This window comes from Bacillus rhizoplanae, from assembly GCF_917563915.1.
Lineage (GTDB): Bacteria > Bacillota > Bacilli > Bacillales > Bacillaceae_G > Bacillus_A > Bacillus_A rhizoplanae.
Map to the genome: position 1 here is coordinate 57,672 of NZ_CAKJTI010000007.1, position 57,671 is coordinate 115,342.

At 37.0% G+C, this 57,671-nt stretch carries 64 protein-coding genes and 2 pseudogenes (2 of these 66 cut by a window edge); 52 read left to right on the plus strand and 14 right to left on the minus strand.

Translation table 11 applies throughout. From position 1 onward, the window contains the following. Together LRP84_RS09280 and LRP84_RS09285 are read left to right on the plus strand one after the other, a co-directional pair. Window positions 1–881, plus strand: a pseudogene (locus tag LRP84_RS09280) (RNA-guided endonuclease InsQ/TnpB family protein) (it extends 540 nt beyond the left edge of the window). Window positions 882–966: 85 nt separating this feature from the next. Beyond that, window positions 967–1,482 carry a GNAT family N-acetyltransferase gene (locus tag LRP84_RS09285; protein WP_230574821.1) on the plus strand — a complete coding sequence of 172 codons (516 nt, stop codon included), beginning with the start codon at window positions 967–969 and terminating at the stop codon, window positions 1,480–1,482. Between the two features lie 36 nt (window positions 1,483–1,518). Here LRP84_RS09285 and LRP84_RS09290 read toward each other — a convergent pair whose 3' ends face one another. Both LRP84_RS09290 and LRP84_RS09295 read right to left on the minus strand, forming a co-directional pair. Then, complete coding sequence (locus tag LRP84_RS09290) at window positions 1,519–2,286, minus strand: CPBP family intramembrane glutamic endopeptidase (RefSeq protein ID WP_230574822.1); 768 nt, start codon at window positions 2,284–2,286, stop codon at window positions 1,519–1,521. A 230-nt stretch (window positions 2,287–2,516) separates the two neighbouring features. After that, window positions 2,517–3,062 carry a helix-turn-helix domain-containing protein gene (locus tag LRP84_RS09295; protein ID WP_230574823.1) on the minus strand — a complete coding sequence of 182 codons (546 nt, stop codon included), beginning with the start codon at window positions 3,060–3,062 and terminating at the stop codon, window positions 2,517–2,519. Between the two features lie 157 nt (window positions 3,063–3,219). Here LRP84_RS09295 and LRP84_RS09300 point away from each other — a divergent pair, with 157 nt between their 5' ends. Further along, the gene (locus LRP84_RS09300; RefSeq protein WP_230574824.1) at window positions 3,220–3,624 is read left to right on the plus strand and encodes a DoxX family protein; all 405 of its coding nucleotides are present in this window, start codon (window positions 3,220–3,222) and stop codon (window positions 3,622–3,624) included. 138 nt (window positions 3,625–3,762) lie between these two features. Here the strand turns inward: LRP84_RS09300 and LRP84_RS09305 are convergent, their stop codons facing one another. Together LRP84_RS09305 and LRP84_RS09310 are read right to left on the minus strand one after the other, a co-directional pair. Next, window positions 3,763–4,071, minus strand: a complete 309-nt coding sequence (locus tag LRP84_RS09305) for a 4a-hydroxytetrahydrobiopterin dehydratase (RefSeq protein WP_230574825.1) — start codon at window positions 4,069–4,071, stop codon at window positions 3,763–3,765. Then, window positions 4,055–5,809, minus strand: coding sequence for an aromatic amino acid hydroxylase (locus tag LRP84_RS09310; protein ID WP_230574826.1), 1,755 nt, complete (start codon window positions 5,807–5,809; stop codon window positions 4,055–4,057). Before LRP84_RS09310 ends, LRP84_RS09305 begins: the two co-directional genes overlap by 17 nt. A gap of 703 nt (window positions 5,810–6,512) precedes the next feature. Between LRP84_RS09310 and LRP84_RS09315 the strand changes: the two genes are divergently transcribed. Beyond that, window positions 6,513–6,824: a hypothetical protein gene (locus tag LRP84_RS09315; protein ID WP_230574827.1), complete on the plus strand. Its 312-nt coding sequence runs from the start codon at window positions 6,513–6,515 to the stop codon at window positions 6,822–6,824. A gap of 9 nt (window positions 6,825–6,833) precedes the next feature. Next, a complete protein-coding gene (locus LRP84_RS09320; RefSeq protein WP_230574828.1) occupies window positions 6,834–8,057 on the plus strand; it encodes a TolB family protein in 1,224 nt (407 codons plus the stop codon). A 31-nt stretch (window positions 8,058–8,088) separates the two neighbouring features. On the opposite strand, the gene LRP84_RS09325 is transcribed toward LRP84_RS09320, so the two are convergent. Next, window positions 8,089–8,490 (minus strand): hypothetical protein, encoded by a 402-nt coding sequence (locus tag LRP84_RS09325; RefSeq protein WP_230574829.1) that lies wholly within the window; start codon window positions 8,488–8,490, stop codon window positions 8,089–8,091. Between the two features lie 19 nt (window positions 8,491–8,509). Then, window positions 8,510–9,004, minus strand: coding sequence for a GNAT family N-acetyltransferase (locus LRP84_RS09330; RefSeq protein WP_230574830.1), 495 nt, complete (start codon window positions 9,002–9,004; stop codon window positions 8,510–8,512). A 222-nt stretch (window positions 9,005–9,226) separates the two neighbouring features. Between LRP84_RS09330 and LRP84_RS09335 the strand changes: the two genes are divergently transcribed. Both LRP84_RS09335 and LRP84_RS09340 read left to right on the plus strand, forming a co-directional pair. Continuing rightward, the gene (locus tag LRP84_RS09335; RefSeq protein ID WP_230574831.1) at window positions 9,227–9,802 is read left to right on the plus strand and encodes a histidine phosphatase family protein; all 576 of its coding nucleotides are present in this window, start codon (window positions 9,227–9,229) and stop codon (window positions 9,800–9,802) included. A gap of 425 nt (window positions 9,803–10,227) precedes the next feature. Further along, window positions 10,228–10,728 (plus strand): DoxX family protein, encoded by a 501-nt coding sequence (locus LRP84_RS09340; protein ID WP_230574832.1) that lies wholly within the window; start codon window positions 10,228–10,230, stop codon window positions 10,726–10,728. 203 nt (window positions 10,729–10,931) lie between these two features. Here the strand turns inward: LRP84_RS09340 and LRP84_RS09345 are convergent, their stop codons facing one another. Further along, window positions 10,932–11,813, minus strand: a complete 882-nt coding sequence (locus tag LRP84_RS09345) for an alpha/beta fold hydrolase (RefSeq protein WP_230574833.1) — start codon at window positions 11,811–11,813, stop codon at window positions 10,932–10,934. A gap of 15 nt (window positions 11,814–11,828) precedes the next feature. Next, window positions 11,829–12,668: a GNAT family N-acetyltransferase gene (locus LRP84_RS09350; protein ID WP_230574834.1), complete on the minus strand. Its 840-nt coding sequence runs from the start codon at window positions 12,666–12,668 to the stop codon at window positions 11,829–11,831. 277 nt (window positions 12,669–12,945) lie between these two features. Here LRP84_RS09350 and LRP84_RS09355 point away from each other — a divergent pair, with 277 nt between their 5' ends. Both LRP84_RS09355 and LRP84_RS09360 read left to right on the plus strand, forming a co-directional pair. Further along, on the plus strand, window positions 12,946–14,331 hold the full coding sequence (locus tag LRP84_RS09355; protein ID WP_230574835.1) for an alkaline phosphatase: 1,386 nt from the start codon (window positions 12,946–12,948) through the stop codon (window positions 14,329–14,331). 63 nt (window positions 14,332–14,394) lie between these two features. Beyond that, window positions 14,395–14,874 (plus strand): hypothetical protein, encoded by a 480-nt coding sequence (locus LRP84_RS09360; RefSeq protein WP_230574836.1) that lies wholly within the window; start codon window positions 14,395–14,397, stop codon window positions 14,872–14,874. A 123-nt stretch (window positions 14,875–14,997) separates the two neighbouring features. On the opposite strand, the gene LRP84_RS09365 is transcribed toward LRP84_RS09360, so the two are convergent. Further along, window positions 14,998–15,648 (minus strand): GTP pyrophosphokinase, encoded by a 651-nt coding sequence (locus tag LRP84_RS09365; protein ID WP_230574837.1) that lies wholly within the window; start codon window positions 15,646–15,648, stop codon window positions 14,998–15,000. A 480-nt stretch (window positions 15,649–16,128) separates the two neighbouring features. On the opposite strand from LRP84_RS09365, the gene rpmG reads away from it, so the two are divergent. The 4 genes from rpmG (at window position 16,129) to LRP84_RS09385 (ending at window position 19,292) form a co-directional block, all read left to right on the plus strand. Then, entirely contained in the window at window positions 16,129–16,278 is a 150-nt protein-coding gene (gene rpmG / locus LRP84_RS09370) for a 50S ribosomal protein L33 (RefSeq protein WP_001265619.1), read from the plus strand. 270 nt (window positions 16,279–16,548) lie between these two features. Beyond that, window positions 16,549–17,178 (plus strand): hypothetical protein, encoded by a 630-nt coding sequence (locus tag LRP84_RS09375; RefSeq protein WP_230574838.1) that lies wholly within the window; start codon window positions 16,549–16,551, stop codon window positions 17,176–17,178. Between the two features lie 404 nt (window positions 17,179–17,582). Continuing rightward, on the plus strand, window positions 17,583–18,296 hold the full coding sequence (sigK, locus tag LRP84_RS09380; RefSeq protein ID WP_230574839.1) for an RNA polymerase sporulation sigma factor SigK: 714 nt from the start codon (window positions 17,583–17,585) through the stop codon (window positions 18,294–18,296). Between the two features lie 216 nt (window positions 18,297–18,512). Continuing rightward, complete coding sequence (locus tag LRP84_RS09385) at window positions 18,513–19,292, plus strand: phosphatidylserine decarboxylase (RefSeq protein ID WP_230574840.1); 780 nt, start codon at window positions 18,513–18,515, stop codon at window positions 19,290–19,292. Window positions 19,293–19,498: 206 nt separating this feature from the next. On the opposite strand, the gene LRP84_RS09390 is transcribed toward LRP84_RS09385, so the two are convergent. Next, window positions 19,499–19,654 (minus strand): sporulation histidine kinase inhibitor Sda, encoded by a 156-nt coding sequence (locus LRP84_RS09390; protein WP_141524996.1) that lies wholly within the window; start codon window positions 19,652–19,654, stop codon window positions 19,499–19,501. 361 nt (window positions 19,655–20,015) lie between these two features. Between LRP84_RS09390 and LRP84_RS09395 the strand changes: the two genes are divergently transcribed. From LRP84_RS09395 to LRP84_RS09430, 8 genes are all read left to right on the plus strand, one after another. Beyond that, entirely contained in the window at window positions 20,016–20,528 is a 513-nt protein-coding gene (locus LRP84_RS09395) for a YqeG family HAD IIIA-type phosphatase (RefSeq protein WP_230574841.1), read from the plus strand. Window positions 20,529–20,531: 3 nt separating this feature from the next. After that, window positions 20,532–21,638, plus strand: coding sequence for a ribosome biogenesis GTPase YqeH (gene yqeH / locus LRP84_RS09400; protein WP_230574842.1), 1,107 nt, complete (start codon window positions 20,532–20,534; stop codon window positions 21,636–21,638). Between the two features lie 14 nt (window positions 21,639–21,652). Beyond that, a complete protein-coding gene (gene aroE, locus LRP84_RS09405) occupies window positions 21,653–22,486 on the plus strand; it encodes a shikimate dehydrogenase (protein WP_230574843.1) in 834 nt (277 codons plus the stop codon). 4 nt (window positions 22,487–22,490) lie between these two features. Next, on the plus strand, window positions 22,491–22,790 hold the full coding sequence (gene yhbY / locus LRP84_RS09410; protein WP_098307893.1) for a ribosome assembly RNA-binding protein YhbY: 300 nt from the start codon (window positions 22,491–22,493) through the stop codon (window positions 22,788–22,790). A gap of 135 nt (window positions 22,791–22,925) precedes the next feature. Continuing rightward, window positions 22,926–23,495, plus strand: coding sequence for a nicotinate-nucleotide adenylyltransferase (locus LRP84_RS09415; protein WP_098307892.1), 570 nt, complete (start codon window positions 22,926–22,928; stop codon window positions 23,493–23,495). Next, on the plus strand, window positions 23,485–24,054 hold the full coding sequence (gene yqeK, locus LRP84_RS09420; RefSeq protein WP_230574844.1) for a bis(5'-nucleosyl)-tetraphosphatase (symmetrical) YqeK: 570 nt from the start codon (window positions 23,485–23,487) through the stop codon (window positions 24,052–24,054). Before LRP84_RS09415 ends, yqeK begins: the two co-directional genes overlap by 11 nt. Next, window positions 24,051–24,407 carry a ribosome silencing factor gene (gene rsfS / locus LRP84_RS09425; RefSeq protein WP_230574845.1) on the plus strand — a complete coding sequence of 119 codons (357 nt, stop codon included), beginning with the start codon at window positions 24,051–24,053 and terminating at the stop codon, window positions 24,405–24,407. The genes yqeK and rsfS overlap by 4 nt, the downstream gene beginning before the upstream one ends. Next, complete coding sequence (locus tag LRP84_RS09430; RefSeq protein ID WP_230574846.1) at window positions 24,404–25,153, plus strand: class I SAM-dependent DNA methyltransferase; 750 nt, start codon at window positions 24,404–24,406, stop codon at window positions 25,151–25,153. The genes rsfS and LRP84_RS09430 overlap by 4 nt, the downstream gene beginning before the upstream one ends. A 105-nt stretch (window positions 25,154–25,258) precedes the next feature. Here the strand turns inward: LRP84_RS09430 and comER are convergent, their stop codons facing one another. Then, window positions 25,259–26,083, minus strand: a complete 825-nt coding sequence (gene comER / locus LRP84_RS09435; protein WP_098307884.1) for a late competence protein ComER — start codon at window positions 26,081–26,083, stop codon at window positions 25,259–25,261. Between the two features lie 79 nt (window positions 26,084–26,162). Here comER and LRP84_RS09440 point away from each other — a divergent pair, with 79 nt between their 5' ends. The 3 genes and pseudogenes from LRP84_RS09440 (at window position 26,163) to LRP84_RS09450 (ending at window position 29,750) form a co-directional block, all read left to right on the plus strand. Next, window positions 26,163–26,762 (plus strand): helix-hairpin-helix domain-containing protein, encoded by a 600-nt coding sequence (locus tag LRP84_RS09440; RefSeq protein ID WP_302850582.1) that lies wholly within the window; start codon window positions 26,163–26,165, stop codon window positions 26,760–26,762. A gap of 63 nt (window positions 26,763–26,825) precedes the next feature. Next, on the plus strand, window positions 26,826–27,383 hold the full coding sequence (locus tag LRP84_RS09445; RefSeq protein WP_230574848.1) for a ComE operon protein 2: 558 nt from the start codon (window positions 26,826–26,828) through the stop codon (window positions 27,381–27,383). A gap of 19 nt (window positions 27,384–27,402) precedes the next feature. Beyond that, a pseudogene (locus LRP84_RS09450) lies at window positions 27,403–29,750 on the plus strand (DNA internalization-related competence protein ComEC/Rec2). On the opposite strand, the gene LRP84_RS09455 reads toward LRP84_RS09450, so the two are convergent. After that, window positions 29,737–29,871 carry a YqzM family protein gene (locus tag LRP84_RS09455; RefSeq protein ID WP_230574849.1) on the minus strand — a complete coding sequence of 45 codons (135 nt, stop codon included), beginning with the start codon at window positions 29,869–29,871 and terminating at the stop codon, window positions 29,737–29,739. The pseudogene LRP84_RS09450 and the gene LRP84_RS09455 sit on opposite strands and share 14 nt — an antisense overlap. A gap of 422 nt (window positions 29,872–30,293) precedes the next feature. Between LRP84_RS09455 and holA the strand changes: the two genes are divergently transcribed. Beyond that, the gene (holA, locus tag LRP84_RS09460; RefSeq protein WP_230574850.1) at window positions 30,294–31,307 is read left to right on the plus strand and encodes a DNA polymerase III subunit delta; all 1,014 of its coding nucleotides are present in this window, start codon (window positions 30,294–30,296) and stop codon (window positions 31,305–31,307) included. 84 nt (window positions 31,308–31,391) lie between these two features. Here the strand turns inward: holA and rpsT are convergent, their stop codons facing one another. Then, a complete protein-coding gene (gene rpsT / locus LRP84_RS09465) occupies window positions 31,392–31,649 on the minus strand; it encodes a 30S ribosomal protein S20 (RefSeq protein ID WP_020062230.1) in 258 nt (85 codons plus the stop codon). A gap of 182 nt (window positions 31,650–31,831) precedes the next feature. Between rpsT and gpr the strand changes: the two genes are divergently transcribed. From gpr to lepA, 3 genes are all read left to right on the plus strand, one after another. Further along, a complete protein-coding gene (gene gpr, locus LRP84_RS09470; RefSeq protein WP_230574851.1) occupies window positions 31,832–32,935 on the plus strand; it encodes a GPR endopeptidase in 1,104 nt (367 codons plus the stop codon). A gap of 21 nt (window positions 32,936–32,956) precedes the next feature. After that, entirely contained in the window at window positions 32,957–33,298 is a 342-nt protein-coding gene (locus LRP84_RS09475) for a YqxA family protein (RefSeq protein WP_230574852.1), read from the plus strand. Window positions 33,299–33,661: 363 nt separating this feature from the next. Then, the gene (gene lepA / locus LRP84_RS09480) at window positions 33,662–35,485 is read left to right on the plus strand and encodes an elongation factor 4 (RefSeq protein ID WP_230574853.1); all 1,824 of its coding nucleotides are present in this window, start codon (window positions 33,662–33,664) and stop codon (window positions 35,483–35,485) included. Between the two features lie 98 nt (window positions 35,486–35,583). Here lepA and LRP84_RS09485 read toward each other — a convergent pair whose 3' ends face one another. Then, a complete protein-coding gene (locus LRP84_RS09485; RefSeq protein ID WP_230574854.1) occupies window positions 35,584–36,138 on the minus strand; it encodes a DJ-1/PfpI family protein in 555 nt (184 codons plus the stop codon). 132 nt (window positions 36,139–36,270) lie between these two features. Between LRP84_RS09485 and LRP84_RS09490 the strand changes: the two genes are divergently transcribed. The 24 genes from LRP84_RS09490 to LRP84_RS09605 form a co-directional block, all read left to right on the plus strand. Continuing rightward, window positions 36,271–36,645 carry a winged helix-turn-helix transcriptional regulator gene (locus tag LRP84_RS09490; RefSeq protein ID WP_230574855.1) on the plus strand — a complete coding sequence of 125 codons (375 nt, stop codon included), beginning with the start codon at window positions 36,271–36,273 and terminating at the stop codon, window positions 36,643–36,645. Between the two features lie 53 nt (window positions 36,646–36,698). Continuing rightward, window positions 36,699–37,838 (plus strand): radical SAM family heme chaperone HemW, encoded by a 1,140-nt coding sequence (hemW, locus tag LRP84_RS09495; RefSeq protein ID WP_230574856.1) that lies wholly within the window; start codon window positions 36,699–36,701, stop codon window positions 37,836–37,838. A 330-nt stretch (window positions 37,839–38,168) separates the two neighbouring features. Next, on the plus strand, window positions 38,169–39,200 hold the full coding sequence (hrcA, locus tag LRP84_RS09500; protein ID WP_230574857.1) for a heat-inducible transcriptional repressor HrcA: 1,032 nt from the start codon (window positions 38,169–38,171) through the stop codon (window positions 39,198–39,200). Window positions 39,201–39,322: 122 nt separating this feature from the next. Continuing rightward, window positions 39,323–39,892 (plus strand): nucleotide exchange factor GrpE, encoded by a 570-nt coding sequence (gene grpE / locus LRP84_RS09505; RefSeq protein ID WP_230574858.1) that lies wholly within the window; start codon window positions 39,323–39,325, stop codon window positions 39,890–39,892. Between the two features lie 25 nt (window positions 39,893–39,917). Next, window positions 39,918–41,753, plus strand: coding sequence for a chaperone protein DnaK (dnaK, locus tag LRP84_RS09510; RefSeq protein WP_230574859.1), 1,836 nt, complete (start codon window positions 39,918–39,920; stop codon window positions 41,751–41,753). Between the two features lie 215 nt (window positions 41,754–41,968). Beyond that, window positions 41,969–43,081 carry a molecular chaperone DnaJ gene (gene dnaJ / locus LRP84_RS09515; protein ID WP_230574860.1) on the plus strand — a complete coding sequence of 371 codons (1,113 nt, stop codon included), beginning with the start codon at window positions 41,969–41,971 and terminating at the stop codon, window positions 43,079–43,081. 28 nt (window positions 43,082–43,109) lie between these two features. Next, window positions 43,110–44,048, plus strand: coding sequence for a 50S ribosomal protein L11 methyltransferase (gene prmA, locus LRP84_RS09520; RefSeq protein WP_230574861.1), 939 nt, complete (start codon window positions 43,110–43,112; stop codon window positions 44,046–44,048). 176 nt (window positions 44,049–44,224) lie between these two features. After that, on the plus strand, window positions 44,225–44,974 hold the full coding sequence (locus tag LRP84_RS09525; protein WP_230574862.1) for a 16S rRNA (uracil(1498)-N(3))-methyltransferase: 750 nt from the start codon (window positions 44,225–44,227) through the stop codon (window positions 44,972–44,974). A 6-nt stretch (window positions 44,975–44,980) separates the two neighbouring features. Further along, entirely contained in the window at window positions 44,981–46,333 is a 1,353-nt protein-coding gene (gene mtaB, locus LRP84_RS09530; protein WP_230574863.1) for a tRNA (N(6)-L-threonylcarbamoyladenosine(37)-C(2))-methylthiotransferase MtaB, read from the plus strand. Window positions 46,334–46,503: 170 nt separating this feature from the next. Beyond that, window positions 46,504–47,169, plus strand: a complete 666-nt coding sequence (gene deoC, locus LRP84_RS09535) for a deoxyribose-phosphate aldolase (protein ID WP_230574864.1) — start codon at window positions 46,504–46,506, stop codon at window positions 47,167–47,169. 415 nt (window positions 47,170–47,584) lie between these two features. Continuing rightward, window positions 47,585–47,758, plus strand: coding sequence for a 30S ribosomal protein S21 (rpsU, locus tag LRP84_RS09540; RefSeq protein ID WP_020062243.1), 174 nt, complete (start codon window positions 47,585–47,587; stop codon window positions 47,756–47,758). Between the two features lie 15 nt (window positions 47,759–47,773). Further along, window positions 47,774–48,217, plus strand: coding sequence for a GatB/YqeY domain-containing protein (locus tag LRP84_RS09545; RefSeq protein WP_230574865.1), 444 nt, complete (start codon window positions 47,774–47,776; stop codon window positions 48,215–48,217). A gap of 106 nt (window positions 48,218–48,323) precedes the next feature. Next, window positions 48,324–48,617 carry a sporulation protein YqfC gene (yqfC, locus tag LRP84_RS09550; RefSeq protein WP_098307840.1) on the plus strand — a complete coding sequence of 98 codons (294 nt, stop codon included), beginning with the start codon at window positions 48,324–48,326 and terminating at the stop codon, window positions 48,615–48,617. A 190-nt stretch (window positions 48,618–48,807) separates the two neighbouring features. Beyond that, the gene (gene yqfD / locus LRP84_RS09555; RefSeq protein ID WP_230574866.1) at window positions 48,808–50,007 is read left to right on the plus strand and encodes a sporulation protein YqfD; all 1,200 of its coding nucleotides are present in this window, start codon (window positions 48,808–48,810) and stop codon (window positions 50,005–50,007) included. A 7-nt stretch (window positions 50,008–50,014) separates the two neighbouring features. Then, on the plus strand, window positions 50,015–50,974 hold the full coding sequence (locus tag LRP84_RS09560; protein ID WP_230574867.1) for a PhoH family protein: 960 nt from the start codon (window positions 50,015–50,017) through the stop codon (window positions 50,972–50,974). A gap of 138 nt (window positions 50,975–51,112) precedes the next feature. Further along, window positions 51,113–53,254, plus strand: coding sequence for an HD family phosphohydrolase (locus tag LRP84_RS09565; protein WP_230574868.1), 2,142 nt, complete (start codon window positions 51,113–51,115; stop codon window positions 53,252–53,254). Further along, complete coding sequence (gene ybeY, locus LRP84_RS09570) at window positions 53,255–53,725, plus strand: rRNA maturation RNase YbeY (RefSeq protein ID WP_230574869.1); 471 nt, start codon at window positions 53,255–53,257, stop codon at window positions 53,723–53,725. Beyond that, window positions 53,722–54,075 carry a diacylglycerol kinase family protein gene (locus LRP84_RS09575; RefSeq protein WP_230574870.1) on the plus strand — a complete coding sequence of 118 codons (354 nt, stop codon included), beginning with the start codon at window positions 53,722–53,724 and terminating at the stop codon, window positions 54,073–54,075. Before ybeY ends, LRP84_RS09575 begins: the two co-directional genes overlap by 4 nt. A 55-nt stretch (window positions 54,076–54,130) precedes the next feature. Then, a complete protein-coding gene (locus LRP84_RS09580) occupies window positions 54,131–54,529 on the plus strand; it encodes a cytidine deaminase (protein WP_098307828.1) in 399 nt (132 codons plus the stop codon). Then, window positions 54,522–55,430: a GTPase Era gene (era, locus tag LRP84_RS09585; protein WP_230574871.1), complete on the plus strand. Its 909-nt coding sequence runs from the start codon at window positions 54,522–54,524 to the stop codon at window positions 55,428–55,430. Before LRP84_RS09580 ends, era begins: the two co-directional genes overlap by 8 nt. A 200-nt stretch (window positions 55,431–55,630) precedes the next feature. Continuing rightward, window positions 55,631–55,774, plus strand: a complete 144-nt coding sequence (locus tag LRP84_RS09590; protein ID WP_230574872.1) for a YqzL family protein — start codon at window positions 55,631–55,633, stop codon at window positions 55,772–55,774. A 33-nt stretch (window positions 55,775–55,807) separates the two neighbouring features. Next, window positions 55,808–56,554, plus strand: a complete 747-nt coding sequence (gene recO, locus LRP84_RS09595) for a DNA repair protein RecO (protein WP_230574873.1) — start codon at window positions 55,808–55,810, stop codon at window positions 56,552–56,554. 104 nt (window positions 56,555–56,658) lie between these two features. Further along, window positions 56,659–57,291 (plus strand): transcriptional regulator CcpN, encoded by a 633-nt coding sequence (gene ccpN, locus LRP84_RS09600; RefSeq protein ID WP_230574874.1) that lies wholly within the window; start codon window positions 56,659–56,661, stop codon window positions 57,289–57,291. A 29-nt stretch (window positions 57,292–57,320) separates the two neighbouring features. Beyond that, a protein-coding gene (locus tag LRP84_RS09605; RefSeq protein ID WP_230574875.1) for a pyruvate, water dikinase regulatory protein crosses the window boundary here: on the plus strand, window positions 57,321–57,671 show its start. Its footprint extends 462 nt past the window's final position; only the first 351 of its 813 coding nucleotides appear in the window; the start codon lies at window positions 57,321–57,323; the stop codon falls past the right edge of the window.

A 57,671-nucleotide genomic window follows, 5' to 3' on the forward strand; every position in this document is an offset into this window, starting at 1 on the left:
AACTCCAAGTTAAATACATTCGTTTTCCAAAAACAAGCATAAAATTAAATATTGGTAAATTGTTTGGACAAATTAGTAATCTCAAAGAAGTACGCGTTTCTCCTGCTTACGGGAAGTTTAAAGTTGAAATTGTGACAGAACAATCTGAGACAGCACCTGAGCATGTCGATAATAATCGCTATATGAGTATTGATTTAGGGATCAATACTCATATAGCGATTATCACAACGAATACAGGGGCTACTCCTGTGTTAGTAAAGGGCAGTGTCATCAAAAGTATCAATCAATACTACAACAAACAAAAGGCTCATTTACTGGGGATTCTTCGTCATGGAAAAGAACCAAAAGAAGGACCACACACATCAAACCGCTTAGAGAGGCTTCATGAGAAACGGTTTCTCAAGATAAAAGATTTCTTTCACAAAATCAGTTACCACATTGTTCATTTCGCAGTTCAACATGAGATCTCTATGATTGTGATTGGGAAAAATACATCATGGAAACAAAACAGTGAGATGGGAAATCGACAGAATCAATCCTTTTGCCATATCCTACATAATTTACTCATTGAAATGATCATCTATAAAGCAAAACGAAAAGGTATTATTGTACAAGTCGTGGAAGAATCGTATACAAGCAAGGCATCCTTTCTAGACAATGATGTAATCCCAACTTACGGTGGGGAAGATATTCCTGAGTTCAGTGGGAAACGGATCAAACGTGGTTTGTATCGTACGAAAGAGAATAAACTACTGAACGCAGATGTGAATGGTTCCTATAACATCTTAAAAAAGGCAGTTCCAAAGGCGCTTGCCGATGGAATAGAGGGGTTGTGCCATCAGGCAGCTGTGTCAACTCCACTCGTGTTAAGCATCTCTTGAAGGTGATACACGAGAAACCCCCATTTCAAGATCCGGAGGAGATAAGTGGCGGGAGTTTTCATAATTTACATAAGGGGGAGAGACTATGTTTCACACAGAACGTTTACAATTTCGGAAATATAAAATCGATGATTTAGATTTTTATGCTTCTTTATGGGCAAACGAACAAGTGATTCGCTACATTGGGAAAGGAACTCCTAAAACGTATGAACAATGCAAAAAAAGTCTTGAAAGCTGGGTTCTTCCAGGATATGAGCGTGGACTCGGTTTATTCATGATGTTACATAGAGAGACGGGAGAACCAATCGGTCATGCAGGACTTGTTCGTCAGCGTGTTGATGGAAAAGAAGAAATTGAAATTGGATATTGGCTGCTTCCAAAGTATTGGGGAAACGGATATGCGAAAGAAGCCGCAGCTGCTTTTCGTGATTACGGCTTTCAAGTACTTAAGCTTGAAAAACTCATTTCTCTTATTAATCCCGATCACCCAGCTTCTATTTTTGTAGCAAGAAAAACAGGTATGGCTTATGAGAAGACGGTGTTATTTCATAATATGGATGTTCTCGTTTATTCAATGAGAAGAGCAGGGATAGGAAACTAATAACCTGCTCTTTTTATTTTAGTATATAAAGGATAGTTATAAAATCATCCCGCTGCATACCATTAATAGATTCAGAGCAGTGTGCCATATAACAGCTGGGAGGATACTATTAGCTTTTACGGTAATTCCTCCATAAAAAAATCCACCAATACTAAAGCTAATACAAACAATCCAAGGAAAACCTAGAGAATAATGTTGTAAGCCGAATCCGACACTGGTTAGGACAACAGCCCATTTTTCTCCTACTTGTTTTGTGAAATTTGTAAGTAAAATCCCTCTCCAAATCCATTCTTCTAAAACCGCATTTATGATAGAAAATAAAATAGCAAACAGAAAAACATGTTGGATATAGGTTAGTCCTTTTAAAAATAGAAATGGTATAAAAACAATAATATTGATGCTGATAGCAATGATGAGAAAGAGTTGTATTGTGATTTCTTGAGGACCTCTCCATATAAACGGAGCGTAAAGTGTATTTTTCCATTTTGGTTTTTGCCAATATGAAATGAATGTCTGTTTATATCGACGTGAAGCAATGATAAATGGAATGAAGACAAGCAGTAGACAAAGACGCCTTATTAAGATTGTTGTTTCTTTAGAGGGAAATGAAATGGTATGCATTGCGGATAAGTATAGAGCAAAACCAAGGGCAAATAATATACTTGTTACTGCAAATGATTGATATGCTTTTTTCCATAGTAAAACAAGTGCAAATCCTATCCATATAGCAACAAGTACAGGGTTTTGTAGTTGCAGTGTAATGACAAGAAGTACGAACGAAGTGAGGGATATAAAATAGTACATATTCTGTATTCTCCTATCTTTAAAATCCAAATTTATCCTTATAAAGAATATTATACAAGAACATAGAAGAGAGAAATATGTTTATTTTATCCCGCATTAACGGGCAGTAAGACCCTCACCTCAAGATACAGAGAAAATCGAAGAAGATAGGTGAGGGATGAAAAAAACCCCCACTGATGGAAGTTTCACTTTATAAAGAAAGCACTGCAAACAAATTTGTTCACAATGTTTCAATAAACGCGTTTTTGATTTTCGGCATGACTTGAAATAAGCAGCAATGCTGGTTCATCACTAATATTACGAACGATATGCGGTACGCAAGCGCTCCAAGAAAACGAATCTCCTTCTTCTACAATTGCAATATCCTCTCCGTGTTGAACTTCTAATTTTCCGCGCAAGACAAGATGACATTCTTCTCCTTCATGAGCATTCGGTGTGTTTTCTTTTGGAAAACCAGGAGGAATTTCTACTAATGATAAACGCAGTCCGCCTTGCTCAGCCACATGTTCAATTTTTTGTTGATCTTTTCCGTAAATACTATATTTCCGTTCTTCTTTTTTTACAATTTTCATCCGATCTTTTTGCTCTAACAATAAATAAGGAAGAGGAACATTTAAAAAATGAGCGATTGTTTCTAGAGTAGAAATAGATGGAGAGGTTTTATTGTTCTCCACTTGGCTCATAAATCCTTTAGAAAGCCCTGTTCCTTCACAAATTTGCGCAATTGTAATGCCTCTGCGCTGCCGAATTTCACGTATTGTCGAACCGATATTCATAATGCCCGCTCTCCTTTTTCTAAACAGATATTTGTATCATAGCAAATCTTTTTTATTTTTTCTCAATAAAAATCAATTGACGAACAAAAAAAATTACTGTATGTTTTGTATTGTGAATAAAAGTTTTATATAACAAAACAATAAAGGGGAAATAACAATGAATCAATATATTGGTAATTTAATTATTCGAATTGTATTAGGAGTTACGTTTTTTGCTCATGGTTTAGCAAAGTTCCAAGCAGGAATCGATAACATCGCAGGTTGGTTTACAAGTATTGGTTTACCAGGTGGTCTTGCATATGGCGTTGCGACAGTAGAATTAGTTGGTGGCATTTGTTTAATTATCGGTTTAGGTGTAAGATATGTAGGATTATTATTTGCACTTATTTTAGTTGGAGCAATTGTAAAAGTGAAATGGTCAGCTGGTTTATTAGGAGATGGAAAAAATCCTGGATATGAAATGGAGCTTGCATTATTAGCGATGGGCCTTTACTTATTTGTTGTGAAAGCAGAAGGAGTTTTAGATCGTTTCTTAAAAGCGACAGTATTGAAAAAAGACTAATTTGAACTAGAATAATAGTATGAGTTTTTGATTTTACCTTAATATAGAAATTTGTACAGTGAACTGTGGTCATCATATTCCATTTATTATGAAATAGAGAAAAGGAAGCCTGAATTGGGCTTCCTTTTCTACATCCTCTTATCGTACAATTGCTTTTTCATTTTGCAAAAACATCTCATCAAACTGTTTTGCCATTTCAAAATCAAGTTTTGTCAAACCTTTTGCATTCCATGATGACAACGTAATAATAACAGCTTTATACTGGATAAGGATGAATGGATGGTGATTGCGTTCTTCTGATAGTTTGGCCGCTTCAGAAACAAATTCGACACCTTTTAAGTAGTCGGAGAACATGTATTTTCGTTCAATCCATTTTTCGTCTTTTATTGTCCATTTATCCAACTTCATTAACTCTTCTTGTACTTCTTCATTAGTTAGTCGCTGCATTGTTTTTCACATCCTTTATTGGTAGTAAGGCAAGTCCGTTATTGATTAGACGCTGAACCTCTTCATTATTTTTAAAGGAAGAAAGTTGTTGTAACAATGCTGCACGTTCTGGAATCTCCACTTTATGTTCTAGTAATAACTCTAAAATCTCAAGGCGTAGTAGCCATTCCTTTTCATAAAACTTATCTAATACGTGATGGATTGCTACAAGCTGTTCTATATTCTGTTCGTGTAATGAACCTTCGTTGCGAATATCACGAACAGTTTCGTACATTTTTTCAAGCTCTGTTCGTGTGCGCGGTGTAGGTATTACTTCGTCTTCTTCTGCTACTGGAAAGAATGCTGCTGGATCTGCTGCACCAGGGAAAACAGAAGGAATTGCTGAACCAACTGCCATATCAAATGTCCCCCACGCTGCATCAAATAATAAGCGATTTTTTAACGTGACTGTACAATTTGTAAATGAAATGACAGCGACTTTTTCCTTATTTCTAATAATATCAGTTACTGTTCCTATCACATGTACACCACTTGTAAAGGTAAGTTCAGTTTTGTTACCAACAGAGATTCCTAATGTGTTTAATTCTTCATCTGTGCAAGATTCTAATGCGATATCATTTTGTAATAATCCAATTGGCGTACCAAACCCATCTTGGTGCACAGCTGTAGAATGATTTGGCAATTGTGTATGATTGATAGCTAATGCAGTTGGGCTACCTGTTTTTATATAAATAGCTTCGCCGCTTTCATTTTTTACTACTTCAACTAGTGTTCCTGTAATTTGTAATCCGCTGTTTAAAGCAACTGTCGCTGTATTTTCAGAACGAAGAGCTTTATCTAAACCTTTTGTACCGCCTGATTTGAATGCCATTGTTTCTGAGAATTTTTCAAGTGCTTCAATCAGTTCTTCGAAAGAGCCGCATACAAAAAGCTGTGGCTGCATTTTTGTTACATCGTAGCTTGTTTGAATACATGATTCAATAGAGAACGGTACTTTTTTGACAGCGTCAGTTAAACAATGTTTGCTTTCACCAACAGAGGAAAGAAGTCCAGCACCATAAATTTTTGGATTTTGTATATCACCAATCAATCCGTATTCCACTGTCCACCAGAAAAGACGGGAAATTTGTTCTGCTTCTGATAGGCCAGAAACATGTTTTTGTTTTTCTTCCACTTCTTTTTCCGCAACAGTAATTTCTTCTGGAGTAGATGTGCGGCTTTCTTTTACAATCGTTAATTGACGAACCGCTTCAAATAAGTCGTGTTCTTCTTTTGTAGAGAAAGCTTTTGCTCCAATCTGTCCGAACAATTTTACATATTTTGCATATGTAGGATCGAGTAGAATTGGTGCGTGTCCAGCTGCTTCGTGAACAATGTCAGGAGCTGGTGTATATTCAATGTTTTCTACTTTACGAATATCTGTCGCAATTGGCAGGAGACCATGTCCTTGGAAATCAAAGAATGCTACGCCAGGAATTAATCCGTCAATTGTAACAGCCCCCCAACCGCTCGGTGCTAAACAATCGTTCATTTCTTCTACTTTTGGAATGGCATCTATATTAATACCGGAAGACTGCAATCCGTTTACATACGCTGGATGTGCAACGTCTTTTAAAAAGTTATGATTTTGTCTCATAATGTAGCGCCATACAGCGTGATCAATTGGTGTGTAGTGGTCGTAATGCTGCTTTGATACATAAGGTTTTAAGTGCGATGGAATTTCTGCTGTTTTTGTCATATAGATATATCCCCCTTTATGTAAAAAATGCTATGTTCCGTTTTTTATGGGCATCGCTCCTTCCAAAATAATGTAAACGCTTCTAAAATTTTATCATAAAATTCCGAATTATTTAATATTTGTTTTTGCTGCAAATAAAAAAATTCCTATCGGAAAATACGATAGGGATGATAAAAATTGCGGTACCACCCTACTGGTAAACAAAAAATTGTTTACCATTCTCTTAAGATAACGGAAAGAAATCAAATGTAATCTGTTTGCATTATCGACAAAAAGGAAATCGTTTCTATCGTATAACTTCCTAGATTGTTTGTTTAAAACAATGAAACAACAAGAATATATGAACTTACCGATGTAAACGAATCAAGCGGTTATGAAAAAACTCTATCAAAACTGGCAAGCATTTTAGAAGCGCACTTTGAATTGCAGAAAGTGAAAAGCTAAGAAAGAAGGTATAGAGGGTGCCTTCTTTTTATCCCGCATTAACGGGCAGTAAGCCCCCCACCTCAAGATTCAGGGAAAATCGAAGAAGCTAGGTGGGGGATAACTGCCCGTAAAATTCCGATTGGTTCAACTAACCATCAGTGGGGGATGAAAAAAACCCCCACTGATGGAAGTTTCACTTTATTTTTGCAAACTTTGTATACTCTTCGCTTAAGTAACGAAATGCTATAAGAAAATGAAAGGCAGGGGGATAAAGTTCATGGAAATGGAGCAAGGGGTATTACCATTATTAATACATGGGGCAACAATCTTTTTAATGGTGTCTTTTGTTATTGCTGCACTGTTATGGTGGAAAACAGAATGTGGTGTATATGGCTGGTTTTTTAGTCATCTTATATTTCTAAGTTTTGGGATTGCAGCTTGGGTACATATTTTACAAGAACCGTCTGTTGGAGAGGGATTTGAGTCGGAAAATAATTCGCTTTATATTGGGATTGCCGGCCTATCGTGGGGAGTTAGCATGCTATTGTTCATAAAAGGAATGCAGGGAATTGCAAAGCTTGTAAAGTGAGGTGTTCACATGTTTAAGTTGTTCATATTTATTTGTTTTTTCTTTAGTGCAGTTTCAAGTAGTTATGCGGAAAATGTACTAATACAAGTTGCTTTTATTCGTAACCATAATCTCTGGATAAAAATAGATGGGAAAGAAAAGCAGATAACAAAAGGAGAACGTATTGTGAATCCAAAGTGGTCATATGATGGAATGTGGCTTGCTTATGCAAAAGGAAAAGAAGCAAACCGGCTTGAATTATATCGAATTTCAGATGGAAAAAAGGTAGCGCCTTTTCTAGCGGATGCAACAAACTATCAATGGTCACCAAAGCAAAACATCATCGCCTTTCAATCTGATGGAGTTTTAAACATATACGATGTAGAACACCCGCAAAAAGGTTTTGAGAATGTATCGGTTGGTGTAGGAGATTATGGCTGGTATCCTGATGGAAAGAAATTTCTCGTTTCTTCTATGTCTCATTTACTGCCAACAGGATGGACGGGTGCTGAATTATTTCAAGTGCCACTTGATGCAAATTTAGACCGAAGTAAGATCAAACATTTTTACACCTTACCAAAAGAATCACCACAATTTTTTGCAATTGTAGCAAGTTTGTTTCAATGGTCACCCGATAGAAAATGGATTTCATTTTTAGCAACACCAACTGCTTCTTGGTCGATGGATAGTAACACGTTATGTATAATTGGAGCGGATGGAAGTAAGTTTGAAGCGGTTGATCACATGTTGATTCAACCAAAATGGTTTCAATGGGCACCATCAAAAAATATTCTTGCATACATAGAAGGAGAAGGACGCTTTACCGTCGAAAATAAACATTTAAAATTAAAAGAACTTCCTGCTTTTCAGCAAGCTACTTTCACTCCAAAAGGTTATGTTGATTGGGATTTCACTTGGAATAGTAATACGTTGATTACAATTTCTAGAGCAAAGGAAACGGAATGGTCCAATAATCCGAAGCAACGTCCGCAGCCTTCACTATATCAAATCAATGTTGCGAATGCACAGAAACGTCAAATTACAACCCCGCCAAAAGGATACGGAGATTATTATCCGTACTATATAAAACGCACAAATCAACTCCTATGGATACGCTCTAATCGAAAGCAAGCCGATATGTGGATTGCAAATGCAGACGGTTCACAAGCGAGAAAATGGATTCAAAATATAGACGAAGCAGCAAATTATTATGAGAAACGAGATTGGGAGCATGTTGTATCGGTAAAAGAATAAAATATACGTTCTCTGTTTGAAGAGTCGCATGTTAAAAGAGTGTATAGTTTATCATAGATTTTTCGGCATTTATGCAGCGTTTTATCCATTGCGTTTCATATTGTGAATGAGGTAAAATCCGATTCTGTAAATGACCAATATGAAAAATCTTTTCTGTTAAGCACCAATCTACACATAATTTATATAAGTCATAATGTAATGGATCGTCATCCCAATACACAGGGATTTCTTTTATATTCGCTTGCCAATATAAATATGCACGGGTATGACCATCTGTAAAAATAATTTTATCGTCTAATTGTTTAATGGGTAATGGTGCATATAAAGCAAACGCAGGTGGTGAACAAAACTGTTGCAATTTCATTATTTTGTCGTTGTTTAGAAACAATTGACTTGGTTGCGCTTTATATATATCAATAAAAAAAGAATTCATTTCGTATCACCTAAGTCTTTTATAAAATCTTTGCCATATAATATTCATTTCTTGGTTGTCCGTCAACAATTAAACCATGCACTGCTTCACCTTCAATAACAAACTCCATCTTTTTATATAACGCAATGGCCCTTTCATTATGAGACATGACTGTTAATTCTAGACGAAGTAATTGTTGTGTACGGGCCCATTGTTCAATTTCACGAAGTAATTGTTTGCCGATTCCTTGACCTGCGTATTGCTGGAGCACTCCAATTACTAAATATGCAGCGTGTTGCTTTCGCTTTACTGCTCCGCCGCGAGCGATTATATATCCAACAAGTTGCTCATCTTTCTCCGCTACTAGAAGTGTTGAATTATACGGAGAGAGAAGAGATTGAATCATAGATTTTTGCTTCTCAATCGTAAAGTTTCGCTCATTAGGCTCAAATAACATAAAATTTGTTTCTTGATCAATAGTTTGACATAGTTTCAAAAAAGGAGCTGCATCTGCTTCTGTAATTTCGCGAATCATCATAATCACCTATCTCTATTTTTGTATAGCATATGATATTCGTTATGTAGATGCGGAACTCCTGTAAGGAAAGGGTCATATTACTTTGTTTCCCCCTTAAATTTAAATATATGTGGATCCTCTCTTTTTTATAAAGGGAGGATTTTTTTGTAACGAAGAGAAGGAGAAGCTTCTATGAGCGAAGGGACTTTATGCTAATACGGAATAGAAAGGAATGTTGATATGAAACTTATTTTTGTCAGACATGGAGAAGGAGAGCATACAAAAAATTTGCCGGACAGTTTAGGGGTGAATCATCCATCTCTCACAAATAAGGGAAGAGAGCAGGCATTATTACTGCGAGAAAACTTACCTCTACATGAGAGTGATGTATTGATTGTAAGTCCAACGGTGCGAACGTTACAGACAGCGGCTTTATGGAGTGAGCATATTGCTTGTATGAAAGCTGTTCATCCATATATTTCGCCTCGTATTTTTCCGTATCGAGAAGGAGCAAGAACGTTGCCTTGTGACAAAATGTTACGCCAAAAGAACGTTCAGCAGTTGTTCCCGCAATTTCTATTAGCAGAAGAATGCAATGACAAGTTATGGAGTAATGGGATCAATACGATTTCAGAGCTTGAGTTTTGCACGGCTGCTCATAGCTTCATTGAATGGTGTAAAACGTTACAAGTTCCACGCATAATGATCGTCTCTCATGATGGAACGATTACAGCATATAGGCAATATGTAATGAGACAAGCATTAACGAGGGAAGACTTTTTAGAGGAAACAGGAATGCATGAAATTCAATTATAGTAGAAAGGAGATTAAAATAAATATTGCATGAATAAGTGAGTATAACTTTGTTTTATATAGGGATTTTCCTACTCTAATGGGCAGACCTTCAACTGCATATAGAGAGGGACCAAAAAAGGTAGGAGAGGGGGAACTGTCTATATAACGATAAGTAGGAGTCTACTCATCTAAAAAGATAAAAATATGCTTTTTTATAAAATTTGACATTGAGAACATAATTTTCTTTGAAAATAGTAATGAAAATCATTATCGTTTGTGTTATTATAGGTTCAAGTTTTTATTTGCAAATAAAAGTGGTTATAAAACGTACGTTTGAAGTATTTTGAAAAATTGATAAAAAGCATTCATAATGAATGAAACGAAACCGGTTACGAATGTTGTTGTATTCATGTAATTAATTTAATTACAAAAATCAGGAGGAATATATGGTTATTCAGTTTTTAAGAGAGAACAAAGCAGTTTCCTATGTACTAGCAGCAGTGCGTATTTATATTGGTTATACGTGGCTTATGGCAGGGATGAAAAAGCTAACAGGTGGCGGATTTGACGCAACAGGTTATTTAAAAGGAGCAATTGAACAAGCATCAGGAGCTCATCCTGCAGTGCAATCATGGTGGGCATCCTTTTTAAACGAAGTAGCAATTCCCAATATAGAGCTATTTAATTTTTTAGTTACATGGGGAGAAATTTTAGTTGGAATAGGGTTAATTGTTGGATGTTTAACGAAAACAGCTGTATTTTTTGGTCTTGTAATGAACTTTTCCTATATGTTTAGTGGGTCAACGGGTGTGAATCCACAATTAGTAATCTTGTCTATGTTTATTTTAGTTTCAGGTTATAATGCTGGCAAATTTGGTGTAGATGGACTTATTTTATCAAAAATTTTCAATAAAAAATCACGCAATTATCAAAAGCAAGCCGCTTAGCGTATAAAGTGAAACTTCCATCAGTGGGGGGGGCTTCATCCCCACTGATGGTTAGTTGAACCAATCGGGCTTTTACGGGCAGTTATCCCCTACCTATCTTGGGGGTCTTACTGCCCGTTAATGCGGGATAAAAGGGGGTATCTCATCATGAGATACCCCTTTTAACGAATTTGGGGTGATTTTGCTATAAAGTGAAACTTCCATCAGTGGGGGTTAGTAGGATACTTCTTGAAAAACTCATCAACATACTGCATAAACTCTTGCGGCTGTTGACGAAACGGTGCATGTTCGCCTTCCTCAATAATATGAAATGTACTGTTTTTTAAGAATTGATGATACGTTTCGCCGCTTTTCCAGGAAACGCTTTTATCATTTCTTCCCCAAATAATTAACGTTGGCACTTTGATTTCATCAGCGTTAATGCGTAAACGGCGCGGCCACATTTTGCCTAACTCGTCATGATGTGCTGTATCTTCACGTTTATACTTGACTTCTTCCTCGCGATATTCTTTCGGAGTAGAGACAGTACTTAAATCAGTTGATAATGTTGGTTTTGGAGATCCTTTCCCGTGCTGTAAAGTTTCTGCCCCTATTGCATCCGTTAAAATAAGGTGGGTTACAGCATCTGGATATAAGTATGTTAAATTTAAAGAAATTTCTCCGCCCATAGAGTGTCCTAATATCGCGAATGTATCATATCCTAACTTTTTCATTAATTTATAATACAAATTTGCTTGGTTTGGGAAGGAATAGCGAAAATCCATCGGTTTTGAAGAACGGCCGAAACCTAAAATGTCGACAGCAATAATTGTATGATTTTTTGCTAAATCTGGATAAATATCACTAAATCCATTTGATGAGCCTCCAAAGCCATGAAGCATAAGTAAAGGTGGTTTATTTTTACCAATTTGTTTGAAGTAAATGGTTTGTCCATCAATTTCAATCATTTTTTCGTTTGTCTCTAGTTTTGTTGCAATTGTTTCTTTTATTTGTATTGCTTTTTTTGTTTGCTTCTCAATTGTGCTGCAGCTCGTTAACGTTGTGAGAACAAAGCAGCTGAGCATGTAGAGCTTCCATCGTTTCAAAGTGGCTTCCCCTTTCTAGCATAGCGCTGCATCCATCATAGCAAATATGAAATCTCGTTTACCAGGAAGATTCTCCCCGTTTTTTATCATGAGAGGAGAAGGCAGCGTTTCTTTAAACTCCAATGATAGCAGTTTGTCCCTAAAGCTTTTTTGTGAATAAGGAACATCGATACGAACAGTTCCATTCCATTGATTACATATGGATAGTAATAAATGCAAGGCATATTCTTCATTGTGAGCAATAAGGGGAGTAACACATAAAGTATTTCCTTTTCGTATACATAACGCAAAAGCTTCTAGTCTATTATTTTTTTCTATTTTTAATGCAAGGTGTGTTCGGTTTAAGAGTATTGAATACAACTTGGAACGATGAGCACCGCTTGCTATGAAATCGAGTTGAATGAGTGTGTTAAGATCCTGACTCGTGATTTGACTAGTAGAAAAGGAGTTGTTTTTTGTTTCTGTGCTATTTCGTTCTAATCGATGAATAGAAGTAATTGTGTTAAATCCATATGTATGATATAACGGCGTACCAGCATCCGTTGCAATGAGAACAAAAGGTTGTAATGGCGGAGCATTTTTTATGCAAATGTCCAGCAAAGAGCGTGCTAATCCTCTTCGTTGAAAATTTGGATGAACAATAAGCGTACCAATAGAAGTAAATCCTGTTTTATATGGAAAAACAGCGATACAAGAGATAAGTTTACCTTCGTTATCATGGCCAAACAAAGTACCGATAGAAAAGAAGGTTTCAAATTGTTCCTTCATAAACGAAATGTCATGTAACCAACCTACTGCATCACAAAGAGATAGAAGTTGTGGGATATCAGACTGATTTAGTGCTTTTATCTGCATATATTACACTCCCTCGTTTTTTTTAGTAGATACATTTTATCACGAAACAATCTAAAGATTCTGTCTTGTTGTGCGTTAAGGAAAGAGAGAGTGTGTACAAACATACTGCATTTGGAAGAATCATATATATCAATAAATAAAACGACAAAAAAATACAGCCTGCAACAATATTCACCCTAAATTAACAAAATGTTTACATATTTCTAATTTTCTCTTAACAGTTTTCTATTAAATTTGGTAGTGGGGATTGAATTAAGAATTTAGGGGGACTTATAAGGTGAAAAAATTTATGAAGAAAGCATGGCCGTTTGCAGTTGTTTCATCGTTAGCACTTACTTCAATTGTAACATGGAATGTTACGCGTTCAGATGTCATTAAAGCAGATGAAAAAGAAGACAATGCAAAGATTAAAAATGTAATTGTCCTAATCGGGGATGGAATGGGTCCTTCTTATATGACAGCGCATCGTTATATGAAGGATAATCCAAAAACATTTGAAATGGAGCAAACAGAATTCGATAAGCATCTGGTAGGCACACAAGTTACATATCCAGAAGATGAGCATCAAAATATTACAGACTCTGCTTCTGCTGCAACTGCAATGTCAGCAGGAATCAAAACATACAATGCAGCTATAGCGGTCGATAATGATGAAACAAACGTAAAGACTGTGTTAGAACAGGCAAAAGAACGTGGGAAATCTACAGGTTTAGTTGCAACTTCTGAAATTACACATGCAACACCAGCAGCTTTCGGTGCGCATGATATTAATCGGAAAAATATGGATGCCATTGCAAATGATTACTTCGATGAAAAAATTAATGGTAAGCATAAAGTAGACGTTCTTCTTGGCGGCGGTGTAAATAACTTTGTAAGAAAAGACCGCAATCTTACAGAAGAATTTAAAAAAGATGGTTATAGCTATGTAACAGATCGTCAGCAGTTATTAAATGATAAGAATGACCAAATTCTTGGATTGTTTGCGCCAGGCGGTTTCGATAAAATGATTGACCGCAATGACAAAACACCTTCTTTAGAAGATATGACAAATGCTGCAATTGATCGTTTAAATAAAAATAAAAATGGCTTCTTCTTAATGGTAGAAGGCAGCCAAATTGACTGGGCTGGTCATGATAATGACGTTGTTGCAGCGATGAGTGAAATGGAAGACTTTGAAAGAGCATTTAAAGCAGCAATTGAGTTTGCGAAAAAAGATAAGCATACACTAGTTGTAGCAACTGCTGATCATTCTACTGGTGGTCTCTCTCTTGGAGCAAACGGCGTGTACAATTTTGATGTAAAGCCAATTAAAGCAGCAAAACGTACACCTGATTTTATGGCATCTGAAATCGCGAAAGGTGCAAATGTTGAAGAAACATTGAAAAAGTATATTGATTTACAATTAACACCTGAAGAAGTTAAATCTGTGAATGATGCTGCGACGTCAAAAGATGTAACAAAGATTGATAATGCAATTGAAGCGATCTTTAATACACGCTCGTACACAGGTTGGACAACTGGTGGTCATACTGGTGAAGATGTTGGTGTATACGCATTTGGACCAGGAAAGTACTTATTTGCTGGCGTTCAAGAAAATACAAACTTAGCAAAACGTGTATTTGATGTTATTGGCGGCGGCGACCCAAATAAAGGTAGACGCTAATATGAAGAAAAAGCGGGGCTTCGTTGCCTTGCTTTTTTCTTTTTGATTTTGGAGGGGACATATATGAAACGAATTCTAAAGAGATTAGGGATTTTAGGCATAATAAGTTTTCAATTATGTGGATGTAGCTCACAAGAAAAAGTACAAAAAGACATAATAAAAAAGGAAGAAACGATTCATAAAGAAGAGAAAAATAAAAAGATGACAAAGCCTATACCGGAGGAAGAACAACAAGGAATTAAAAAGTTAATAGATTCCTATATTCAAACAATAAATGAGAAAAACTTTGAGGGGCACATGGCACTTTTTTCAACGAAGTCATTAGGATTAGAGGATACAAAAGCACAAAAAGAAGCAGAATTTAAAAATAAGAATAAAAAAATCGAATTATTGGATTTTAGTGTAAGGAATTTTGAAGGAGAGTATGCTGTAGTAGAAACAAAGGAGAAAGAAGAATCTGCTGAAAAGAAAGTTCGTTACACCGTAGGAAAAGAAAACGGTGTATGGAAGATAGAAGAGGTACGTGTAATTGAAGAAGGATAAAGTGAAACTTTCATCAGTTATCCTCCTATCTATCTTCTTTGTTTCCTCATAATCTTGATGTGGGGGTCTTACTGTCCGTTAATGCGGGATAAAAAAGAAGTTCTCTAAAATCGAGAACTTCTTTTACACAGGTAATAAAATGCGCTCTGAACACGATTCAATATCATCAATATCTTGACGGATAGATGCCATCTTATTGTCAAGTTCTTCAGCTTTCATAGCGGCATCATGTAATTCCTGCTTTAAATATTCAGGGATATTTCCTTCATATTTATAATACATTTTATGTTCTAAACTTGCCCAGAAATCCATTGCTAACGTACGTAATTGAATCTCTGCGAAAACATCTTGTGTTCCTGAATTTAATGCTAATGGATACTTAATAATCATATGGAGACTTTTATAGCCATTTGGTTTTGGCGTTGCAATATAATCTTTAACTTCTACGATTTCCATATCTGTTCGTTTTTCTATCAAATTTTTTAAATAGTAAATATCTTCCACGAAACAACATGTAATTCGAATACCGATAATATCGAATAATTGATGTTGGGCGTTTTCGACAGTTGGTCCTAAGTTTTTTCGTTCTAGCTTTTTAATAATACTTTTTGGTTGTTTTAATCGTGTTTTTATATGTTCAAACGGGTTGTAGTCTTCTAGAAACTGAGCTTCCCGGTTCATAATTTCAAATTTTGTTTTCAGTTCTTCAAGAGCAAATGTATAAGGTAATACAAATGCTTTCCAATAATCAACTGTTGTTTGGTTATATTCCATTATATACACACCTTTTTCTTATTTGGAAGGTAAGGTTGCTTAAACTAAATACCAAATCATATACGCACATGCTGCGAATGATGAGATCATAAAGCGATAGCGTGTTTTCATTAGGCTGTCCTCCTTCACACATAGTGTTTATTATAACTATGTACATTTTCTATACTAATTGATTGATGTGAATTTCGTATGAACAAATTGTTTCAGTTATTTGTCTTTTTTATATCGTTGAATTCGAGGTATTTTTGCGTTCTTTGTATAAGTTTCTATATCATTGCAGTTTTAATGATTGTAATGGGAAAAAGTGATGAAACTATAATTCGATTATATCGATAGTATATATCGAAGAATGAATCAGTTCTTTAAATAAGGAGAACCGTTTTTTTATAGAATTGACAAAGTGAATTACAAAGTTTATGATATAAATCGTAATGATTACGTTTTGTTTCAAAGAATGAATTTTCTAGGAGGTGTAAACTTATGCGTGTAAATATTACATTAGCTTGTACAGAATGCGGTGATCGCAATTATATTACAAAGAAAAACAAACGAAACAATCCAGAGCGTATTGAACTAAAAAAATATTGTCCGCGATTAAAACGAGTAACATTACATCGTGAAACGAAGTAAACGGCTAGAAATTCTAGTCGTTTTTTTGTTGTTTGTAAAGGAAGTAGGATAAGGAAAGAGAAATGGGAATACAGTAGTTTATCCCGCATTAACGGACAGTAAGCTCCCCCCCACTGATGGAAGTTTCACTTTATTTCTGCTAACGATACGTTATATCAACCGAGATATAAATGGAAATTTGATTGGGAAATGTAGACGAGCATACAAGCAAACGAAGTCTTATTTCATATATTTATAGTATATTTCATATAGAAAGGAGTTTATTTATTTTTGCCCCCAAAAGATCAAAAATTTTTCCATTCGTATGAGTTTCCTGTTCCGATTGCAGGAGCTCAAAGACCACAAAAATCGCACGTATTTACAACAGGTCCTATATTGAGAAATCCCAATACTGAGATTGTGGTTGTTACGCTTTTGAATGAGGATTTCTACGAATCCAAAACGGTCACTGTGTCTGTGTTAGATTGGCAAAATACGTGGGATCCTACAGAGTTTGCTAAGGTTGGATTTCTAGCCGGACAAGCTATCAATCCGTCTTTATCGACACAAGGGGTTCAACCGCAGCAAACTAATATCGTTCCTCCTAACAATGTCCAATCGATTTTTACACCTCTTATAGGTACGATTCCGCCACGCGGCCTTTTTACGATTCACGCATCTCCACCACAACCTGTACATCTGCCAAGTCCTTGCTACGAAGTGATTGTTACTTTTTCGTCTAATTTTACTCACCCACCTACTCCTATCAGACGTGTCATCGTCAATACATTTGGGATCAATGCTGAGGGTGTGCCGCAAGAGGGAAATACCGTCTTGCATAATCAGTTGATACCTAGACCTATAACTTCACCTGTTCCTTTCTCTCCAATAGCTCCTATAACTCCACCTCTTACCCTATAAGGATCAGAAACAAAATTTAGGGTTAGGGGATGCAGCAAGAATAGCAGCATTAATTTCAATCATTTTTATCCCGCATTAACGGGAAATAAGACTCCCACCTCAAGATTCAAAGAGAACCGAGAAAGATAGGTGGGGGATAACTGCCCGTAAAAGCCCGATTGGTTCAACTAACCATCAGTGGGGGATGAAAAAAACCCTCCACTGATGGAAGTTTCACTTTATGCCAACATCAATCCCCTTCAATAAGTAATTTGGAGGGGACTCTAAATGTATGATAAAACAGGTTTTGACTTAATAACGGACTTTGAAAAATGAAAGAATTGATATTTGCATTGTACAGACACAAACAACTTCATGCCCACATACATATAGGAAAGACCACTATTTTTGCGGAGGTGAAGAGGTTGAGTCTGTTCGCCGCAATTGGATATATGATTCGCGAAGTTTTTATTTTCGTATCGTATGTCAAAAATAACGCATTTCCACAACCGTTGTCGCCTGATGAGGAGAGAAAGTACTTAGAGCTTATGGAGCAAGGAGATGCGCATGCAAGAAATCTCCTCATCGAACATAATTTACGTCTTGTGGCACATATTGTGAAGAAATTTGAAAATACAGGAGAAGATGCAGAAGATTTAATTTCCATCGGTACAATTGGTTTAATTAAAGCGATTGAAAGCTATTCGCAAGGAAAAGGAACAAAATTGGCAACGTATGCCGCTCGCTGTATTGAAAATGAAATTTTAATGCACTTACGTGTATTAAAGAAAACAAAAAAAGATGTTTCTCTTCATGATCCAATCGGGCAGGATAAGGAAGGGAATGAAATTTCTTTAATAGATATTTTAAAGTCAGAATCAGAAGATGTGATTGATACCATTCAACTGAGTATGGAGCTTGAGAAAATTAAAGAGTATATCGATATATTGGATGAACGGGAAAAAGAAGTAATTGTAAACCGATTTGGTCTTGGCATGGAGAAAGAGAAAACGCAGCGAGAGATTGCGAAAGCACTTGGTATATCGCGGAGCTATGTATCGCGTATTGAGAAGAGGGCATTAATGAAGATGTTTCATGAATTTGTTCGTGCAGAAAAAGAGAAGAAGGGGAAATCTTAAAGATGGAAAGTGCCTGATTTTATTCGAAAGCAGGCACCTTTCTTTTTGGATAAAATGAAACTCCTTTGATAAATCTATGTTCACGGTTGAAAATGATGGGTTCTATCTGTAATATTAAAAGGTGCTAATAATTTATGATATAGAAACAAAAATAGGAAAAACTACATGTAATAGTCTTATTAGAAAATTATATATCATAGTAGGGGGTTTCGCAGTTTGCGACGTACGTTATATCGATTATTGATTGAACTTACAAACGGTCGTTTTACGTCCTATGTATTGCGTAATTTTGCGCAGTCGCGTTTAAGCTCGATTATTATTCCGTCTTATGCGAAAGTATTTCAAATTAGGCAAGATGAGATGGAGAAGGATTTAAAAGAGTACGGAACGCTGCATGAATTATTTACGCGTAAATTAAAAAAGGGAAAACGAGCAATTGATACAGAAGTATCCAGCGTTGTGAGTCCGGTTGATGGTGTTTTTGCAGATCACGGTCCTATTGATCAGGCAAAAATGTTTGAGATTAAAGGGAAACAATATTCTATTGTAGATATGCTTGGTACGGAAGAACGAGCAGCGCGTTACGCGGGTGGTACATATATGGTTATTTATTTAAGTCCAAGCCATTATCACCGTATTCATAGCCCACTTTCAGGTGCAGTGACAGAACGTTTTGTACTTGGAAGGAAATCCTATCCTGTTAATGCAGCGGGTATGAAATATGGAAAGGATACGTTATCCAAAAACTATCGCTCTGTAACTGAAATAGAGAGTGAGGGGGCGCGGTTAGCTCTTGTTAAAGTAGGCGCAATGTTTGTTAATAGTATTGAACTGTTGCATGAGAGAGAAGTTATTCAAAAAGGTGAAGAGATGGCTTACTTTACATTTGGCTCTACAGTCGTTCTATTATTTGAAAAAGATATGATTGAAGTAGTTCAATCATTAACTAGTGGACAAGAGGTTCGTGTTGGTGAAAAAGTCGCAACTCGATTATAAAAGAAGCAGCTTTTATATAGCTCGTTTCACTTTATAATAAAAGAGCCGTCTTATAGATGGCTCTTTTTACAGGTGAAGCAGTACCTGTCCCGCACTGAAGGGGCAGTATGTCTCTAACCTTAATATACAGAGCTTATTAAGGTGATCTGGTCAACTAATCATAAGCGGGTAAAAGGCCGCCTATGGAGGTTTCACTGTATATGTACTCAAGACGATTTCAAAAGCTTGTCCTCTAGTGAGCGTCTAATGATTTCTTGTTTAATAAGTAAAATGAAGTCGGGATTTAATTTTAATTCTTTTGCTTTATAATAAGACTCAGTGAGTAATTCAGTAGATAACTTTTCCATATGTTTCGCCGTCAAGGCGGTTCACCTCCTGCGAAAAAGGTAAATTTGTCTCATTTAATGTACCAAAATTTGTCTTATGTCACAATCTGTTGGTTATCCACATGCTATCGTGGATAAGATGTGTAATAATTGTTGGTAATTTTAGAATTAACTGAAACTTCAATGTGGAAATTGTGTACAAGTTTATCCACAGGTACGCAATCGAAAAATGCTGTCGAAAAATTTTATTCAACTTTAACGGACAGCAGCAGTGTAAGTTACGAGAAGAATAACTTCCTGTAAGAGCCCGATAAGTTCAACTAACCCTTTTTGAGAGAAAATCGCTCTCAAAAAGAGAAGTTGAACTTTACAAAACTCCTCAAAGAGGTGAAAGAGATTGAGTTTATTTTTACCGAATGAATACGTGAAAAACGTATATCATATTCAACCTGAAGAACTGAAAAAACAAGGTATAAAAGGGATTATTACTGATTTAGATAATACCTTGATTGAATGGGATCGTCCGAATGCGACGCCGCAATTAGAAGAATGGTTTGCAAAAATGAAAGAACACGGCATTCAAGTGACAGTTGTTTCGAATAATAACGAACAACGTGTAAAAGATTTTGCTGATCCACTTGGTATTCCGTTTATTCATAGTGCACGTAAGCCGCTTGTTCGAGCTTTTAAACGAGCACTAACAAAAATGAATCTGCGTGCTGAAGAAGTAGTTGTAATTGGAGATCAATTATTAACGGATGTGCTTGGAGGTAATCGTGTTGGACTGCACACGATTTTAGTTGTTCCAGTTGCACAAACAGATGGGTTTATGACTCGTTTTAACCGAAAAATTGAGCGTAGAATTATGCGTAATATGAAGAAAAAAGGTTTAATTAATTGGGAGGAATAAAGCTTGACTGAGACATTTAAATGTATTGGATGCGGTGTTGCAATCCAAACAGAAAATAAAAATGAAGTTGGTTATGCACCATCTTCTTCGTTAGAGAAAGAACATATCATTTGTCAGCGTTGTTTTCGTTTAAAGCATTACAATGAAATTCAAGATGTTTCATTAACAGATGATGATTTTTTACGCATTTTAAATGGAATTGGACAATCTGATGCCTTAGTTGTTAAAATTGTTGATATTTTTGATTTTAACGGAAGCTGGCTACCTGGTTTACACCGTTTTGTTGGAAATAATAAAGTACTTCTTGTCGGCAATAAAGCGGACTTAATTCCAAAATCTGTGAAACCGGAAAAGCTAACACATTGGATGCGCTATAGTGCAAAACAACTTGGGTTAAAGCCAGAAGATGTTTTCTTAATTAGTGCAGCGAAAGGTCAAGGTATTGATGAGCTTGCAAGCGCAATTGAACAATATCGTGATGGAAAAGATGTTTATGTTGTTGGATGTACAAACGTTGGGAAATCAACATTTATTAACCGTATCATTAAAGAGTTTAGTGATGAAACAGAAAATGTTATTACGACATCACATTTCCCTGGTACAACGCTGGATTTAATCGATATTCCATTAGATGAAACTTCATCTTTATACGATACACCAGGTATTATTAATCATCATCAAATGGCGCATTATGTTGGAAAGCAAAGCTTAAAAATGATTACTCCAACAAAAGAAATTAAGCCGATGGTATTTCAGCTTAATGAAGAACAAACGTTATTCTTTGGTGGATTAGCAAGATTTGATTATATAAGCGGTGGTCGTCGTTCGGTTACTTGTCATTTATCCAATCGTCTGACAATCCATCGTACGAAGCTTGAAAAAGCGGATTCATTGTATGAAAAGCATGCTGGGGAATTATTAAATCCACCAACACCAGAAGAACTTGAGAACATGCCAGAACTTGTAAGATATGAATTTACAATCCATGAGCCGAAAACAGATGTTGTATTTTCAGGTTTAGGATGGGTAACAGTGAATGAAGCTGGTGCAAAAATTGCGGCGCATGTACCAAAAGGAGTTAGTGTTTCATTACGTAAATCTTTAATCTAAAGTGGTGAGGACTTGTGAAACAATTATATGGTGTAATTGGAAATCCAATTGGACATTCTTTATCACCGCTCATGCATAATGATGCATTTACACATTTAGAGATGGATGCACATTATCATGCTTTTCTCGTTCAGGAGAGTGAATTAGGCGAAGCGGTGAAAGGATTGAAGGCACTTGGAGTTATTGGATTTAATGTGACAACGCCGCACAAGGTTTCGATTATGCAGCATTTAGATAAAATTGATCCGTTGGCAGAACAAATCGGTGCGGTAAATACAGTACTTCATAAAGAAGGAAAATTAATTGGTTATAATACAGATGGAATAGGGTATGTTCGTTCATTGCAATCTATTAGTAAAGAGCCATTAACGAACAAACGTATTTTACTGCTTGGAGCTGGTGGAGCGTGTCGTGCGATTTATTATTCACTTGCAGCTGCTGGTGTGAAAGAGATTGACATTGCGAATCGTACAGTAGAGAAAGCAGAGCAGCTTATTACAGATTGTAGAAGTGAAGTTATGTCTTTGGCGCTTTCCTTAGAAGAAGCAACAGACAAACAAGAACTGTACGATATTATTATCCATACAACGACAGTAGGTATGCACCCGCATGTAGAAGATACACCACTGCGCATTCGTGATTTAAAAAAAGGAAGCATTGTGTCTGATATTATTTATAATCCATTTGAAACGAAATTGCTGCAAGATGCGAAGGCGCATGGAGCAATTGTGCAAAATGGCATTGATATGTTTGTATTTCAAGGGGCGCTTGCATTTGAAATTTGGACGGGACGCTTACCTGATATAGAACGAATGAAACAAATAGTAATGAAAAAGCTTGGAGGCTAAATACATGTTAACAGGAAAACAAAAAAGATTTTTACGTGCTGAGGCACATCACTTAACACCAATTTTTCAGGTTGGTAAAGGTGGAGTAAATGAAAATATGATAAAGCAAATTGCAGAAGCGCTAGAAGTGCGCGAGCTAATGAAAATTAGTGTACTGCAAAACTGTGAATTTGATCGTCATGAAGTAGCAGAAGAGCTTTCGGAAGGTGCAAAAGCAGAGCTTGTACAGGTAATCGGAAACACAATCGTCTTATATAAAGAATCAAAAGAAAATAAACGTATTGTGTTACCAAAAACAAAGTAACAATCTCAGGAAATTTTATTCCAATCACAGTTCGTTGAACCAATCGGGTTCTTATAGGTATCTTGCTTCTTTGACGCATTAGAAGTTTTGGACGAGATCTATTGCCTGTAAGAACAAGGTAAAGGGGCGTTTTCTTTGAAGAGAATCGGGATTATTGGCGGGACATTTGACCCGCCTCATAATGGACATTTGTTAATTGCAAATGAAGTGTATGATGCATTGCAACTTGATGAGGTCTGGTTTCTACCGAATCAAATCCCCCCTCATAAACGAGATAGGGAAGTTACAAGTGTACGTAATCGTTTAGAAATGATCCATTTAGCAATCGAACAAGAAATGCACTTCTCTGTTTGTTTAGCAGAGCTTGAACGAGAAGGCCCATCTTACACGTATGACACTATGTTACAATTGACAAAGGAGCATCCAGACGTACAATTCCATTTTATTATTGGCGGGGATATGGTCGAATACTTACCAAAATGGTATAACATCGATGAATTATTGAAGCTCGTTACGTTTGTCGGCGTTGCTCGTCCTGGTTATACACTTTCTACTCCTTATAAAATTGTAAAGGTAGAGATTCCAGAATTCGCTGTTTCTTCATCACTTTTACGTGAACGTTTTACAAAGAAGAAGACATGCAAATATTTGCTTCCAAAAGAGGTACAGGAATACATTGAGAGGAATGGGTTATATGGATCGTAAGCGAGCACTTGAAATTGTGAAACAACAAATGCATGAAAAGCGTTATATCCATACAATTGGTGTTATGGAAACGGCCATTGAACTCGCAAAGCAATATGGTGTTGACGAGAAAAAGGCCGAGTTGGCAGCGATTTTTCATGATTATGCAAAGTGTAGACCGATTTCAGAAATGGAAGAAATTATTAAACGAGAAAATTTACCAAAAGACTTGTTGCATTATAATAAAGAATTATGGCATGCACCAGTTGGGGCATATTTAGTAGAAAAAGAAGTCGGTATTACAGATGCTGACATATTACAAGCTATTACGTATCATACGAGTGGACATGAACAAATGACAATGCTTGATAAAGTGATTTACGTGGCGGATTATATTGAACCCGGCCGTAAGTTTCCAGGCGTTAAAGAAGCACGGAAGCTAGCGCGAGAAGATATTAATCAAGCGTTATTATATGCTTTAAAGCATACAATACAATTTTTAATGGAAAAGAACCAAACGATTTATCCATTAACATTTCAAACGTATAATGCAGTCATTAAGGAGGACTTTACGAAATGAAAGATAGAGAATTGTTAGTATTGGCAGCACGAGCAGCTGACGATAAAAGAGCAGAAGATATTGTTGTTTTAAATATGCAAGGGATTTCCCCGCTTGCGGATTATTTTGTGATTTGCCATGGTAACTCTGATAAACAAGTACAAGCAATCGCTCGTGAAATTAAAGAGCAAGCACATGAAGTACACATTGATGTAAAGCGCATGGAAGGTTTTGAAGAAGCGCGTTGGGTGTTAGTTGACCTTGGGGATGTTGTTGTACACATATTCCATAAAGATGAGCGTGGTTACTATAACTTAGAACGTCTTTGGGGCGATGTACCGCGCGAAGATATCGCAGAAGAGTTAGGTCAATGAGGTACGAACAATTTGCATTATTGTACGATGAGCTAATGAATGATGTCCCGTATGAAAAATGGGTAGAATTTACGGAACAAAGCTTAGAGCAAATTGGTAAAACAGATGCGAAAATTCTTGATGTAGCTTGCGGAACGGGTAATGTCACATTGCCTCTTGTGAAAAAAGGATATGATGTAACAGGAGTAGACCTATCAGAAGAAATGTTAACAATCGCTCAGCAAAAGCTATGTGAAGAAGGTCATTTTATTCCTTTTTATCAACAAGATATGCGCGAGTTAGATGTTCCAGGTGAGTTTGACTGCGTGACGATTTTTTGTGATTCGTTAAATTATGTATTTCAAGAAGAAGGCGTTCAAGAAACGTTTCGACGTGTCTATCATCATTTGCATCAAGATGGTTTATTTTTATTTGATGTTCACTCTCTTTATAAAATTCATCACGTATTTCAAAATGAAACGTATACAGTCAATGAAGAAGAAATTTCTCTCATTTGGAACTGCTTCCCTGGTGAAGAAACAAACAGCGTTGAGCATGATTTAACATTTTTTGTACGAGATGAAGAGGAGGATGTGTATCATCGATTTGATGAGTTGCATATGCAGCGTACATATCCTGTTGAAGAATTGACAAAATGGCTTGAAGAAGCTGGTTTTACTGTTCTTCGCGTAACGGGAGACTTCGAAAGAACTGAAGTAACAGAACAAACAGAGCGTATTTTCTTTGTCGCTAAAAAGAATTCATAGTAAAAAAGCAACCGTATGAATGGTTGCTTTTTTACTTATAAAGGTAGACCGCAAAAAATAAAGCATTTATGAAGGAATATAGTAGTTTTTGTCGTAAGAGATATATTAATGCTTATTAAATTGCTGTTCCACGTGCTCAACATCCTCCTCATACTTCTCATGTGTTCGTTTTAACACCTTGTTAAACATATCTCCAATATGTTCTTCTAAAACGCGAATCCCTTCTCCTGTTATACCGCCTTTTACGCACACTTTCTCCTGCAAAGTCGGCAAGGTGAAAATTTGTTTTTCCAACAGTTTTCCCATCCCAATAATCATTTCGCTCGTTAAAATAGTAGCTTCTTCACGTGTAATATTTGTTTCATCTACAGAGGCGTCGATAAAGCGTTGTAATAAATAGCTGAAAAATGCCGGACCGCAGCTTACGATATCAGATGCCACTCTTGTGATATTCTCTTCAATGATAATAGGCTTAGAGATTTTTTGAAACAATTCCAATAACAGCGTTTGCCATTCTTGTGAGCATTTTTTCCCGAATGTGCATAAGGAGACACCAGCTAATGCGCGATTTGTAATACTCGGGATAATACGAGCAACATGGCAGGATACGATCGTTTCTAATTGTACGGTAGATATAGGGCTTGTAATGGAAACTAGACATTTGTCATTTGTAAGAATAGAAGCATGCTTTGTCAAAATAGGATATATATCGAATGGTTTTACACAAATAAAAATCAGCTCAGAGCGTTCAATTACTTCTTGAATTGTTTTTGCTATATGAATAGAAGGATACTTCTCTTTTATATGATATGCTTTTGCGAAAGTACGATTAATAATAGTAAGACACGAAGGTTTGACAGCTCGGGCTTCGATACATGCATCAATGAGTATATTCCCCATATTCCCTGTTCCTATTATTCCTATGTTCAATGTTTCATCCCCTCCTTCGTAACATCTTTCTCCTAAACAATATGAAGTTTATTTTGAATTTATGAATTAGAGGTGCAAAATGATGATGAATTTGCAAAGAAAGTGGCTCGTTTTGTTTGCAGCAATTGGCATTGTCGGTATTTTATTTGTATGGCAAACAAAAGGTTGGCAAGAACAACCAGCAGTGAAAGTGGAAGCGAATTCTAAGATAGAAGAGAGGAAGGAGAAAACAAAGGTAACAGACTCTAAACTGCAATCGAAATCGATTATAGTTGATGTTAAAGGAGCTGTGCATCGTGAAGGGGTGTATGAATTACAAATTGGAGATCGGGTGAAAGATAGTGTTGAAAAGGCAGGAGGATTTTTGCCAGAAGCAGATGTAACAAAGGTAAATTTAGCGCAGCTTGTGCAAGATCAAATGATGATTTATGTACCAAAAAAAGGAGAACAAACTGCTACTGTGAATGAATCTTCCTTGCAGGAAGGGAAAATACAAATTAATACAGCGACAAAGGAGCAACTTGAAAAAATATCTGGCATTGGTCCTAGAAAAGCAGAAAATATTATGAAATATCGCGAGCAGCACGGTCCGTTTCAAAAAGTAGAAGATTTATTGGAGGTTGATGGGATTGGTGAAAAATCGCTGGAAAAAATAAAAGATGAAATAATTGTTCCTTAAATGATTGACGACTTTTTTCTTATTTCGCTAAACTGTAAGAAGATTAAAAAGTAGGTGAAGATAATGGAACGAGTTTCTTGGGATCAATATTTTATGACACAAAGTCATTTGTTATCACTGCGCAGCACGTGTACAAGGCTTGCGGTTGGAGCGACAATTGTGCGGGATAAACGCATTATTGCTGGTGGTTATAACGGGTCGATTGCTGGCGGTGTGCATTGTATAGATGAAGGGTGCTATGTGATTGATAATCATTGTGTGCGCACGATTCATGCGGAAATGAATGCACTCCTGCAATGTGCGAAATTTGGTGCGAAAACAGATGGAGCGGAAATTTATGTTACGCATTTTCCGTGTTTACATTGCTGTAAAGCAATTATTCAAAGCGGTATTACAGCGGTGTATTATGCGCAAGATTATAAAAATCATCCGTATGCACTTGAGTTATTTGAGCAAGCCAACGTAAGAGTAAAACATGTTCCTCTTACATTTGACGTAACAACATTAGAAGAACAACAGAAAATGCAGGAGCTAAAACAGCTTTTGTCTTCGTTAGAAACGGACGAAATGACGTTGGAACAGTTGCAACAAGTATTACTGCAGGCAAAAAATATGGTATAAACCGTGAGGTGAGTACGTGTTGCGTGGGCAATGGAGCTACGTTGCAATCTCAGTTATCTTTGGGATTGCAACAGCTTATTCCTCTTTTTCTATCGTTCCTTTCCTTATATTCGGCTGTTATTGTTTAGTTTGTTTTTCTCGTACCTCTCTTCCAATACTCTCCTTGATTGTCCTCATATTTGGTCTTACGTATGTGTACGCAATCTACGTAGACACACAAAATCATTCTATGCTCTCTTTTCGTGAAACAGACGTAACAGGTACAATTCAAAGTACACCACTTATAAATGGAAATCGTCTTTCTTTTCAGTTGGGAATGGAAAGTAATGAAACAGTTCAGTTGTTTTACAAAATCCCATCTCGCAAATTAAAAGAAGAATTGAAGCAATTGCACCCTGGTATGGTGTGTGCGTTTACCGGTACTTTGAAAGAGCCGCCACTCCCTCGGAATTTTTATGCGTTTGATTATAAGGATTATTTATATAAACAGCATATTCATGCTCTTTTTGAGGTTGAATCAATCTCGAATTGTGTGCAAAAAGATATTTCCTTTATTCATTGGTTATATTCAGTGAGGCAATCAGCTATTTCTTATATAGGAGAAACGTTTTCTGGGCAGTCAGCAGCCTTTATGAATGCTTTATTGTTTGGTGATCGTCAATATATGACGTTTGAGGTAGAGGAACAGTATCAACAGTTTGGACTTGTTCATTTATTGGCGATATCAGGATCGCATATTGTTCTGTTAACTGTAATGTGTTATTTTGTATCACTTCGAATTGGTATGACACGTGAAAGTACGACGATGCTCCTACTCGTTTGTATTCCGCTGTATAAGGGGCCTCACCATCTGTTGTACGAGCATCTATAGCTGCTGTTATTGTGCTAGGAGCGCTTACGCAAGCAATCCGAGTCTCGGGGATAGATGCTTTAAGTATGACATTGATGATTATGCTTTTTTATGATCCGTATGTACTATTTGACATTGGATTTCAGTTTTCATTCGTAGGAAGTTTTCCCCTTTTATTATCTTCGTCACGGCTTCTAGCTAGTAAAAATGGTATAGTAAAAAATTCCATGTATCTTTCGGTTATTTCCCAGTTAACAAGTACGCCTATTTTACTTTATCACTTTGGGTATTTTTCTCCTTACAGTATTCTTCTTAATATGATCTATGTCCCGTTTTTATCTTTATTTGTTTTACCTATGTGCATTGTGCTTCTTATATGTATGGTATTTCTCCCAATTGTGTCGCAGTGGTTAGCTCACATATTGTCTCTATGTATACACGTTTCTAATGTGATGCTTCAAATGTGCGAAGCTTTACCGTTTATACGTCTTACCTTTGGACAAACACGGCCATTTATCGTTATGTTATATTGCATGAGTATTGTAAGTGTCCTTTTATCATGGGAGGGACTTATTTGGAGAAAATATCGCATGTTGTTTCTATCGAGCTTTTGTCTGCTTAGTATATGTCATTATGTATTTCCATATGTGAATGCAAACGGAAGTATTACTTATATTGACGTTGGACAAGGGGATGCTATTTTGATTCGTCTCCCATACAATCAAGGAACATATTTAATTGATACGGGTGGGGCACTTCCAGTAAAGAAGGAAGAATGGCAGCAGAAAAAACATGAATTTTCTGTTGGACATGACATTCTCATTCCATTTTTACAAAAAGAGGGTGTGCGAATGATTGATAAATTAATTGTGACACATGGAGATATGGATCACATGGGAGCAGCCAAAGAAATAATGCAATCCATTGCTGTGAAAGAGGTTGTGCTAGGGGAAAAAATAAAATTCTCTTTACCTGAACAACAAATAAAGCAGCTTGCTGTGCAAAAGAACATACCTATTCGAATTGTAGAAAGAGGAGACAGCTGGAAGGCTGGAGATGCGGTGTTCTCGGTATTATCCCCAGAAGGAGAAGAAAAAGAAGATAATGATCAATCTATTGTGATTTGGACAAAAATAGGAGGACTAACATGGTTGTTTACAGGTGATTTAGAAGAAATAGGTGAGAAGCGTCTTATACAATGGTATCCAGAGCTGTATGCAGACGTTTTAAAAGTTGGACATCACGGTAGTAAAACGTCATCTTCACAACAGTTTTTGGATGTAGTGCAGCCGATAAAAGCTATTATTTCTGTTGGAGAGAAAAATCGTTATGGACATCCGCATATCGAAGTGTTAGAGCGTTTAAGGGAGCGCGGAATTGAAGTGTGGAGAACGGATGAACAAGGGGCAATTTCTTACGTTTTTCAAGGGGAGACGGGAACGTTTCGCAGTAAGTTAACATATGATGAAACACAGAAAAAAAGAAGACTGCCACATGCAGTCTTTAAGAACCGATAAATTTAATGACTGTTGCGATGATAAATAATGTGGTAAAAAATCCGAATGAAACTATAAAGCCTACCCCTGAATCAGTAGCGTCGTTACGCTTACTTTGAACGTCTTTTTCAAATTCATTCATCTTTGAATCCCTCCCAACATTCCATTTTAGTATAAAATATTGTCAGAAAAAAATCTACAATTTATCCTGTTATTCGTGGGCAGTAAAAATTCTCAACTCAAGATTCTGAGAGAGCTGGGAATACCTGTCCGTAAAAGTCCGATTGGTTCAACTAACCAACAATGGAAAACACCCTCCACTGATGGAAGTTTCACTTTATCAATGCTTTTCCAAGTGTGCTAACAGTTGTCATTCATAGTTGGTAAGGCAGGTGCAAACAATAAAATCAAGGTGATCACCGTTACAAAATAAGATTCCCGGGGCTTATTTTGTAACGTTTTATATAGATCAAGGAACGGGTAGCTGCCTGTTCCTTTGCACTTGTAAAACGGTAGCTGTCACATTACTATAAGTATATAAAGTGTTAGGGAGTAGGAAATTACATGAGTGATGTACATAAAAAAATAAAGAAAAAGCAATTTGCCGCATTATATTTGTTATATGGAACAGAGGCATATTTTATAAATGAAACGCTTCAGCTTTTGACATCAGAAGCCTTACCTGAAGAAGACCGTGAGTTCAACGTTGTTACGTATGACTTAGAAGAAGCATATATAGAAGAAGTAGTTGAAGATGCAAAGACACTTCCTTTTTTTGGAGAGCGTAAAATTATCGTTGTGAAATCACCGTTATTTTTAACATCGCAAAAAGCAAAAATTGAGCAAAACGTAAAAGTTTTAGAGGAATACATTGCTGAACCTTCACCATTTTCTATTCTTGTATTTATCGCTCCTTTTGAAAAATTGGACGAGCGTAAAAAAATTACAAAGCTCTTGAAAAAAACGGCGGATGTGGTAGAAGCAAATGCAATGCAAGTACAAGATGTACGTAAATGGATTGTAAGCCGTGCGGAAGAAATGCATATTCAAATAGAGGAAGGGGCAGCTAGTTTACTATTGGAGCTTGTTGGAAGCAATGTAACGATGCTTGCGCAAGAAATGAATAAGCTCACATTATATGTCGGGATAGGCGGGGAGGTTACTACAAGTCTTGTAGCAGAGCTTGTTCCAAAGTCTGTTGAACAAAATGTGTTCGCCTTAACAGAAAAGGTGATAAAAAAAGATATTGCAGGTGCCATGCGTATTTTAGAAGGATTATTTACACAGCAAGAAGAGCCGATTAAACTACTTGCGCTTCTTGTAGGTCAGTTTCGTTTATTATATCAAGTGAAAGAACTTCAGCAGCGTGGTTATGGGCAAAATCAAATTGCATCGCATATTGGCGTGCATCCGTATCGCGTGAAATTGGCTATGAATCAAACGAATTTCTTTTCATTTGAAGCGTTAAAGCGAGTGATTCACGAACTTGCTGAAGCAGATTATAATATGAAAACAGGAAGAATGGATAAACGCCTTGTACTAGAATTTTTTCTAATGCGTTTAAATCATATTGGATAGTGGAAAAATGTTCATGTAAATAACTACATGAACATTTTTTTAGGAAAATAAAAAACGACCCAGACGGATCGTTTTTTTAAACGCTTACGCGTTTACTTGTTTCGCTAAGCGAGATTTTTGACGAGATGCAACGTTTTGGTGGATAAGACCTTTACGAGCTGCTTTGTCAAGTTTTTTAGAAGCTACTTTGTATGCTTCTTTTGCTGTTTCAAGATCGTTATTGTTAACTAAAGCTTCTACAGTTTTAACAGCTGTACGCATGTCAGATTTGATAGAAGCGTTATGTGCACGACGCTCTTCGCTAAGTTTAGCACGTTTGATAGCAGATTTAATGTTTGCCATATATTTCACCTCCCTGGTGCGATCGAGTGACTCGATACTTACATAGAACAAGTGATATTCTATCAAACGGAGAAGAGAATTGCAATAGTGAGATCGATGAAATTTCAATATAGGAAAAGAATGACTAAAAATGATTTGGGGAATTCTAATGAATATTTATTATAAGTAGTGGAGGAGATTGTATGCGTGAACCGCTTGATTTAAGTAAATATGCGATAAGAACAGATCTTGCATTAGAAGCCCATCAAATGCTGCAAGAGCAGCAAGAAGAAAAATCTGCTATTCAAGGTGTAATTGTAAAAGAGCGCGAAGAAGATGGTATTACGATTACAAAGGTGACGATTGATGAAAGTGCTGTTGAGGCGATGGGAAAGAAACCAGGGAATTATTTAACCTTAGAAGTACAAGGGATTCGTCAGCAAGATACAGAGTTACAACAAAGGGTAGAGGGGGTTTTTGCAAAAGAGTTTTCCTACTTTATGGAAGAAATTGGAATCGAAAAGGATGCGAGCTGCTTAATTGTTGGTCTTGGTAACTGGAATGTAACGCCGGATGCACTAGGGCCAATTGTTGTAGAAAATGTACTTGTCACACGCCATTTATTTAAGTTGCAGCCAGAAAGTGTCGAGGAAGGTTTTCGTCCTGTCAGTGCGATTAGACCGGGAGTTATGGGCATTACAGGTATTGAAACGAGCGATATGATTTATGGAGTCATTGAAAAAACGAAACCAGACTTTGTGATTGCAATTGATGCACTTGCTGCTCGATCTATTGAGCGAGTGAATAGTACCATTCAAATTTCGGATACTGGTATTCATCCTGGTTCTGGTGTTGGAAATAAACGAAAAGAGTTAAGTAAAGATACGCTAGGTATACCAGTTATTGCAATTGGTGTTCCAACTGTTGTAGATGCGGTTTCGATTACAAGTGATACAATTGATTTCATTTTAAAACATTTTGGGCGTGAGATGCGAGAGGGTGGAAAGCCGGCCCGTTCTTTACTTCCAGCTGGATTTACATTTGGTGAGAAGAAAAAGCTTACAGAAGAAGATATGCCGGATGAAAAAAGCCGCAATATGTTTTTGGGAGCTGTTGGTACGCTTGAGGAAGAAGAGAAGCGAAAGTTAATTTATGAAGTGTTAGCGCCGCTCGGACATAATTTAATGGTAACACCAAAAGAAGTAGATGCGTTTATTGAAGATATGGCCAATCTCATTGCGAGTGGTTTGAATGCAGCGCTTCATCATCAAGTTGATCAAGATAATACAGGGGCATATACGCATTGATTGTAAAAGGAGAAATAAGAATTGGGGCAGTTTACACGCAAATGTATCCTTCTCGTTATTAGTTTATTTCTTATAACATTAGCGGGTATGCAAGTTGCTAATAGCGGGCTAAAACGGATGAAAGGCTATAATAATCCAACATATGAGCAAATTGCTCACATAACAGGAACAGACCACGAGGATGTAGAGAGAACAATTCTTGGAGAGACATTTTCCATTGAGGAAAAACAAAAACAACTAGAAGAATTAAAAAGTTTTAATATGCTAGAGAGCATGGGAAAAGGATTGACTTTATTGGTGCAAAATGTAGTTCGCAGCATAACATATACCATTGTTGACAAAATGAAAGGTGCATTTCATTAATCCAGCTACTCTTGGACAGTAAGACTCCCACTTTAAAATTCTGAGAAGACAAAGAAGATAGGTGGGGGTTAACGTCCGTAAGAGCTCGATTGGTTCAACTAACCATCAGTGGGGGATGAAGAGAAACCCCCACTGGTGGAAGTTTCTTTTCATTTGAAGCGTAAAGAAGCGGCTATCTTACTTAAGAGTAGGGTAGCTTTTCTTCATGATAGAAAAGGTTTGTCTATTGTTTACGGATTGCATATGATAAAAGTAAGAGCACTTGCTTATAACGTTGCACCAGTTTTCATTGAATCTTTGCCCTTGTATTGATATAATCAGTGCTAGTGTATATTGGCGAGATTAGTAGGAGTGAGAAAATAGATGAATAAAGAAGAAAGAGCAAAAAGGCAGTCTAAAGTTCGTAACTTTTCCATTATTGCTCACATTGACCACGGAAAGTCAACGTTGGCAGACCGCATTTTAGAGAAAACAAATGCGTTAACACAACGCGAAATGAAAGCACAGTTACTTGACTCTATGGATTTAGAGCGTGAGCGCGGAATTACAATTAAATTAAATGCAGTACAATTAACGTATAAAGCGAAAGATGGAGAAGAATATATTCTCCACTTAATTGATACACCAGGGCATGTCGATTTTACGTATGAAGTATCTCGTAGTTTAGCGGCTTGTGAAGGTGCGATACTTGTTGTTGACGCAGCGCAAGGGATTGAGGCGCAAACATTAGCAAACGTATATTTAGCACTAGATAATAATTTAGAAATTTTGCCGGTTATTAATAAAATTGACTTGCCGAGCGCTGATCCAGAGCGCGTTCGTCAAGAGGTAGAGGATGTAATTGGCTTAGACGCATCAGAAGCTGTGCTTGCTTCTGCAAAAGCGGGGATTGGTATTGAAGAGATTTTAGAACAAATCGTTGAAAAAGTGCCAGCTCCAGCAGGTGATTCGGAAGAACCATTACAATGTATGATTTTCGACTCTTTATATGATCCGTACCGCGGTGTAATCGCATATATCCGTGTTGTAAACGGTACAGTAAAAGTTGGCGATAAAGTACGTATGATGGCAACAGGTAAAGAGTTTGAAGTAACAGAAGTAGGTGTGTTCACACCGAAAACAACGCAGCGTGAAGAATTAACAGTAGGTGATGTAGGCTTCTTAGCGGCATCCATTAAAAATGTTGGTGATACGCGTGTAGGTGATACGATTACACATGCAAAACGTCCAGCGGCAGAACCTTTACCAGGGTATCGTAAATTAAACCCAATGGTATTCTGTGGTTTATATCCAATTGATTCTGCACGTTATAATGATTTACGTGATGCATTAGAAAAGCTAGAATTAAATGACTCTGCTCTTGAATTTGAACCAGAAACGTCTCAAGCACTTGGATTTGGTTTCCGCTGTGGATTCTTAGGCTTACTTCATATGGAAATCATTCAAGAACGTATTGAACGTGAATTTAAAATTGATTTAATTACAACAGCACCAAGTGTTATTTATAAAGTATATTTAACAAACGGTGAAGACATGATAGTTGATAACCCATCTAACATGCCAGATCCGCAATCTATTGATCGTGTGGAAGAACCGTATGTAAAAGCATCTATTATGGTTCCAAACGATTATGTTGGAGCAGTTATGGAAATTTGCCAAGGAAAACGTGGTACGTTTATTGATATGCAATATTTAGATGAAACGCGCGTTACTTTGACATATGAAATTCCACTTTCTGAAATCGTATATGATTTCTTCGATCAATTAAAGTCGAATACGAAAGGATATGCATCCTTTGATTACGAGCTAATTGGTTATAAACCATCTAAGCTTGTGAAGATGGATATTTTATTGAATGGTGAGCAAGTCGATGCGCTATCTTTCATTGTGCATCGTGACTCAGCATATGACCGTGGAAAAGTAATTGTAGAAAAGTTAAAAGAGTTAATTCCAAGACAGCAGTTTGAAGTGCCTATACAAGCGACAATCGGAAATAAAGTTGTGGCGCGTTCTACAATTAAAGCGATGCGTAAAAACGTATTAGCAAAATGTTACGGCGGTGACATTTCTCGTAAACGTAAACTTCTTGAGAAACAAAAAGAAGGTAAGAAGCGTATGAAGTCCGTTGGTTCTGTAGAAGTACCGCAAGAAGCATTTATGGCTGTATTGAAAATGGATGATAACTAAACAAAAAGAAGCCGTTTGTACGGCTTCTTTTTGTTTGGGTGATTGGACTTTTATCCCGCATTAACGGGCAGTAAGACCCCACTGATGGAAGTTTCACTTTATTTTTTTAACTGACGAATGAATTCTCTCATTAATTGAGGAAGGTCATTCCATGCGTGACCAGAAATTAAGTTATTATCAACGTAGAAGCGAGTGGGTATATATTTTGCTCCGCATGCTTCTACTTCTGGGCGGCATGCAATATATGCTGTTAATTCGCGATTTTTTAAGACATCTTTAATTACTGTTAATGCAACAGCAGCGTGACATAAAATCATAATAGGTTTATTTGCTTCAAAGAAATGTTTTGCTAAACGCGGGAAATCTGGATGCATACGAATATGCTCTGGAGCACGTCCGCCAGGGATAATTAATGCATCGTATTCTTCGGGGGTTACATTTTCAAATGCGGCATGCGCTTCTAGTTGGTAACCACGTTTTTCTGTGAAAGTTTGCCAATCTTCAAAATCATGAACGACTGTGTGCAGTACATTTGTATTTGTTGGAGAAGCAATTGTGACATCAAAGCCTTCTTCTAGACAACGATAGTAAGGATAATAAGCCTCTAATGCTTCTACAGCATCCCCTGTTAATATTAATACTTTTTTAGACATCTTTGTATCTCTCCTTTACAATAGTGATGACACTTTTTATTGTAAGGAACCAAAATAAAATGTGGAAGAATGCACTTTTTGGTGACAGAGTAACTAAAAAGTAACCATTGATTCAAAGTTAGGAGATTGTCCGTGTCTGAAAACATTCGAAAAGAAATTCAAGAAAAAATACAAAACGGTGATTTTAATTGTGAAAAGGAACTAACGCTTTCTATCATTAGTGGAAAGTGGAAAGTTGTGATTTTATGGCATTTAGGTGTGGAAGGTCCACATCGTTTTAGTGAACTTCAGCGTTTATTTCCTAATATTTCTCATAAAGTTTTGTCCAATCAATTAAAAGAATTGACTGAAGATGGAATCATTAATCGGGTTGTATATCCAGAAGTACCTCCGCGTGTAGAGTACTTTATGACGGAGCTCGGTATGACACTTTTGCCAATTGTTGAAATGATGTATGATTGGGGGAAAATGCGAATGGATCAAATTCGCATAGGGTTACAGAAGTAAATAAACCTCCGAAATGCGGGGGGGGGTTATTTTTAGAAAGGTAGGAACATAGTTTGATACAAGCTGCATATATTCATATTCCGTTTTGTCAGCATATTTGTCACTATTGTGATTTTAATAAAGTATTTATTGAGCGTCAGCCAGTTGAACAATACTTGCAATATTTAGAGAAAGAAATTGTGAATACAATCAATAAAACACCTTTTGAACAAATGAAAACGATTTTTGTTGGTGGAGGAACACCAACAGCGCTAAATATGGAACAGACAGAGCAATTGCTAGATATTATTAATCGTCGTTTACGTCCGTTTGCGCCAAATTGTGAACTAACTTTTGAAGCCAATCCGGGAGATTTACCTAAAGAGAAATTGAATCTTCTACTAGAAGGTGGTGTAAACCGGATTAGTTTTGGTGTTCAAACATTTCGAGACGAATTATTGCAAAAAATTGGGCGCAGACATACGAGTGAAGATGCATTCGTAGCGATTCGTGAGGCACAGGAAGTTGGTTTTACAAATATTAATGTTGATTTAATTTATGCACTGCCGACGCAAACGATAGAAGATGTAAGAGAAACGTTAGATATTGCTTTTACACTTGGTGTTCAACATTTCTCTGCGTATTCTTTAATTGTCGAGCCGAAAACGGTCTTTTATAATTTAATGAATAAAGGAAAACTGAGACTTCCAGGAGAAGATCATGAAGCAAGAATGTATGAAATTGTGATGGATGAGATGGAAAAGCATGGTTATAAACAGTATGAAATTAGTAATTTTTCGAAAGAAGGCTATGAAAGTAGACATAACCTCACATACTGGAATAATGAAGAGTATTATGGTTTTGGAGCTGGAGCTCATAGTTATGTAAATGGCGAGCGAATTCAAAATGTGGGTCCATTAAAACAATATTTCACGAAAATTGATGAGACAGGTTTGCCATATTTAGATGTTCATGGAGTAACGGGACAAGAAAAAATGGAAGAAGAGTTATTTTTAGGGCTGCGAAAAACAGCGGGTGTTTCTAAACTGGAATTCAGAAAAAAATTCGGCGTAGAGATGAACGAAATCTTTGCAAAGCAATTACTTCATAATAAAGAACATGAACTGCTTCAAGAGACGAATACTCATATTTGTTTAACAAGAAAAGGGAAGTTATTAGGAAATGAGGTATTTCAATCATTCTTAGTGGATTAATCTAATTTTAAATTGGATCCTCCACTCAGTAGAGCGAAAAGCTAAACCGTCTGTAAGAGCCCGATTGGCTCAACTAATTAGCAGCGGAAAAGAACGCTGCTAAAAGTTTCACTGTATCCCGCTCAAACAGATGGTACATAGAGGTAAATCGAGAAGTAAAACCGTCTGTAAGAGCCCGATTGGCTCAACTAATTAGCAGCGGAAAAAACTGCTGCTAAAAGTTTCGCTTTATCTCATCACGTTTCCGTTGACAATTCAATATCAATTTTGGTAAGTTAGTAATAGATTTAGCACTCGAAACGTAAGAGTGCTAACAGAGGTGATGATGAAATGCTTACGGAACGTCAGCTCTTAATTTTACAAACAATAATTGACGACTTTATCGGATCTGCACAACCTGTCGGATCAAGAACATTGTCTAAGAAAGAAGAAATTACATTTAGTTCAGCGACAATTCGAAATGAAATGGCTGATTTAGAGGAACTCGGGTTTATTGAAAAAACACATAGTTCTTCTGGGCGCGTTCCTTCTGAAAAAGGATATCGCTTTTATGTAGACCATCTTCTTTCGCCGCAGCATTTGCCAAGTGAAGATATTGTACAAATCAAAGACTTGTTTGCTGAAAGAGTTTTTGAAGCGGAAAAGCTTGCGCAGCAATCTGCGCAAATTTTATCAGAACTCACGAATTATACGGCAATTGTTCTTGGGCCAAAAGTGAGTGCGAATAAGCTGAAAAATGTACAAATTCTTCCGCTTGATCACAAAACAGCGGTCGCGATTATTGTAACTGATACAGGACATGTACAAAGTAAGACCATCACTGTTCCGGAATCTATTGATTTATTAGATTTAGAAAAGATGGTTAACATTTTAAATGACAAATTATCAGGTGTACCGATGTCGGAACTGCATAATAAAATCTTTAAAGAAATTGTAATGGTTTTGCGCCAGTACGTTCATAATTATGATAGTGTCATGAAAATGTTAGACGGTACATTCCAATTTCCGTTATCCGAAAAAATATATTTTGGTGGAAAAGCAAATATGCTTGCCCAGCCAGAATTTCATGACATTCAGAAGGTTCGATCATTATTCACTATGATTGAAAACGAAGATGTGTTATATGATATTTTAAAGAGTAAACAGATTGGTATTCAAGTGAAAATTGGGCGTGAAAATTCTTCTGCTGCTATGGAAGATTGTAGCTTAATTTCTGCGACATACTCAATTGGGGATGAGCAGCTTGGGACAATCGCAATTTTAGGACCGACGAGAATGCAATACTCTCGTGTCATTAGTTTGTTGCAATTGTTTACAAAACAATTTACAAATGGATTGAACGGTTTGTATAAACCGAAATAAATAAAAAACTTCCACTTGTGGCGGGGTATCCCCGCTACTGGTGAGGAGTTGGATAAAAGAAATGAGGTAACTGGGTTAACGCAGTATTGTGTTAATCTTGCCTTTTTAAGGAGGTGAAAGTTGTGGAAGAGCGTAATGAACAAGTGGTAGAAGAAGTAAAAGAAGCACAAACAGAAGAAGCTGTAGCATCAGAAAATAGCGAAGAAACTGTAGTAGAAGAAAAAAGTGAAGCTGCTCTTTTACAAGCAAGAGTAGATGAATTACAAGCGAAATTGACGGAAACGGAAGGTCGCATGCTTCGTCTACAAGCTGATTTCGAAAACTATAAGCGCCGCGTTCAATTAGATAAGCAAGCGGCTGAAAAGTATAGATCACAAAGCCTTGTATCAGATATTTTACCGGCTCTTGATAACTTTGAGAGAGCAATGCAGGTGGAAGCAAATGATGAGCAGATGAAATCCTTATTACAAGGGATGGAAATGGTATATCGTCAATTGCTAGAAGCGCTGACAAAAGAAGGTGTTGAAGCGATTGAAGCTGTTGGAAAGCAGTTTGATCCGCATGAACATCAAGCTGTTATGCAAGTAGAAGATAGTGAATTTGAATCGAACGCGGTTGTGGAAGAATTCCAAAAAGGCTACAAGCTGAAAGATCGCGTGATTCGACCATCAATGGTAAAAGTAAATCAATAATTACATAAATATAGGAGGTTTCGTCATGAGTAAAATCATCGGTATTGACTTAGGTACAACAAACTCTTGTGTAGCTGTTATGGAAGGCGGGGAACCAAAGGTTATTCCAAATCCAGAAGGTAACCGTACAACTCCTTCTGTTGTAGCTTTCAAAAATGAAGAGCGTCAAGTTGGGGAAGTAGCGAAGCGTCAAGCAATTACGAACCCAAATACAATTATCTCTATTAAACGTCATATGGGTACAGATTACAAAGTAGAAGTAGAAGGTAAAGAATATACACCTCAAGAACTTTCTGCGATTATTTTACAAAACTTAAAAGCTTCTGCTGAAGCATATTTAGGTGAGCCGGTAACAAAAGCTGTTATTACTGTACCAGCATACTTCAACGATGCAGAGCGTCAAGCAACAAAAGATGCAGGCCGCATTGCTGGTTTAGAAGTAGAACGTATTATTAACGAACCAACAGCAGCAGCGCTTGCTTACGGTTTAGAAAAACAAGACGAAGAACAAAAAATCTTAGTATATGACTTAGGTGGCGGTACATTCGACGTATCTATCCTTGAATTAGCAGATGGAACATTCGAAGTTATTTCAACTGCTGGTGACAACCGTCTTGGTGGTGATGACTTTGACCAAGTTATCATTGATCATTTAGTAGCTGAATTCAAAAAAGAAAATAACATTGATTTAAGCCAAGATAAAATGGCACTTCAACGTTTGAAAGATGCAGCTGAAAAAGCGAAGAAAGATCTTTCTGGTGTAACACAAACGCAAATTTCATTACCATTCATTAGCGCTGGAGCTGCAGGTCCATTACATTTAGAATTAACATTAACAAGAGCAAAATTCGAAGAACTTTCAGCGAACCTTGTTGAAAGAACATTAGAACCAACTCGTCGTGCATTAAAAGACGCTGGTCTTTCTCCAAGCGAATTAGATAAAGTAATTCTTGTTGGTGGTTCTACTCGTATCCCAGCTGTACAAGAAGCGATTAAACGTGAAACTGGTAAAGAACCATATAAAGGTGTAAACCCTGATGAAGTTGTAGCGTTAGGTGCTGCAGTACAGGGTGGTGTACTTACTGGTGATGTAAAAGGCGTTCTATTATTAGACGTAACTCCGCTTTCTTTAGGTATCGAAACAATGGGCGGCGTGTTTACAAAATTAATCGAGCGTAACACAACAATCCCAACAAGTAAGTCACAAGTGTTCTCAACAGCTGCTGATAACCAGCCAGCAGTAGACATTCACGTACTACAAGGTGAGCGTCCAATGGCAGCGGATAACAAAACGTTAGGTCGTTTCCAACTAACAGATATCCCGCCAGCTCCACGCGGCATCCCGCAAATCGAAGTAACATTCGATATTGATGCGAACGGTATCGTAAACGTACGTGCAAAAGATTTAGGAACAAGTAAAGAACAAGTAATTACAATCCAATCTTCTTCAGGCCTTTCTGATGAAGAAGTAGATCGTATGGTAAAAGAAGCAGAAACAAATGCTGATGCTGACCAAAAACGTAAAGAAGAAGTTGAACTTCGCAATGAAGCAGATCAACTTGTATTCCAAACAGATAAAGTTGTAAAAGATTTAGAAGGCAAAGTAGATGCAGCTGAAGTAGCGAAAGCAACAGAAGCAAAAGAGGCATTACAAGCGGCAATCGAGAAAAACGATCTTGATGAAATCCGTACGAAAAAAGATGCACTTCAAGAAATCGTACAACAATTAACTGTAAAATTATATGAGCAAGCTCAAGCCGCTGCAGGATCACAGCAAGCAGAAGGCGCACAAGGCAATGCAGGCGCAAAAAATGACAATGTAGTCGATGCTGAGTTTGAAGAAGTAAAAGAAGATAAGTAATAAAATAAGTAAGATGACAAAAAGTCAAAGTCAAGCGTGCCTTGGCTTTGGCTTTTTTCACGAGTGGAGAAATGACAGGGTGTACACGAAGTCTTTTGTGTGAGAGTCCAATGTTTTTCTTTTTGCATACTGTAAGTGAGGAAACAGTGTTGCAAAGCACTTTCTTTCGATGTTAAAATTACGTTTATGTGAAAGGATTCGGGGGTTACAAACTTATGAGTAAACGAGATTACTATGAGGTGCTTGGCGTTAGCAAGGGCGCTTCAAAAGATGAGATTAAAAAAGCATACCGTCGTTTGGCGAAAAAGTATCATCCAGATGTAAGTACAGAAGAAAATGCAATTGAAAAATTTAAAGAAGTACAAGAAGCATACGAAGTATTAAGTGATGATTCAAAACGTGCGCAGTACGATCAATTTGGTCATGCTGATCCAAATCAAGGCTTCGGTGGTTTTGGCGGTGGCGACTTCGGTGGTGGTTTCGGTTTTGAAGACATCTTTAGTTCATTCTTTGGTGGTGGAGGCGGTAGACGCCGTGATCCAAATGCGCCGCGTCAAGGTGCAGATCTTCAATATCAAGTTTCTTTAAATTTTGAAGAAGCAATTTCTGGTAAGGAAATGGATATTGAAATTCCAACTGAAGATCCTTGTAATACATGTAGTGGTAGCGGAGCAAAACCGGGAACTTCGAAAGAAACATGTAAACATTGTTCTGGAACAGGGCAAGTTAGCGTGGAGCAAAACACACCATTTGGTCGTATTGTGAATCGTCAAGCTTGTAGACAATGCTCTGGAACAGGTCAAATAATTAAAGAAAAATGTACAACATGCCATGGCTCTGGAAAAATACGTAAACATAAAAAAATTAACGTTAAAATTCCAGCAGGTATTGATAATGGTCAACAAATTCGCGTGTCTGGTAAAGGGGAAGCTGGTGCAAACGGTGGACCAGCAGGGGATTTATATGTAGTAGTTCGTGTAAGAGAGCATGAATTCTTCCATCGCGAAGGTGATGATATTATTTGTGAAATGCCATTAACATTTGCACAAGCAGCACTTGGAGATGAAGTGGAAGTTCCGACTGTGCATGGAAAAGTAAAATTAAAAATTCCAGCAGGAACACAAACAGGAACAGAATTCCGTTTAAAAGGAAAAGGCGCTCCAAATGTACGCGGATATGGGCAAGGTGATCAATATGTTGTTGTTCGTGTTGTTACACCAACAAAATTAACATCACACCAAAAAGAATTGTTGAGAGAATTTACAGGTCAAGAAGACCACGATGATAGCCTATTTAAAAAGCTTAAGCGAGCTTTTAAAGGGGAATAATGGAAATGAAAAATGGAGTTGGTAAATTGTGAAATGGTCAGAAATTAGTATTCATACAACAGAGGAAGCAGTAGAAGCAATCTCGCATATTTTACACGAAGCAGGTGCAAGCGGTGTTGCGATTGAAGATCCTGCTGAATTAACAAAAGAGCGTGAACAACAATTTGGTGAGATTTATGCGTTAAATCCAGCTGAATATCCAACGGAAGGTGTACTTGTAAAAGCGTATTTTCCAAAGAATGATGCTTTGCAAGAAACAATTACAAATGTAAAATCATCCATTGATCAGTTGCCTTCTTACGGAATCGAGATTGGAGCAGCAACTGTATCTGTTAATGAGGTAGATGAAGAGGATTGGGCTACTGCTTGGAAAAAATATTATCATCCAGTGAAAATTTCTGATACATTTACAATTGTGCCAACATGGGAAGAATATACACCTTCCTCACCAGAAGAAAAAATTATCGAGTTAGATCCAGGAATGGCATTTGGTACAGGAACGCATCCAACAACAACGATGTGTATTCGTGCTTTAGAAAAAACAGTACAACCTGGTGACACTGTTATTGACGTTGGAACAGGATCTGGCGTGTTAAGTATTGCCGCTGCTAAATTAGGTGCTGCTTCTATTCAAGCATACGATTTAGATCCAGTTGCAGTAGAAAGTGCTGAAATGAACGTTCGACTAAATCATACAGAAAATGTTGTAACTGTTGGACAAAACAGTTTACTAGAAGGCATTGAAGGACCTGTTGATTTAATTGTCGCAAATTTACTAGCGGAAATTATTTTATTATTCCCAGAAGATGCAGCAAAAGTTGTTAAGCAAGGTGGATTATTCATTACATCTGGTATTATTGCTGCGAAAGAAAAAATTGTAACAGAAGCGTTGGTAAATGCCGGTTTTACAGTAGAAGAAGTGTTAACGATGGAAGATTGGGTAGCAATTATTGCGCGTAAAGGGTAAGATAGAGCTTTCCTTGTTCAAGTGTTTATTGCCCGTTTGTACGGGAGAATGTAAGCGGAAAGTCTCTCGCTGAAAGTAGTGAGGGACTTACCGTTTGTTTAGTCCAAATCATACTGTTTGGCTCTTTTCGTAAGCATTCGTTTACGAAAAGAGCTAAACTTTACTAAGGTGATATGATGCAGCGTTATTTTGTAGAAGAACAAAACATAAATGAAACGACAATTCGTATTGTAGGAGATGATGTGCATCACATCGGAAGAGTGATGCGTATGACGTCTGGTGATCACATTTATTGTTGCACAAATGGGAAAACAGCAATTTGTACAATTGCTGAAATTACCAATGAATTTATAAATGCGACTATTGTAGAATGGATAGAGATGTCAAGTGAACTACCTGTGTTTGTGACAATTGCTAGCGGACTGCCTAAAGGAGATAAGCTTGAGTTGATTTTACAAAAAGGAACTGAGCTTGGAGCAGCCGCCTTTTTACCGTTTCAAGCATCTCGATCTATTGTAAAGTGGGATGCGAAAAAAGCAGGCAAAAAAGTAGAGCGTTTTAATAAAATTGCAAAAGAGGCAGCCGAGCAGTCTCATCGCAGTGAGGTTCCGACTGTGCATGCACCTGTTTCTTTTAAAGAGCTCATCACAATGAGCAAAGACTATGATAGTTGCCTTGTTGCATATGAAGAAGAAGCAAAGCAAGGTGAAAGATCAAATTTTGCTAAAGCTTTAACAAAGTTAGAGCCAGGGCAAAAGGTACTCATTGTATTTGGGCCAGAAGGTGGTTTAACAGAAGGGGAAGTGTCTTCTCTTTCTGAACATGCTTTTGTACCTTGCAGTTTAGGACCAAGAATATTGCGGACAGAAACGGCGCCTTTATATGCGCTAAGTGCCGTGTCTTATCATTTTGAATTAATGGGGTGAATATATATGGCAACTGTTGCGTTTCATACGTTAGGTTGTAAAGTAAACCACTACGAGACAGAAGCGATTTGGCAACTGTTTAAACAAGGTGGTTATGAGCGAACTGAATTTGAGAAAACAGCTGATGTGTATGTGATTAATACATGTACAGTAACGAATACAGGGGATAAAAAAAGTCGTCAAGTAATTCGTCGTGCCGTTCGTCAAAATCCTGATGCGGTAATTTGTGTAACGGGATGTTATGCACAAACATCTCCGGCAGAAATTATGGCAATTCCAGGTGTGGATATTGTTGTCGGAACGCAAGACCGTGAGAAAATGCTTGGTTATATTGAAGAATATCGCAATGAACGTCAGCCAATTAATGCTGTACGTAACATTATGAAAACACGTGTATATGAAGAATTAGACGTACCGTATTTTACAGATCGTACGCGTGCATCTTTGAAAATTCAAGAAGGATGTAACAACTTCTGTACGTTCTGTATCATTCCATGGGCTCGTGGTTTAATGCGTTCTCGTGATGGGAAAGAAGTTATTCGTCAAGCACAGCAATTAGTAGATGCTGGTTATAAAGAAATCGTCTTAACAGGTATTCATACAGGTGGATACGGTGAAGATATGAAAGATTATAATTTGGCGGGTTTACTTCGCGATATGGAAGCGCAAGTAACAGGTTTAAAACGTCTTCGTATTTCTTCTATTGAGGCAAGTCAAATTACTGATGAAGTGATTGAAGTACTGCGCGACTCTAAAGTTGTTGTACGTCATTTACACATTCCGCTTCAATCTGGATCTAATACAGTATTAAAGCGTATGCGTCGTAAATATACGATGGAGTTTTTCCAAGAGCGTTTAGACCGCTTGAAAGAAGCGTTGCCAGGACTAGCAATTACATCTGATGTTATCGTTGGTTTCCCTGGTGAAACAGAAGAGGAGTTTATGGAAACGTTCAATTTCATTAAAAATAATCGTTTTTCTGAACTCCATGTATTCCCGTATTCAAAACGTACAGGAACACCAGCAGCACGCATGGACGATCAAGTGCCAGAAGAAATCAAGAACGAGCGTGTACACCACTTGATTGCATTATCTGATCAATTAGCGAAAGAATATGCATCTCAGTTTGAAGGTGAAGTTCTTGAAATTATTCCAGAAGAACCATTTAAAGAAGCTGATCGTGAAGGATTATATGTAGGTTATACAGATAATTACTTAAAAGTTGTCTTTGAAGGATCTGAAGAATTAATCGGTAAATTGATTAAGGTGAAAATCACGAAAGCCGGTTACCCTTATAATGAAGCACAATTTGTTCGTGTGCTAGAAGATGTATCTCCAAAAGAATCAGCAAGCGCGTAAGAGAAGAGAAAAGCATGCAAACAGTTTTGTTTGCATGCTTTTTTATTTGATGGAGAAGTTAAAATATGAAAACGCTATACTTTATGATATAATGCTGAAGATTAAGGTTGTCAGACAACTAACAAGTAACAAAATCACTGAGTATAAGTTGAGAAAGGGGCAATTTTTAAATGAACTACGCAAAATTAATTGATCATACGTTATTAAAACCAGATGCAAAAAAAGAAGCAATCGTTACTCTATGCGAAGAGGCAAAACAACATGATTTTGCTTCTGTATGTGTAAATCCAACATGGATTGAAACAGCAGCAGAAATTTTAAAAGGGACAGACGTAAAAGTTTGTACGGTAATTGGTTTTCCTCTTGGAGCAAACACACCAGAAACGAAAGCATTTGAAACAAAAGATGCAATCGCAAAAGGCGCAACAGAAGTTGACATGGTGATTAACATCGGTGCGTTAAAAGATAAAAACGACGAGTTAGTAGAGCGTGATGTTCGCGCTGTTGTAGAAGCTGCAAAAGGAAAAGCACTTGTAAAAGTAATTATTGAAACATGTCTATTAACAGAAGAAGAAAAAGTTCGTGCTTGTGAATTATCTGTAAAAGCAGGCGTTGATTTTGTAAAAACATCAACAGGATTTTCAACAGGCGGTGCAACAGTAGAAGACGTTGCATTAATGAGAAAAACAGTGGGATCAGATATCGGTGTAAAAGCATCAGGCGGTGTTCGTGACGAAAAAGGCATGGACGCAATGGTAGAAGCAGGTGCAACGCGTATCGGTACAAGCTCTGGTGTAGCGCTAGTAAGCGGAAAAACAGCAACAACTGATTACTAATTTAAAAGCGGAGGCGGCTCGTTTAGAACACGAGGACGTTGGAACTCTTGACGTAGAGGCGATTTTTGCCTCGGAGGAGAGAGTGAAACGGCCGATTGTTCTAGCCGCTGCAGCTGGATAAGATAAAAGCGGAGGCGGCTCGTTTAGAACACGAGGGTCTAGGATATTGTACCCAGATGATGAAAAAATAGAAACGAACATTTGGATAGAATAATATCGCATTGATATAGAATTTTATATCGAAATTGAACGTATCGTGAAAAAAGAAGCGCGATTGCTCTGCTTTTCTTTTATCAGATAGTTGACCTAAAAGTATAAAATGTATTATAATCGTAAAAGACATGCTGAGAAAGTGTTTCTTTTTTGCATGCTGAATTTAGGATGTAAGTGGATGTTTCGGAGGGAGGGAAAGAGAATGTCAAAAACAGTCGTTCGTAAAAACGAGTCTTTGGAGGATGCACTTCGCCGTTTTAAAAGATCAACTTCTAAAGCTGGGACTCTTGCTGAAGCAAGAAAACGCGAGTTCTATGAAAAGCCAAGCGTAAAACGTAAGAAGAAATCTGAAGCGGCAAGAAAGCGTAAATTCTAAGAGAGGGTGTAATTTATGAGTCTTCTCGGTCGTTTAAACGATGATATGAAACAAGCGATGAAGAATAAAGAAAAAGAAAAATTAACCGTTATTCGTATGGTTAAGGCTGCTTTACAAAATGAAGAAATAAAACTGCAGCACTCTCTTCTAGAAGATGAGGAATTAACAGTTTTAACTCGTGAAGTAAAACAGTATAAAGACTCCCTCCTTGAATTTGAAAAAGCGGGTCGTGAGGACCTTGTTGATAAACTGAAAAGCGAAATTCAGATTTTAGAAACATATTTGCCAGAGCAATTAACAGAAGAAGAATTGGCTGCTGTCATTCAGCAAGCTATTTCTGAAGTTGGTGCAGCTTCTAAAGCTGATATGGGCAAAGTGATGAGTGCTGTTATGCCGAAAGTAAAAGGTAAAGCAGATGGCTCACAAGTGAATAGGCTTGTTTCACAACTATTAGCATAAAAAAGCGTCTCATTTATAATGAGACGCTTTTTTATGTTTTTTTTCAATTTGGACGTGATATTACAAGCTTTTTTTTCATACATATGGGATGAGAGGGGGGTCTTCGATGAGAAAGTTGCAGCAAATGAAAAATTGGATCACTAAGCAGATAGACCTACCTGCAGATGTATTCATGGATCTGCCGAGAATTACCCTTGTCGGGCAGGTACATATTTATATAGAAAATCATCGTGGATTATTAGTATTTAGTGATAAAGAGGTGCGGCTTTTGTTAAAGCAAGGACAATTATTAATAAAAGGGGACTCTTTTGTTATTAAAACGATTCTTCCAGAAGAGCTTTTACTTGAAGGGACTATTGAGCAAGTCTTGTTTTTAGAAGGAGAAAAGAAAGATAGATAAAGTGAAACTTCCATTCGTGAGGTGCTCTTTCTCACGAATGGTTAGTTGAAGAAATCGGACTCAAACAGTCGATTAGTATTCGCCTCTTAGTTTTACTACTACCGACTGTTTGAGCGGGACAAAGTGATAGGAAAGGTGCAGGTCTTTATGGGGGACTGCGCCTTTTTCAGAAAGCTGATGGGGGCGAGCTATGAAAAATCAGTGGTTTACAAGATGGATTGGGTATGTGAAGGTGCGGATTGAAGGAAGAGGAGTAGAACGATTTATTAATGAATGTGTACGGCGTGATATTCCTGTTTGGAATGTGAAGAAAGTTGCAGATGATACACTTGTATTTTGCATGCCGCTTCGTGATGTGAAACGATTACGTTCGATTTACCGTAAAAATGAATGTAAACTGTATTTCATTGGACGTTATGGGCTGCCATTTTGGAATAAACGCTTACTTCGAAATAGTGGTTTTTTGGTGGGTTTTTTCATTTTTTTCTTAAGTGTTATCGTTTTATCAAACATGGTATGGAAAATAGAAATAACAGGGGCAACGCCAGAGACGGAATATATTATGATGAAAGAATTGGACAAAATGGGTATTAAGAAAGGGAAGCTGCAATTTCAAATGCCGAGTGTAGAGACTGTACAGCGTTATTTGACTGATAATATTAATGCTATTACATGGATTGGTTTGGAAGTGAAAGGAACGACATATCGCTTTAAAATAGTCGAAAAAAATGAACCGAAAAAAGAAAACGAACAGGTGCCGCAACATTTAGTTGCAAAAAAAGAAGCGGTTATTACGAAGATGTTTGTGGAGATTGGAAAGCCAGCAGTTATGAAAAATGATTATGTGCAAAAGGGACAACTTCTTGTATCGGGGGTGTATGGGAAAGAAGATAGCCCGACAATTGTTTCTGCTAAAGGGGTTGTATTTGGTGAAACTTGGTACAAGTCTGAAGTGGAGGTACCTTTGAAAACGACATTTCAAGTCTATACAGGGAATTCATATAGAGAACATTATCTTACTTTCGGAAACGCAAAAATAAAAATATGGGGATTTCAGCATGATAAGTATAAGCGGTCTAAAACGGAGACAGTAAGACATGATGTTAAGTTGCTCGGTTTTACACTGCCGATTGCTTATGAAAAAGCGATTGTACGTGAAGAGGAGGAAGCAAACCGTGAATATACAGAAAAGCAGGCAATTGCGGTAGCGGAGGAAATGGGACAAAAAGAATTAAAGAAAAAACTGGATGAACGTGCTATGATTATAGGGAAGAAAGTTTTGTATAAACAGGTTGAGAATGGAAATTTAAAATTATTGTTGCATTATACAGTGATTGAAAATATTGCAGAGGCTCAACCGATATCTGAATCCGATATTCAAGGAGATTGAGTAATTAATGGCTGAACAATTAGTAGAGATGAATCAACAATTGGAAAACCATAATGAAGCAATTGCTTTGTTTGGAGTAAATGATGCGCATTTAAAAGTAATTGAGAACGAACTTGAGGTATCGATTGTTACGAGAGGGGAATCTGTTCGTGTATCTGGAACAGAAGAAGCGTTAGCTCTTGTTGAAGGTATATTACAACAGCTTCTAGTTGTTATTCGCAAGGGTGTATCGATTTCTGAGCGTGATGTAATCTACGCGATTCAACTTGGCCGTCAAGGGAAATTGGCTCATTTTGAAGAGTTATATGAAGAAGAAATCTTTAAAACAGCAAAAGGTAAGTCCATCCGTGTGAAAACGATAGGACAAAGGCAATATATTTATGCCATTAAGAAGAATGATATTGTTTTTGGAATGGGACCAGCAGGTACTGGCAAAACATACTTAGCTGTAGTAATGGCTGTTCGTGCATTAAAAAATGGTTATGTGAAAAAAATTATTTTAACAAGACCTGCTGTTGAAGCTGGAGAAAGTTTAGGTTTTTTACCTGGGGATTTGAAAGAAAAAGTGGATCCGTATTTACGCCCTCTTTATGATGCTCTTCATGATGTGCTTGGGCAAGAACATACACAAAGAATGATAGAACGCGGTATCATTGAAATTGCCCCGTTAGCATACATGAGAGGACGAACACTCGATGATGCGTTTGTTATTCTAGATGAAGCACAAAATACAACAGGAGCGCAAATTAAAATGTTTCTAACGCGTCTTGGATTTGATTCGAAAATGGTTATAACGGGAGATCCATCCCAGATTGATTTACCGAAAGGTGTGAAATCTGGTCTTTCTATTGCAGCGAATGTATTAGACCGTGTACCTGGACTTTCGTTTATTAAACTTGAGCAATCGGATGTTGTTCGTCATCCGCTTGTACAGCGCATTATTGAAGCATATGATAAAATGGAATGATCCTGCTTGTAAGGATCATTTCTTTTTATCCCGCTCAAACAGTCGGTAGTAGCAGAGCGAAGAAGAGAAAGCCAACCGACTATAAGAGCCCGAATGGAAGTTTCACTTTATATCAGGAGAGGAGAAGGTATTGTAATTATGTCAAGGTTTCAAGAAGTTGCTAAGTGGTTTCGCAATACACAACATTCGAAAAAACTGAGCTGGATTTCTTATGTTTTAGTAGGAGCGGTGCTATTTTTTGCGCTGATGAATAATGTAAAACCGGAACAATTAGATGTCAAAATGTTATCTATTTCAAAAAAGACAATCCATTCTCCTGTTAAAATTGAAGATAAAGTAACGACAGAAAAGAAGAAGAGAGAAGCGGCTCAAAAGGTCGAGGATCAGTATACGTATCGAAGTGAATATAAACAAAACCGGATTGATGTTGTGAATTCGGTCTTTGATGCAATTAAAGAAGTGGATTCAGAGGCAAATGCTTTGGCACCAAATGCGCAAAAAACCTTGTCGACTACAGAGCGATTGGATAAGTTAAAAAAGAAATTGCCAACGGATTTAACGAAAAGTTTGTCTGATCAAGTGTTATTGCAATTTTTAAATGCGACAGAAGATCAGCTTCTTGTGGCGAGGGAATCAACCGTCACAGCTGTCAATAATTTAATGAGTTATCAAATTAAAATGAATGAAGTGGATCAGTTTAAAGATCGTATTACTAACGAGTTAAAAAACGTATCTGTTAGTAACGAATTGAAACAAGCAATTACCGCACTTGGTCAGTATGCGATCGTACCAAACTATTTTTACGATTCGTCTGCTACGAAGGAACGGAAGCAAATGGCGATGGATCAAGTGGATCCTGTCTATATTTTACAAGGTCAAATTCTTGTGAAAGAAGGCGACACAATTACAAGAGAAGTGTATGAACAGTTGAAGTTAGTAGGATTACTAGATCAAAGTAATTCATTTCAACCATTTTTGGGACTAGCTATTTTTATTGGTGTTCTTCTATTTTTTATGCATCAGCAATTTGAGGCGTTTTTAAAGCCGAAAAGAGAGGACAAGCCATATATTTTAGCATATACAACAATTGTCGCGATTACAGTTGTTTTAATGAAAATTATTAGTTTGTTTCAAAAGTTAGAATATGCCGGTATTGCTTATATTGCTCCGGTTGCAATGGGAACTATATTAGTGAAGCTGATGATTGGTGATCGATTTGTTTTTATAACAAGTGTGATTTTTTCAGTGTGCGGTAGTATTTTATTTAATGAAGAGGTAACGAGTACACTTAATTATTCAGTTGGGATTTATGTATTGCTTAGCTCGCTTTCTGTTAGCGTTTTCTTGCGGGAAAAAAATCGTCGTACAATGTTGCTGCAAACTGGGATACTTGTATCTATTTTAAATGTGGTTGTATTAGCAGCTTTATTGCTACTGCGCAATGGAAACTTTTCACCGATTGAGATTGGAACACATTTATTAATGGCAGCAGCATCTGGGATTATTTCATCGGTTTTAGCAATGGGGATTTTGCCATATTTAGAAAGTGGCCTTGGTCTTGTTTCTAGTATGAAGTTGGTGGAATTAGCAAGTCCAAATCACCCATTGCTTCGCAAAATTTTATTAGAAGCACCAGGAACGTATCATCATAGTGTCATGGTCGCAAATTTATCAGAAGCGGCATGTGAAGCTGTTGGGGCGAATGGTGTGCTAGCACGTGTAGGAGCATATTATCATGATATCGGAAAAACAGTGCAGCCGCATTTCTTTATTGAAAATCAAATGGGAATCTCAAATCCCCATGATCGATTGGACCCTGAAACAAGCAGAGATATTATAATTTCCCATGTTACAAATGGAATAAAAATGTTAGAGGAACATCATATTCCACAAGAGATTATTGATATCACGGCGCAGCATCATGGAACTACTTTGTTAAAGTATTTCTACTATAAAGCAATACAAGAGGATAAAGAGAAGTACACAGAAGAGATGTTTCGTTATCCAGGTCCAAAAGCAACATCAAAAGAATCGGCAATTGTCGGTGTTGCTGACAGTGTAGAAGCGGCAGTGCGTTCTATGAATGCACCAACACCGGAGCAAATTGATAATCTTGTTCATAGTATTATTAAAGACCGTCTACAAGATGGACAATTCAGTGAATGTAATTTAACATTTAAAGAACTGCAAATTGTGGAGAAAACATTATGTGAAACATTAAATGGAATTTTCCATTCTCGGATTAAGTATCCGAAATTATCAGAAGAAAAGGTGAAGTAAATGGGGTTAATAATTGACTTTTTTGATGAAACGGAAGAAGTAAAAGAAGAGTATGTTGACATGATTCAACAGTTAGTTGAAAAAGCAGCAGAGACAGAATCTGTAGAAGACGGAGCGGAACTTTCAATTACATTTGTAAATAATGAGCGCATTCAAGAAATTAACCGTGAATATCGTGATAAAGATCAGCCAACAGACGTAATCTCTTTTGCGATGGAAGATATGGGCGAAGGAGAAATGGAAATTGTCGGTGTGGAAATGCCCCGCATGTTAGGCGATATTATTATTTCTATTCCGAGAACGAAAGAGCAGGCTGAAGAATATGGCCATTCTTTTGAGCGTGAGCTTGGTTTTTTAGCGGTGCATGGCTTTTTGCATTTACTTGGTTATGATCATATGACAGAAGAAGAAGAAAAGGTTATGTTTGGAAGACAAAAAGAAATTCTCGATGCTTTTGGATTGGGTAGATGAAAAAAGGAAAACTTATAAACAGTTTTCGCTATGCATTTGCTGGAATTTTCTTTTGTCTTCTCCATGAACGAAATGTACAAATTCATTGTTTAGCAACGTTCATTGTTAGTGGTCTTGGTTTTTATTTTCATATTACGAAAATAGAATGGCTTATTTTACTTTTGACAATTGGGGGTGTATTTGCACTAGAAATCGTTAATACAGCGGTGGAGAAAACGGTTGATTTAGTAACGACTGAGGTGAAACCACTTGCTAAAATAGCAAAAGACGCAGCAGCAGGCGCGGTGTTATTTTTCTCGATTATTGCCGTTGTAATTGGTGCTATTATCTTTGGACCGTATATGATATAGTTGCATTCCAAAGATTTTTATCTTTTCATATTGTAAATGGAAAGGAAGAGAAACTGTGAACAGCAAAGAATTAATTCAGGAAGCAATCGAAGCGCGTAAACAAGCATATGTACCGTATTCTAAATTTCAAGTAGGTGCTGCCTTATTAACGACGGACGGGAAAGTATATCGTGGTTGTAATGTTGAGAATGCATCATATGGTTTGTGTAACTGCGCGGAAAGAACAGCGCTATTTAAAGCGATTTCGGAAGGAAGTACAGAATTTACTGCAATTGCAGTTGTAGCGGATACAAAACGTCCAGTACCTCCTTGTGGAGCGTGTCGTCAAGTTATGGTAGAATTGTGTGAGTCAAATACAAAAGTGTATTTGACAAATTTAAAAGGTGACATACAAGAAACAACAGTAGGAGAATTGTTACCAGGAGCATTTTTAGCGGAGGATTTACATGAATAGAGAAGGTTTTAAATCAGGTTTTGTCTCTATTATTGGGAGACCAAACGTTGGGAAATCAACATTTTTAAACCGAATTATCGGTCAAAAAATTGCGATTATGAGTGATAAACCACAAACAACACGTAATAAAATTCAAGGTGTGTACACAGAAAATGATGCGCAAGTCATATTTATTGATACACCAGGTATACATAAACCAAAGCATAAGCTTGGCGATTTTATGGTTAAAATGGCTCAAACAACAATAAAAGAAGTAGACATTGTTTTGTTTATGGTCAATGCAGAGGAAGGCTTTGGACGTGGTGAAGAGTTTATCATTGAAAAATTGCAAGAAACGAAGCGACCAGTATTTTTAGTAATTAATAAAATTGATCAAGTTCATCCAGAGGAGCTGCTTGGACTTATTGATAAATACCGTACGTTATATGATTTTGCTGAAATTGTGCCCATTTCAGCATTAGAAGGAAATAATGTGGATGCGTTAATTGGTGCGATTAAAAAATATTTACCAGAAGGCCCGCAGTATTATCCGGAGAATCAAGTGACAGACCATCCGGAGCGCTTTATAATTGCAGAACTTATTCGTGAAAAAGTATTGCATTTAACACGTGAAGAAGTGCCGCATTCCGTTGCGGTTGTTATTGATGCAATTCAAAAGCGTGAAGGCGGGGCAATTTATGTTAATGCAACAGTCATTGTAGAACGTTCATCACAAAAAGGAATTGTGATTGGGAAACAAGGAAAGATGTTAAAAGAAATTGGAAAAAGAGCACGCATTGATATTGAGTCGCTTCTTGGTTCAAGAGTATTTTTAGAGCTGTGGGTAAAAGTGCAGAAAGATTGGCGTAACAAAATGTCACAGTTACGTGACCTTGGCTTCCGTGAAGACGAATATCTATAAAGTGAAACTTCCATTCGTGAGATGTTTTTCTTCACGAATGGTTAGTTGAACCAATCGAGCTTTTACTGCCCGCAAATAGTGGATAAAAACTGTATATTTTAGAAAAAATTTTCTCACATGAAAATGAACAAAATGGGTCATTTTAATAACAAAGAAAGAAATTGGATCACATGCACGCTTACTAAGAAAGGTGGATTCTTATGTTAGATTTTACCTGGAAATTTTTCTCGAAAACAGGAAGCATTGAAACGTATCTGCTCTTGAAAGAAATGGAAAAAAGTGTAGAGGATGAAATGCATCAGCATGATGAAATATTAGTAGAGCTAGATTCTCCAATTTCCTAACCCATTTTGTTCGAACCCTGGATGGTGACGAACATGTTTCAAAAAATTGAGGGAATTGTCATTCGAACGATTGATTATGGAGAAACAAACAAAATTGTAACTATATTTTCCCGCGAATTAGGAAAAGTTAGCGCAATGGCCAGAGGAGCTAAAAAACCTAAAAGTAGACTGGCATCCATTTCTCAATTATTAACTCACGGCCATTTTCTTATTCAAATGGGTTCTGGTTTAGGGACATTACAGCAAGGTGAAATTATTTCTTCTATGCGAGAAATCCGTGAAGATTTATTTTTAACTGCTTATGCGTCATTTATTGTTGAATTGACTGATAAAGCCACAGAAGAGAAAAAACATAATCCGTATTTATTTGAAATGTTATATCAAACGTTGCATTATATGAGTGAAGGGGTTGACCCGGAAGTTTTAGCACTAATCTATCAAACGAAAATGTTGCCAGTTTTCGGGCTTAATCCATACTTTGATACATGTGCGATTTGTCACCAGTCAACAGATTTTGTCGCCTTCTCTGTTAGGGAAGGCGGCTTTCTTTGTAAACATCACGCTGAGCAAGATTCGTATCGTATTGCAATTGGAGAAGCTGTTCACAAGCTGTTGCGGTTATTTTATCATTTTGATTTAGCGCGTCTTGGAAATGTATCTGTTAAAGAAGACACAAAAAAACAAATGCGCACAGTATTGAATATGTACTATGATGAGTATTGTGGGATATATTTAAAATCAAGACGCTTTTTAGACCAGCTTGATAAATTTCAAATATAGTGGACCAAATGAGGTCTTTTTTACATACTTTCTTTTTCGAATGATATATTTAGTATATAATATTTAAGAGATAGTATAACTCTTTTCGTTTTGTAATGAAGGTGGTGATTATCATAGAACTGAATAAGCGCCAAGAACATATCATCCAGATTGTAAAAGATAACGGTCCAATTACAGGAGAAGCGATTGCTGAGCAATTAAATTTAACGAGAGCAACGCTTAGGCCAGATTTGGCTATTTTAACAATGGCGGGTTATTTAGAAGCACGTCCGCGTGTTGGATACTTTTATACCGGGAAAACAGGTGGACAATTGCTTTCTGAGGCAGTTAAAAAAATTATTGTACAAGATTATCAATCTAGGCCGGCTGTGATTGATAAAAACGTTTCTGTATATGATGCAATCTGTGCAATGTTTTTAGAAGATGTCGGTACTTTATTTATCGTTGACCAAAATACATTGTTAGTCGGTGTTGTTTCTCGAAAAGATTTGTTAAGAGCAAGTCTAGGAAAGCAGGATTTAACATCATTACCGGTAAATATTATTATGACAAGAATGCCGAATGTTACGATGTGTCGTAAGGAGGATAGCTTGTATGATGTTGCAATGGGTTTAATAGAAAAGCAGATTGATGCCGTTCCGGTTGTGAAGGACACGAAACAAGGATTAGAAGTTGTCGGTCGCATCACAAAAACTAATATTACGCGTGCATTCGTTGATTTAGTGAATCATGAGTAAGTGCAATTCGTTTAAAGTGAGGTAATGCAATGAATAGTAAAATCGTATATGTCGTATCTGATTCGGTTGGAGAAACAGCTGATTTAGTTGTTCGAGCGGCGATGGGACAATTTCCATTTGCTCCGGATATTAGACGTGTACCGTATGTAGAAGATACAGGGACATTAAAAGAAGTTATTTCTATCGCCAAAAGTAATGATGCTCTTATTTGTTTTACGTTAGTGAAGCCTGATATGCGAAAATATTTACGGGAAGAAGCGGCACAAGAAGGTGTAGAGGCTTATGATATTATCGGTCCTCTTATCGATCAAATTGAAGAAGTAACAGGGCAAATCCCAAGGTATGAGCCAGGGGTTGTACGAAAGTTGGATGAAGAGTAT

Bases quoted from the DNA above. Each gene is read 5' to 3' on its own strand.
- LRP84_RS09285 (WP_230574821.1), top strand. From the start codon at position 967: ATGTTTCACACAGAACGTTTACAATTTCGGAAATATAAAATCGATGAT.
- LRP84_RS09290 (WP_230574822.1), bottom strand. From the start codon at position 2,286: ATGTACTATTTTATATCCCTCACTTCGTTCGTACTTCTTGTCATTACA.
- LRP84_RS09295 (WP_230574823.1), bottom strand. From the start codon at position 3,062: ATGAATATCGGTTCGACAATACGTGAAATTCGGCAGCGCAGAGGCATT.
- LRP84_RS09300 (WP_230574824.1), top strand. From the start codon at position 3,220: ATGAATCAATATATTGGTAATTTAATTATTCGAATTGTATTAGGAGTT.
- LRP84_RS09305 (WP_230574825.1), bottom strand. From the start codon at position 4,071: ATGCAGCGACTAACTAATGAAGAAGTACAAGAAGAGTTAATGAAGTTG.
- LRP84_RS09310 (WP_230574826.1), bottom strand. From the start codon at position 5,809: ATGACAAAAACAGCAGAAATTCCATCGCACTTAAAACCTTATGTATCA.
- LRP84_RS09315 (WP_230574827.1), top strand. From the start codon at position 6,513: ATGGAAATGGAGCAAGGGGTATTACCATTATTAATACATGGGGCAACA.
- LRP84_RS09320 (WP_230574828.1), top strand. From the start codon at position 6,834: ATGTTTAAGTTGTTCATATTTATTTGTTTTTTCTTTAGTGCAGTTTCA.
- LRP84_RS09325 (WP_230574829.1), bottom strand. From the start codon at position 8,490: ATGAATTCTTTTTTTATTGATATATATAAAGCGCAACCAAGTCAATTG.
- LRP84_RS09330 (WP_230574830.1), bottom strand. From the start codon at position 9,004: ATGATTCGCGAAATTACAGAAGCAGATGCAGCTCCTTTTTTGAAACTA.
- LRP84_RS09335 (WP_230574831.1), top strand. From the start codon at position 9,227: ATGAAACTTATTTTTGTCAGACATGGAGAAGGAGAGCATACAAAAAAT.
- LRP84_RS09340 (WP_230574832.1), top strand. From the start codon at position 10,228: ATGGTTATTCAGTTTTTAAGAGAGAACAAAGCAGTTTCCTATGTACTA.
- LRP84_RS09350 (WP_230574834.1), bottom strand. From the start codon at position 12,668: ATGCAGATAAAAGCACTAAATCAGTCTGATATCCCACAACTTCTATCT.
- LRP84_RS09360 (WP_230574836.1), top strand. From the start codon at position 14,395: ATGAAACGAATTCTAAAGAGATTAGGGATTTTAGGCATAATAAGTTTT.
- LRP84_RS09365 (WP_230574837.1), bottom strand. From the start codon at position 15,648: ATGGAATATAACCAAACAACAGTTGATTATTGGAAAGCATTTGTATTA.
- rpmG (WP_001265619.1), top strand. From the start codon at position 16,129: ATGCGTGTAAATATTACATTAGCTTGTACAGAATGCGGTGATCGCAAT.
- yhbY (WP_098307893.1), top strand. From the start codon at position 22,491: ATGTTAACAGGAAAACAAAAAAGATTTTTACGTGCTGAGGCACATCAC.
- yqeK (WP_230574844.1), top strand. From the start codon at position 23,485: ATGGATCGTAAGCGAGCACTTGAAATTGTGAAACAACAAATGCATGAA.
- rsfS (WP_230574845.1), top strand. From the start codon at position 24,051: ATGAAAGATAGAGAATTGTTAGTATTGGCAGCACGAGCAGCTGACGAT.
- LRP84_RS09430 (WP_230574846.1), top strand. From the start codon at position 24,404: ATGAGGTACGAACAATTTGCATTATTGTACGATGAGCTAATGAATGAT.
- LRP84_RS09440 (WP_302850582.1), top strand. From the start codon at position 26,163: ATGATGATGAATTTGCAAAGAAAGTGGCTCGTTTTGTTTGCAGCAATT.
- LRP84_RS09445 (WP_230574848.1), top strand. From the start codon at position 26,826: ATGGAACGAGTTTCTTGGGATCAATATTTTATGACACAAAGTCATTTG.
- LRP84_RS09455 (WP_230574849.1), bottom strand. From the start codon at position 29,871: ATGAATGAATTTGAAAAAGACGTTCAAAGTAAGCGTAACGACGCTACT.
- holA (WP_230574850.1), top strand. From the start codon at position 30,294: ATGAGTGATGTACATAAAAAAATAAAGAAAAAGCAATTTGCCGCATTA.
- rpsT (WP_020062230.1), bottom strand. From the start codon at position 31,649: ATGGCAAACATTAAATCTGCTATCAAACGTGCTAAACTTAGCGAAGAG.
- gpr (WP_230574851.1), top strand. From the start codon at position 31,832: ATGCGTGAACCGCTTGATTTAAGTAAATATGCGATAAGAACAGATCTT.
- lepA (WP_230574853.1), top strand. From the start codon at position 33,662: ATGAATAAAGAAGAAAGAGCAAAAAGGCAGTCTAAAGTTCGTAACTTT.
- LRP84_RS09485 (WP_230574854.1), bottom strand. From the start codon at position 36,138: ATGTCTAAAAAAGTATTAATATTAACAGGGGATGCTGTAGAAGCATTA.
- hrcA (WP_230574857.1), top strand. From the start codon at position 38,169: ATGCTTACGGAACGTCAGCTCTTAATTTTACAAACAATAATTGACGAC.
- dnaK (WP_230574859.1), top strand. From the start codon at position 39,918: ATGAGTAAAATCATCGGTATTGACTTAGGTACAACAAACTCTTGTGTA.
- dnaJ (WP_230574860.1), top strand. From the start codon at position 41,969: ATGAGTAAACGAGATTACTATGAGGTGCTTGGCGTTAGCAAGGGCGCT.
- LRP84_RS09525 (WP_230574862.1), top strand. From the start codon at position 44,225: ATGCAGCGTTATTTTGTAGAAGAACAAAACATAAATGAAACGACAATT.
- mtaB (WP_230574863.1), top strand. From the start codon at position 44,981: ATGGCAACTGTTGCGTTTCATACGTTAGGTTGTAAAGTAAACCACTAC.
- deoC (WP_230574864.1), top strand. From the start codon at position 46,504: ATGAACTACGCAAAATTAATTGATCATACGTTATTAAAACCAGATGCA.
- rpsU (WP_020062243.1), top strand. From the start codon at position 47,585: ATGTCAAAAACAGTCGTTCGTAAAAACGAGTCTTTGGAGGATGCACTT.
- LRP84_RS09545 (WP_230574865.1), top strand. From the start codon at position 47,774: ATGAGTCTTCTCGGTCGTTTAAACGATGATATGAAACAAGCGATGAAG.
- yqfC (WP_098307840.1), top strand. From the start codon at position 48,324: ATGAGAAAGTTGCAGCAAATGAAAAATTGGATCACTAAGCAGATAGAC.
- yqfD (WP_230574866.1), top strand. From the start codon at position 48,808: ATGAAAAATCAGTGGTTTACAAGATGGATTGGGTATGTGAAGGTGCGG.
- LRP84_RS09560 (WP_230574867.1), top strand. From the start codon at position 50,015: ATGGCTGAACAATTAGTAGAGATGAATCAACAATTGGAAAACCATAAT.
- LRP84_RS09565 (WP_230574868.1), top strand. From the start codon at position 51,113: ATGTCAAGGTTTCAAGAAGTTGCTAAGTGGTTTCGCAATACACAACAT.
- ybeY (WP_230574869.1), top strand. From the start codon at position 53,255: ATGGGGTTAATAATTGACTTTTTTGATGAAACGGAAGAAGTAAAAGAA.
- LRP84_RS09575 (WP_230574870.1), top strand. From the start codon at position 53,722: ATGAAAAAAGGAAAACTTATAAACAGTTTTCGCTATGCATTTGCTGGA.
- era (WP_230574871.1), top strand. From the start codon at position 54,522: ATGAATAGAGAAGGTTTTAAATCAGGTTTTGTCTCTATTATTGGGAGA.
- LRP84_RS09590 (WP_230574872.1), top strand. From the start codon at position 55,631: ATGTTAGATTTTACCTGGAAATTTTTCTCGAAAACAGGAAGCATTGAA.
- recO (WP_230574873.1), top strand. From the start codon at position 55,808: ATGTTTCAAAAAATTGAGGGAATTGTCATTCGAACGATTGATTATGGA.